General features: G+C 72.3%; 57 protein-coding genes. 40 read left to right on the forward strand and 17 right to left on the reverse strand.

Translation table 11 applies throughout. The features are described from left to right. Positions 1–703: 703 nt before the first annotated feature. Positions 704–2,863, forward strand: coding sequence for a hypothetical protein (locus tag ACIPYQ_RS39590; RefSeq protein WP_401259367.1), 2,160 nt, complete (start codon positions 704–706; stop codon positions 2,861–2,863). Between the two features lie 61 nt (positions 2,864–2,924). Beyond that, complete coding sequence (locus ACIPYQ_RS39595) at positions 2,925–3,308, forward strand: hypothetical protein (RefSeq protein WP_401259369.1); 384 nt, start codon at positions 2,925–2,927, stop codon at positions 3,306–3,308. A gap of 87 nt (positions 3,309–3,395) precedes the next feature. Here the strand turns inward: ACIPYQ_RS39595 and ACIPYQ_RS39600 are convergent, their stop codons facing one another. Further along, entirely contained in the window at positions 3,396–3,629 is a 234-nt protein-coding gene (locus ACIPYQ_RS39600) for a hypothetical protein (RefSeq protein ID WP_401259371.1), read from the reverse strand. 278 nt (positions 3,630–3,907) lie between these two features. On the opposite strand from ACIPYQ_RS39600, the gene ACIPYQ_RS39605 reads away from it, so the two are divergent. Further along, the gene (locus ACIPYQ_RS39605; protein WP_401259373.1) at positions 3,908–4,084 is read left to right on the forward strand and encodes a hypothetical protein; all 177 of its coding nucleotides are present in this window, start codon (positions 3,908–3,910) and stop codon (positions 4,082–4,084) included. A 254-nt stretch (positions 4,085–4,338) separates the two neighbouring features. Here the strand turns inward: ACIPYQ_RS39605 and ACIPYQ_RS39610 are convergent, their stop codons facing one another. From ACIPYQ_RS39610 to ACIPYQ_RS39635, 6 genes are all read right to left on the reverse strand, one after another. Next, positions 4,339–5,022, reverse strand: a complete 684-nt coding sequence (locus ACIPYQ_RS39610; protein WP_401259375.1) for a hypothetical protein — start codon at positions 5,020–5,022, stop codon at positions 4,339–4,341. Between the two features lie 202 nt (positions 5,023–5,224). Then, positions 5,225–6,556: a flavin monoamine oxidase family protein gene (locus tag ACIPYQ_RS39615; protein WP_401259376.1), complete on the reverse strand. Its 1,332-nt coding sequence runs from the start codon at positions 6,554–6,556 to the stop codon at positions 5,225–5,227. 175 nt (positions 6,557–6,731) lie between these two features. Continuing rightward, a complete protein-coding gene (locus ACIPYQ_RS39620; RefSeq protein WP_401259378.1) occupies positions 6,732–6,995 on the reverse strand; it encodes a cupin domain-containing protein in 264 nt (87 codons plus the stop codon). Positions 6,996–7,561: 566 nt separating this feature from the next. Then, positions 7,562–9,334, reverse strand: coding sequence for a hypothetical protein (locus tag ACIPYQ_RS39625; RefSeq protein ID WP_401259379.1), 1,773 nt, complete (start codon positions 9,332–9,334; stop codon positions 7,562–7,564). A gap of 416 nt (positions 9,335–9,750) precedes the next feature. Then, positions 9,751–10,068 (reverse strand): XRE family transcriptional regulator, encoded by a 318-nt coding sequence (locus ACIPYQ_RS39630; protein WP_401259381.1) that lies wholly within the window; start codon positions 10,066–10,068, stop codon positions 9,751–9,753. A 133-nt stretch (positions 10,069–10,201) separates the two neighbouring features. After that, positions 10,202–10,981 (reverse strand): GntR family transcriptional regulator, encoded by a 780-nt coding sequence (locus ACIPYQ_RS39635; RefSeq protein ID WP_401259383.1) that lies wholly within the window; start codon positions 10,979–10,981, stop codon positions 10,202–10,204. Between the two features lie 704 nt (positions 10,982–11,685). Between ACIPYQ_RS39635 and ACIPYQ_RS39640 the strand changes: the two genes are divergently transcribed. The 16 genes from ACIPYQ_RS39640 to ACIPYQ_RS39715 all read left to right on the forward strand — a co-directional run bounded on the left by ACIPYQ_RS39640 (position 11,686) and on the right by ACIPYQ_RS39715 (position 26,795). Continuing rightward, on the forward strand, positions 11,686–13,092 hold the full coding sequence (locus ACIPYQ_RS39640; protein ID WP_401259385.1) for a hypothetical protein: 1,407 nt from the start codon (positions 11,686–11,688) through the stop codon (positions 13,090–13,092). Positions 13,093–13,367: 275 nt separating this feature from the next. After that, a complete protein-coding gene (locus tag ACIPYQ_RS39645) occupies positions 13,368–13,910 on the forward strand; it encodes a hypothetical protein (RefSeq protein ID WP_401259387.1) in 543 nt (180 codons plus the stop codon). Then, on the forward strand, positions 13,910–14,200 hold the full coding sequence (locus tag ACIPYQ_RS39650) for a hypothetical protein (RefSeq protein WP_401259389.1): 291 nt from the start codon (positions 13,910–13,912) through the stop codon (positions 14,198–14,200). Before ACIPYQ_RS39645 ends, ACIPYQ_RS39650 begins: the two co-directional genes overlap by 1 nt. A 15-nt stretch (positions 14,201–14,215) precedes the next feature. After that, positions 14,216–14,734: a hypothetical protein gene (locus ACIPYQ_RS39655; protein ID WP_401259390.1), complete on the forward strand. Its 519-nt coding sequence runs from the start codon at positions 14,216–14,218 to the stop codon at positions 14,732–14,734. 166 nt (positions 14,735–14,900) lie between these two features. Next, positions 14,901–16,478 (forward strand): DUF2637 domain-containing protein, encoded by a 1,578-nt coding sequence (locus ACIPYQ_RS39660; RefSeq protein ID WP_401259392.1) that lies wholly within the window; start codon positions 14,901–14,903, stop codon positions 16,476–16,478. Positions 16,479–16,697: 219 nt separating this feature from the next. After that, positions 16,698–17,228 (forward strand): hypothetical protein, encoded by a 531-nt coding sequence (locus ACIPYQ_RS39665; protein ID WP_401259393.1) that lies wholly within the window; start codon positions 16,698–16,700, stop codon positions 17,226–17,228. A 68-nt stretch (positions 17,229–17,296) separates the two neighbouring features. After that, positions 17,297–17,545 carry a hypothetical protein gene (locus ACIPYQ_RS39670; protein ID WP_401259395.1) on the forward strand — a complete coding sequence of 83 codons (249 nt, stop codon included), beginning with the start codon at positions 17,297–17,299 and terminating at the stop codon, positions 17,543–17,545. 496 nt (positions 17,546–18,041) lie between these two features. Continuing rightward, positions 18,042–20,255 carry a hypothetical protein gene (locus tag ACIPYQ_RS39675; RefSeq protein ID WP_401259396.1) on the forward strand — a complete coding sequence of 738 codons (2,214 nt, stop codon included), beginning with the start codon at positions 18,042–18,044 and terminating at the stop codon, positions 20,253–20,255. A gap of 5 nt (positions 20,256–20,260) precedes the next feature. Continuing rightward, positions 20,261–20,677 carry a conjugal transfer protein TraB gene (locus tag ACIPYQ_RS39680; RefSeq protein WP_401259397.1) on the forward strand — a complete coding sequence of 139 codons (417 nt, stop codon included), beginning with the start codon at positions 20,261–20,263 and terminating at the stop codon, positions 20,675–20,677. 99 nt (positions 20,678–20,776) lie between these two features. Further along, positions 20,777–23,074 carry a hypothetical protein gene (locus tag ACIPYQ_RS39685; protein ID WP_401259399.1) on the forward strand — a complete coding sequence of 766 codons (2,298 nt, stop codon included), beginning with the start codon at positions 20,777–20,779 and terminating at the stop codon, positions 23,072–23,074. A gap of 89 nt (positions 23,075–23,163) precedes the next feature. Then, a complete protein-coding gene (locus ACIPYQ_RS39690; protein WP_401259401.1) occupies positions 23,164–23,436 on the forward strand; it encodes a hypothetical protein in 273 nt (90 codons plus the stop codon). Beyond that, positions 23,436–24,149, forward strand: a complete 714-nt coding sequence (locus ACIPYQ_RS39695) for a hypothetical protein (RefSeq protein WP_401259403.1) — start codon at positions 23,436–23,438, stop codon at positions 24,147–24,149. The genes ACIPYQ_RS39690 and ACIPYQ_RS39695 overlap by 1 nt, the downstream gene beginning before the upstream one ends. Positions 24,150–24,236: 87 nt before the next feature. Beyond that, positions 24,237–24,827 (forward strand): hypothetical protein, encoded by a 591-nt coding sequence (locus ACIPYQ_RS39700; protein WP_401259404.1) that lies wholly within the window; start codon positions 24,237–24,239, stop codon positions 24,825–24,827. Positions 24,828–24,856: 29 nt separating this feature from the next. Next, positions 24,857–25,279 carry an ATPase gene (locus ACIPYQ_RS39705; protein WP_401259406.1) on the forward strand — a complete coding sequence of 141 codons (423 nt, stop codon included), beginning with the start codon at positions 24,857–24,859 and terminating at the stop codon, positions 25,277–25,279. Between the two features lie 284 nt (positions 25,280–25,563). Continuing rightward, positions 25,564–25,731, forward strand: a complete 168-nt coding sequence (locus ACIPYQ_RS39710; protein WP_401259408.1) for a hypothetical protein — start codon at positions 25,564–25,566, stop codon at positions 25,729–25,731. Between the two features lie 2 nt (positions 25,732–25,733). Beyond that, the gene (locus ACIPYQ_RS39715; protein WP_401259410.1) at positions 25,734–26,795 is read left to right on the forward strand and encodes a hypothetical protein; all 1,062 of its coding nucleotides are present in this window, start codon (positions 25,734–25,736) and stop codon (positions 26,793–26,795) included. A gap of 176 nt (positions 26,796–26,971) precedes the next feature. On the opposite strand, the gene ACIPYQ_RS39720 is transcribed toward ACIPYQ_RS39715, so the two are convergent. The 4 genes from ACIPYQ_RS39720 to ACIPYQ_RS39735 form a co-directional block, all read right to left on the reverse strand. After that, positions 26,972–27,898 (reverse strand): hypothetical protein, encoded by a 927-nt coding sequence (locus tag ACIPYQ_RS39720; RefSeq protein WP_401259412.1) that lies wholly within the window; start codon positions 27,896–27,898, stop codon positions 26,972–26,974. After that, positions 27,895–28,533 (reverse strand): plasmid partition protein, encoded by a 639-nt coding sequence (locus ACIPYQ_RS39725; protein WP_401259414.1) that lies wholly within the window; start codon positions 28,531–28,533, stop codon positions 27,895–27,897. The genes ACIPYQ_RS39720 and ACIPYQ_RS39725 overlap by 4 nt, the downstream gene beginning before the upstream one ends. A gap of 123 nt (positions 28,534–28,656) precedes the next feature. After that, entirely contained in the window at positions 28,657–29,094 is a 438-nt protein-coding gene (locus ACIPYQ_RS39730; protein ID WP_401259415.1) for a hypothetical protein, read from the reverse strand. A gap of 156 nt (positions 29,095–29,250) precedes the next feature. Further along, positions 29,251–29,727 (reverse strand): hypothetical protein, encoded by a 477-nt coding sequence (locus tag ACIPYQ_RS39735; RefSeq protein WP_401259417.1) that lies wholly within the window; start codon positions 29,725–29,727, stop codon positions 29,251–29,253. 79 nt (positions 29,728–29,806) lie between these two features. Here ACIPYQ_RS39735 and ACIPYQ_RS39740 point away from each other — a divergent pair, with 79 nt between their 5' ends. The 13 genes from ACIPYQ_RS39740 to ACIPYQ_RS39800 all read left to right on the forward strand — a co-directional run bounded on the left by ACIPYQ_RS39740 (position 29,807) and on the right by ACIPYQ_RS39800 (position 44,897). Continuing rightward, complete coding sequence (locus tag ACIPYQ_RS39740) at positions 29,807–31,045, forward strand: helix-turn-helix domain-containing protein (protein ID WP_401259418.1); 1,239 nt, start codon at positions 29,807–29,809, stop codon at positions 31,043–31,045. Then, the gene (locus tag ACIPYQ_RS39745; RefSeq protein WP_401259420.1) at positions 31,042–31,632 is read left to right on the forward strand and encodes a flavoprotein; all 591 of its coding nucleotides are present in this window, start codon (positions 31,042–31,044) and stop codon (positions 31,630–31,632) included. Before ACIPYQ_RS39740 ends, ACIPYQ_RS39745 begins: the two co-directional genes overlap by 4 nt. A 147-nt stretch (positions 31,633–31,779) precedes the next feature. Next, positions 31,780–33,879, forward strand: a complete 2,100-nt coding sequence (locus ACIPYQ_RS39750) for a hypothetical protein (protein WP_401259422.1) — start codon at positions 31,780–31,782, stop codon at positions 33,877–33,879. Between the two features lie 263 nt (positions 33,880–34,142). Further along, the gene (locus tag ACIPYQ_RS39755; RefSeq protein WP_401259424.1) at positions 34,143–34,952 is read left to right on the forward strand and encodes a hypothetical protein; all 810 of its coding nucleotides are present in this window, start codon (positions 34,143–34,145) and stop codon (positions 34,950–34,952) included. Between the two features lie 20 nt (positions 34,953–34,972). Further along, a complete protein-coding gene (locus ACIPYQ_RS39760; RefSeq protein ID WP_257858458.1) occupies positions 34,973–35,215 on the forward strand; it encodes a hypothetical protein in 243 nt (80 codons plus the stop codon). 11 nt (positions 35,216–35,226) lie between these two features. Next, entirely contained in the window at positions 35,227–35,784 is a 558-nt protein-coding gene (locus tag ACIPYQ_RS39765) for a hypothetical protein (protein WP_257858457.1), read from the forward strand. Then, positions 35,781–38,309 (forward strand): ATP-binding protein, encoded by a 2,529-nt coding sequence (locus tag ACIPYQ_RS39770; protein ID WP_401259427.1) that lies wholly within the window; start codon positions 35,781–35,783, stop codon positions 38,307–38,309. Before ACIPYQ_RS39765 ends, ACIPYQ_RS39770 begins: the two co-directional genes overlap by 4 nt. Beyond that, positions 38,306–38,827 carry a hypothetical protein gene (locus tag ACIPYQ_RS39775; protein WP_401259429.1) on the forward strand — a complete coding sequence of 174 codons (522 nt, stop codon included), beginning with the start codon at positions 38,306–38,308 and terminating at the stop codon, positions 38,825–38,827. Before ACIPYQ_RS39770 ends, ACIPYQ_RS39775 begins: the two co-directional genes overlap by 4 nt. Continuing rightward, the gene (locus ACIPYQ_RS39780) at positions 38,824–40,818 is read left to right on the forward strand and encodes a hypothetical protein (protein ID WP_401259431.1); all 1,995 of its coding nucleotides are present in this window, start codon (positions 38,824–38,826) and stop codon (positions 40,816–40,818) included. The genes ACIPYQ_RS39775 and ACIPYQ_RS39780 overlap by 4 nt, the downstream gene beginning before the upstream one ends. 18 nt (positions 40,819–40,836) lie before the next feature. After that, positions 40,837–41,568 carry a hypothetical protein gene (locus ACIPYQ_RS39785; RefSeq protein WP_401259432.1) on the forward strand — a complete coding sequence of 244 codons (732 nt, stop codon included), beginning with the start codon at positions 40,837–40,839 and terminating at the stop codon, positions 41,566–41,568. Continuing rightward, on the forward strand, positions 41,569–42,741 hold the full coding sequence (locus ACIPYQ_RS39790; RefSeq protein WP_401259433.1) for a peptidase M23: 1,173 nt from the start codon (positions 41,569–41,571) through the stop codon (positions 42,739–42,741). It abuts the gene before it with no gap. 1 nt (position 42,742) lies between these two features. After that, entirely contained in the window at positions 42,743–43,552 is an 810-nt protein-coding gene (locus ACIPYQ_RS39795; RefSeq protein WP_401259434.1) for a hypothetical protein, read from the forward strand. Positions 43,553–44,372: 820 nt separating this feature from the next. Beyond that, on the forward strand, positions 44,373–44,897 hold the full coding sequence (locus ACIPYQ_RS39800; protein WP_401259436.1) for a hypothetical protein: 525 nt from the start codon (positions 44,373–44,375) through the stop codon (positions 44,895–44,897). A gap of 7 nt (positions 44,898–44,904) precedes the next feature. Here the strand turns inward: ACIPYQ_RS39800 and ACIPYQ_RS39805 are convergent, their stop codons facing one another. Genes ACIPYQ_RS39805 through ACIPYQ_RS39820 form a run of 4 tightly spaced genes read right to left on the reverse strand, consistent with a single transcriptional unit; the run spans position 44,905 to position 46,425 of the window. After that, positions 44,905–45,399: a DUF6233 domain-containing protein gene (locus tag ACIPYQ_RS39805; RefSeq protein WP_401259438.1), complete on the reverse strand. Its 495-nt coding sequence runs from the start codon at positions 45,397–45,399 to the stop codon at positions 44,905–44,907. A gap of 2 nt (positions 45,400–45,401) precedes the next feature. Then, positions 45,402–45,572, reverse strand: coding sequence for a hypothetical protein (locus ACIPYQ_RS39810; protein ID WP_401259440.1), 171 nt, complete (start codon positions 45,570–45,572; stop codon positions 45,402–45,404). After that, on the reverse strand, positions 45,569–45,820 hold the full coding sequence (locus ACIPYQ_RS39815; protein WP_381628660.1) for a hypothetical protein: 252 nt from the start codon (positions 45,818–45,820) through the stop codon (positions 45,569–45,571). Before ACIPYQ_RS39815 ends, ACIPYQ_RS39810 begins: the two co-directional genes overlap by 4 nt. A gap of 50 nt (positions 45,821–45,870) precedes the next feature. Next, entirely contained in the window at positions 45,871–46,425 is a 555-nt protein-coding gene (locus tag ACIPYQ_RS39820; protein WP_401259442.1) for a hypothetical protein, read from the reverse strand. Positions 46,426–46,576: 151 nt separating this feature from the next. Between ACIPYQ_RS39820 and ACIPYQ_RS39825 the strand changes: the two genes are divergently transcribed. The 8 genes from ACIPYQ_RS39825 (at position 46,577) to ACIPYQ_RS39860 (ending at position 52,950) form a co-directional block, all read left to right on the forward strand. After that, on the forward strand, positions 46,577–47,605 hold the full coding sequence (locus ACIPYQ_RS39825; RefSeq protein WP_401259444.1) for an ATP-dependent DNA ligase: 1,029 nt from the start codon (positions 46,577–46,579) through the stop codon (positions 47,603–47,605). 132 nt (positions 47,606–47,737) lie between these two features. Beyond that, the gene (locus ACIPYQ_RS39830; RefSeq protein ID WP_401259445.1) at positions 47,738–47,941 is read left to right on the forward strand and encodes a hypothetical protein; all 204 of its coding nucleotides are present in this window, start codon (positions 47,738–47,740) and stop codon (positions 47,939–47,941) included. Between the two features lie 234 nt (positions 47,942–48,175). After that, positions 48,176–49,582, forward strand: coding sequence for a hypothetical protein (locus ACIPYQ_RS39835; protein ID WP_401259447.1), 1,407 nt, complete (start codon positions 48,176–48,178; stop codon positions 49,580–49,582). Between the two features lie 99 nt (positions 49,583–49,681). Continuing rightward, positions 49,682–49,990 carry a DUF6247 family protein gene (locus ACIPYQ_RS39840; RefSeq protein ID WP_401259449.1) on the forward strand — a complete coding sequence of 103 codons (309 nt, stop codon included), beginning with the start codon at positions 49,682–49,684 and terminating at the stop codon, positions 49,988–49,990. After that, positions 49,987–50,247 (forward strand): hypothetical protein, encoded by a 261-nt coding sequence (locus ACIPYQ_RS39845; RefSeq protein ID WP_401259451.1) that lies wholly within the window; start codon positions 49,987–49,989, stop codon positions 50,245–50,247. Before ACIPYQ_RS39840 ends, ACIPYQ_RS39845 begins: the two co-directional genes overlap by 4 nt. Before the next feature lie 80 nt (positions 50,248–50,327). Next, positions 50,328–50,615, forward strand: a complete 288-nt coding sequence (locus ACIPYQ_RS39850; protein ID WP_401259452.1) for a hypothetical protein — start codon at positions 50,328–50,330, stop codon at positions 50,613–50,615. 170 nt (positions 50,616–50,785) lie between these two features. Beyond that, entirely contained in the window at positions 50,786–52,354 is a 1,569-nt protein-coding gene (locus ACIPYQ_RS39855; protein ID WP_401259453.1) for an acyltransferase, read from the forward strand. Further along, positions 52,354–52,950, forward strand: a complete 597-nt coding sequence (locus ACIPYQ_RS39860) for a hypothetical protein (RefSeq protein WP_401259454.1) — start codon at positions 52,354–52,356, stop codon at positions 52,948–52,950. The genes ACIPYQ_RS39855 and ACIPYQ_RS39860 overlap by 1 nt, the downstream gene beginning before the upstream one ends. A 306-nt stretch (positions 52,951–53,256) precedes the next feature. Here the strand turns inward: ACIPYQ_RS39860 and ACIPYQ_RS39865 are convergent, their stop codons facing one another. Then, positions 53,257–53,904 carry a hypothetical protein gene (locus ACIPYQ_RS39865; RefSeq protein ID WP_401259456.1) on the reverse strand — a complete coding sequence of 216 codons (648 nt, stop codon included), beginning with the start codon at positions 53,902–53,904 and terminating at the stop codon, positions 53,257–53,259. A gap of 498 nt (positions 53,905–54,402) precedes the next feature. Continuing rightward, positions 54,403–55,713 carry a hypothetical protein gene (locus ACIPYQ_RS39870; RefSeq protein ID WP_401259458.1) on the reverse strand — a complete coding sequence of 437 codons (1,311 nt, stop codon included), beginning with the start codon at positions 55,711–55,713 and terminating at the stop codon, positions 54,403–54,405. Positions 55,714–55,790 lie beyond the last annotated feature (77 nt).

Raw genomic sequence — 55,790 nt, forward strand, 5'->3', positions numbered from 1 at the left:
GCGCGCGGTCTCCTGCGGAGACACGACGCGGAGTGACTGCGTCACTCCCAAGGGGGCTGCGTCGCTGCGCGACGCCGGGCGGAGTGTGGCCCGATGGGCCGTCACCTGCGGTGACGGCGGAGTGGTCCCGGTTGTTCGGGGACTGCGGGTCCGCGGTGGCTGGCTGGCAACGGAGGGAGGGTCTACCGCGGGTTCTTCGGCTTAATTGTAGCAGGTCAGAAGGGGTTTTGATGGGGCGTCAGGTTGTCTGTAACGGTGTCTCAGGGCCGGATATCGGGGTGTGGCCCCTGCGGGGCCGAGGTCGTGTCGGTCGCGCTGCGCGCTCCCTCTCAGTAGCAGTATGCACACGGGCCAGCGGAGTGTCCACCCCGCCGGCCCCTCTCCCGACACGCTACAGAACGTAACAACGACCCCGGACCGACATCAGCGAGTGGTCTACACCAGAAAGATCGCAAACAAAAGGGAAACCACCAATTCCCGACCCACACAAACCGACCCAACGTCAAATACCAAAACCGAAACACCCCCTGACCGAATACCAAAAACACAACCCCACAACCCCCCGCCAAAACCGCCCACATACCAAAAGCTCAAACGGGTGAATTGGGGGCTGCGAACCCCTCGAAGTTATATAACTTCAGCTAGGGTTGTTCTCAACGGGCCGGCCGAACAGGCCGCCCGGTCCGATCCCTTGGAGGTTCGAATGTCTGCTCTGACGTCCGGTACGGCGGCGGTCATCCCCAGCAGTGCCGAGCGGCTGATCCGCACGGCCGAGGAGAACGACTGGCAGGCCTCCGCCGTGTTCGGCGCGGCCGGCTCGAAGGGCCGGACCGCGGACGCGTGGGTCGTGGGGCTGGAGGCGTACACCACCGCAGGGGAGGTGTCCCTGCTCCTGTACTGGGAGCGCGGTCCCAAGGGATTCCGGTACGTGGCCAAGGAGTCCCGGGGCGTGCGGGACGGCGTGCAGCTGGAAGACATGCAGCTCAAGGCCGTGACGACGCTGGTGGCGGAGTCGGAGGTGACGGACCCGTTCGAGTACGGCGAGTGCGGGTGCGAGGACCCTGAGGAGGTCGACAACCCGCGGGTGTGCATCGAACACGCCTACTGCCCGGCCACGTTCGATGTGCGGTGTGGGTGGGGCTCGGAGGTGACCCGGAACTACGAGCTTGCGGGGTGGGGCGAGGACGGCGGTACGGGTGGCCAGTACAGCCTCCGGGTGGAGCCCGTCGAGGGTCAGGTGGAGCTCACGCTGGCGGACGTGATCCCCGCCGCGGTCCGTACGGCGGTCATCCCGGGGATGCCGGAACCTGTCGACGTCGGCGACTGCTGCGTCCCGGTGGCGGACGGCTTCAACGGCTTCTGTGACGCGTACGGGGTCCGCCTGTACCTGGTGGGCACCCGTCGGGACGGCCGGCTCATGTGCGCCGAACACGCCGCGCAGCGCGCCGGAGTCCCCGTCAGCGCACTGCCCGTGCTCGCCATGGATGCCGAGGAGCGGCAGTACGCCGCAGACTGCATCGAGGACAACCGTCAGCACCGGGTGCTGCGCGGTGCCGAGGAGTGGGCGGAGGCGCGCGAGGAGGAGGGCCGTACGATCTCGCACGCGTTCGAGGGGTGGGCGGAGAAGAACTGGACGGGTGACGACTTCTCCGCGGCGTACGTCGCGTGGCTGCACACCACCGGCCACGCCGCGGACCCCGTCCACGCGTGGGCCATCACGGGGCCGGTTGACCGGGTGCAGCAGGCCGAGGTGCGGCTGGAGGCCGCGCGCGGCCAGCTGGCGACCGCGCAGGCCCTGCACGTCTCCGCGCAGCGCTACGGCGGAGAGACCGCGATGCGCGAGGCGTTGGAGCGGCTGCACACCGCGCACGCCATGGTTGCGGCCGCGGCCGCGGACCACGCCGCGGAGGAGGCGGTGCGCGCGGAGGAGGAGGAGGAGTCCGTGCTGGACGCTCCGGCCGCCGTGGCCACGACGTCCGGGGCGAGTGACCGGTACAGCTTCGGTCTGCCCACCGGTGAACTCGGCGGGCGCGTGGTGCACGTCGACGGACACGTGGCCGGACGCGTCCGCGAGTCGGGGCGCCACTGGTACGCGATCACGCCCGGACGGGATGCTCGGCCCACCGAGCATGCGGACCGGGATTCCGCGGCCGCCCACCTCGTACGGTGCGCGGACCAGCGCGCGGCCGAGACTCGTCACCGCGTCCGGGCCGAGCGCGCCGCGGCCGCCGCCCACCGTCCCGACCCGGTACCCGCGGCCCGGTACTCGGTCGGCATCGCGCCCGTGTCGGTTGCGGACCGTCACCACGGTCGGACCGTCGCCGAGTGGAAGGACGTAGCGGACGGACACGCGTTGCGTGCCGTGCGCGCCGGACGGGCCGTTCAGGCCGCGCGAGCCTCGCTTGAGGGGCCGGCCGTCCGGTGGACCGGCACCCCCGAGACCACCACCCCCGGGTGGGCCGCGCCGGTCCTCCCCCGGATGCGGGACCTCGCCCGGACCGCCCTGCGCCGCGGCGCAGTGGCTCAGGAGCTGTGGATGCGCATCGGGTGGGAGGCGAGCGACGCCGCCGAGGCCGGCGCGGCCCTCCCCGCCCGCCGCGCGGCGGAACTCGCCCACCGCGCCGCCCTCCTGGCGGACGCGTGCGAGCACGCCGCCGCCGAGGCCGAGGCCTTGGCCACGCCCCCGCTTCTGTGGCCAGTCCCTAAAAAACCGAGAAGTTATAGAAGTGCGTTCGCCCCGTGTTCGGTTGCGTCGGGTGCCTCGGCAGGGGTGGGGGCGTCGCCGCCCTGGCGCCGTCCCTGGCCACCCGACCTCGCTCCGCATTTCCGAAGGACGTCAAAACCGAGAAGTTATATAAGTTAAGGGGTAGGGTGGGGGCGCGGGCCTGATACGGTCCGCGCCCGAGACGAGAGGCAGCGCCCGCATGGCCACCGCACCCCGCCAGGTCCCCAAGGTCTACCCCGCCGGGACCGGCCGGCCCACCGAACGGAAACTCACCGACGAGAAGGTCGTCCGCACGGTGAACGTGGCCGGCACCGTGTGGGACGCGGGCAAGAAACGCGCCGGTCAGGACGAGGTCTCGATCTCCCACGCCGTCGGCCTGTTCCTCGAGGCCTACACCGCCGGCCTCCTCAACCTCGACACCATCACCGCCCAGCTCGACGCCCTCGCCGCCGGCGAGGACCCCGCAGCCGTACCCGGCGCCGGCGCGTGGACGGAGGAAGCCCCTCCCGCCTTCCCGCACCCCAGTTGGAGCAGCGGGGACGGCGTCCCGCGCGCACTCGACATCCTCGACGCCGAGGAGTAGGCCCTGACCTGCACACTCGTACGCCCCGCCCGGTGATCCGGGCGGGGCGTTTGTCGTTCACGAGGGGGCCCGTTGTAGGGCCGCGGGTCAGCGCCGGCGGACGACGACCGCGACGCCGACCACCGTGGCCAGTGCCCCGGCCACCGTCGCCACCGTCGCGATCGGCCCGGTGAGCGACGGGTGGGCGACACACATGTAGCCGGCCGTTGCGAGGACCAGGGCTCCAACGATGACCAGGCACAGCGTCAGGAGCGGGTCCGTGGCCGGCTGCTGCGGCTGCTGCGGCGGGGTCTGGGGCTGCGGGTCGGTAGCGGTGGACATGAGGTTCCCTCCCGATAGGCGTCCGCAGATGGTCCACGGACATGGCGCTGCCCACCTCTCCGGGAGTTGCAGTCCGCGCACTCCGGTGAGGGGCAGACAGCACAGTGCGGAACGCGGGGGTTAGCCGCGCAACCCCACCTGTGCACGGCCGAGGAGTTCGTTCGATGAGTCGGCGGGCCGGCCGACAGGCAGACCTCCGCGCAGATGTCCCCGCGCTCGGCCGCGCGCGAGGCGGCCCCGGCCACCTGCCCTTGAGCCCTGCGCAGGACACTGTCCTGGTGAACACTCGACGCGCCCTGGGCACAGGCCCCCGCGCCTCCGCTACCTCCGCCGGATCCCGCAGGGCCCGCCTCGCCGCCGAGGGCACCGAGCCGGCTCCCCCGGCAGAGTCCGCCCCCGAGCCCAAGGCCGGACCCGGCCGCCGCACCCTCGGTGAAGGCCCCACGCATCGCTGAGGGGGTGTTTCAGGGGTCCAGCCGTTTGCAACAACTCATGAAACATGATCGCCGCAGATGAGCCGCCGTGCGGCGCGGTGTTTCACACCTATGAAACGGGATGGTGACTAGGCCGAAGCTGATCGGCCCGCGGACATCCCGGCCGGCTGTGGCGGCACGGAGGTGGGGTTCGCCCCCGCCCCGTAGGCCAGGCTCAGCAGGCGCGAGGGCCGCCCGCGAAGGGGGTGGCCGGCCCTCTTGCTCATGATCCGGCGTCAACGGGCCGGGGTCAGGGCCGTGGGGGCCAGTACCCACAGCAGGGCCCTGCCGGTCAGGGGTGTGGTGGCGATCAGGGTCAGGTAGACCTCGATCAGGGATCCGTCACCGGTGAGGACGTTGAGGTCGTCCGCCCATCGGGAGAGCAGGTAGATGACGGCGTCGACGATGAGCCAGGAGGCGAGGTTCGCTCCGATCCACCACTTCCAGCGCGTGGTGACCTTGCGCAGGACCAGTGACTGCGACAGCCCGAGCAGGGGGCCCAGGGCCAGGCTCTGGCTGGCGGCCAGCAGGTAGGCCGTCGAGACCGTCTCGTGGGAATCCTGCGCGCTGATCACGGCTGGCATGATCACCAGCAGCCATGCGAGCAGTGCCGGACCGACGTTGGAAGTGATCCACACCTTGCGCGGGATCGGGACCCGCTCCTTGACGATCAGCCACTGCAGCGCTCCCAGGACGCCGCCGAACAGCGCGGCCCCCAGAGTCGCGATCAGGAGCGCGAGGATCACGTTGTGGCTGGCCAGGTTCATGTGGAGCACGTCGTTGCCCAGCAGGATCAGCAGGAACCCGACGGTCAGAACCGTGATGAACGCGACCGTGTTGTAGCCGATCCACCGCCAGTACAGGCGGACGTCCCACCCGCTGCTCGAGGCGGTTTCGTGGCCGGAGCCGGAAGCGGTCATCACCCACTCCTCGGGACGATGCGGCCGTACATGCCGCTCTCATGATCGAACGCTGATCACCCCGGACCCGGTTGGCGGCGCCGTGCGCCCCGGCGGGTTCCCGGCGGGAGCGGCAGCACGCCGCCCGTCCCCTGAATCGCACTCTCGGACCTGGGCGGTGCGGCCCAGGTCCGACAGGGTCAGGGTCCAGCGGCGGTCTTGCCTACCGACTGCCGGTGTTCAGGTAGTCGTCGATGTGACGGGCGGTGTGGTAGCCGCTCTGGATCGCCCCGTCGATGAAGGAGCGCCATCCGATCGCGGAGTCGGCGCCCGCGAAGAACAGCCGACCCTCGGCGGTGCGCAGGTCGGGCAGGATGCTTGCGAGCTGTCCGGGCCGGTAGATGCACCAGGTGCCCAGCGAGAGCGGGTCGTTGGACCAGTCCCATCCGACGATGGATTCGACCTCGACGCCGGGCAGCAGGGGCTGCAGGGCTTCCTGCATGCCGGCGGTGTCGTCGAAGGCGGACATGGGCAGGCGGTCCGGGTTGCTGGAGAACGCGACCACCCAGGTGCCTTCCGGGCCCCCCTTCGCGTAGGTGACCACCCAGTTGACCGCGTAGGCCTCGGGAGCGAGCACGCTCACGTTCCCGATGTCCCCCTTGACCTTGACGATGCTCTTGCGGCCCGCGCCGGCGTGCCGCTCCTCGGCGGCCCTCCGCTTGATGTCGGACAGGCGGGGCTCGAACTCCACGCTGTTCAGGACGTTCATGGGCAGCGCGATCACGGCCGTGGGCGCGGTGATCGTGTCACCGCCCGCGAGCTCGACGCGGACTTCGCTGTCGCTCTGGACGACGCGCGTGACGTGCGAGTTGAGGCGGAAGTCGGTGAGCGTGGCGTGCCCGGCGATGCCGTCGATCAGCTCGCGCGTCCCCTTCACCAGCTTCGTCGCCGTCAAGGCGGCAGATGCCTGCTCGGCGCTCCACCCCGACAGGGCGTAGGTGCGCAGGTATTCGGTGACGGCGGACTTGTCGAGGGGGCCGAGCGCGACCGCGCAGCACATCGACTCCAGCCAGTCGTACAGCACCGGGTCGGCCTTCACCGTCTCCAGCTGCTCGCGGAACGACCGGTCGCCGATACCTTCCGGGTCCGGGCCCCACGCCTCTGTGTAGGGCTCCGGGAACAGTTCCGCGCCCGGCGAGCAGAACTGGTTGAGCAACTCCATGGCACGTGCGACGTCGTCGTCGGAGAGGTCCACGACACGTCCGCCGGACACGACCGCCTGCCGCAGCCCTTCCACGACCGGCAGCGGCTCGGTTTCGACGCCGTAGCGCTGGATCTCCGCCCACACGTTCGGCTGCAGGGGATGCACCCACGTGCCGCCGAACTCCATGGCGTGCCCGTCGTGGTCCTTCGTGTAGGTCCGCCCGCCCAGCCGGTCACGCGATTCGACCAGCACCGCGCGGCGTCCGCGCATCGTCAGCTCACGCGCCGCCGTCACACCGGCGAACCCGCCACCGATGATCACCACATCCGGACGAGACTCTGCCTTGCTCACTACGGGATCCCTTCGGTCTTCCGGCGCGAGGCGCAAGCGGTCGCCCGTTGTTCGTTGGCGACGGCGGCCGCGCGCTCTCTTCCGGAATGGTGCTCTCGGCCGGAGTGTTCGGCCGTCTGGTTGTGGTGGCGGTTCGGTCGGCGCCGATAGCGCCGGCCGTTGCCACGGCCCGTGGTTAGGCGATGACGAAGAACTTCACGAAGGGCGAGCGGGTGCGCCAGGTCGCGCTGAATCCGTCCGGGAAGGAGTAGATGCCTCCGGCGATGAGGTTGATCTTCTTGCCGTCGGGGGTCTCCAGCTCCGCTTCACCCTGGAGGACGTGGAAGGTGTCGGAACCCGTGACGTTGTAGGGGATTTCTGCGCCGATCTCGGGGTCGGTCCTCCACAGCCCCGCCATCAGGCCGCCTTCCTTCTGCACCAGGAAATGGACCTGCCCCATCTCCCGGCCCTCCTCGATGAACGGCTCCCAGGAATCCGTTGTGATGGACGAGGTCGAAACACCAGGAAAATCTGCCATAACACCCTCCAAAGGGAGACACACTGCCGACCGCAGCAGACCAGACATCACCACCGCTGGCGATGAGGCTGGCGGGGCCATCCCTCCGATGCCGGTACCGCACTGGCCCAGTCACTACCGCTCGTGAACCAGAGGCTCCACGGTGGTGCAGAAACTTGCCGTGCTCCTGGTTCGGTGAGATCCGCGCGGCGGTCGACGTACCGCCGCGCTCGGGCCGCCTTGTCGCTGGCCGTCTGGACGGAGGAACCCTCGAGGCCGCAGGTGCCCGCGTGCGGGGCTGACGAACGATCACGCGGTCGGGAAGGCCTGGCCGGTGGGGTTCGCCGCCGTGCGGGCCATCTGCGGCCGTGCACGGGGTCAAGCGGGGCCAGTGCTGCCCCGGCACCCCGAGGGAAGCCGGGGCAGCGGGCGGGCACGTACGTACGGGTGGTCACAGGCCCTATGCCCGCCCGGCGCCTGAACGGGCACCGGGCGGGTCTTGAACGGGCCTAGGAAGCCAGGGCGGCCTTCGCCGCCTCGTATAGGGCGTTCGGGTGCGACAGCGACCACGGTGCCGGAGCGGCCGCCTGCTGCTCCTGGACGTCGGCGGCGACGTCCGGCACGGGGGCCTCAAGAACGGGTTCGTTCTCGAAGTGGCCGGGAGTAAACGGGTCCTCCTCGGCCGGGAAGGCGTCGGCCTCGGGGTCGGCGGGGTCCTGGTCGTGGGCGGCGTGGAGGGGGGCAGGGACTACCGGCCGGGCCGCGGCGGCGTCCAGTGCGGCGAACTGCTCGGTGAGTTCGGCGCGGAGGCGGGCGGTTTCCTCGGCCTCGGCGGCTGCGGCGGCTTTCCGGGCTGCATGGCGGGCGGCGGCCTCCTCGCGGCGCGCGTTCTCCTCCAGGGCCTCCCCGTGCGCTTGCTCCCGTTCGTCCGCCAACTGCCGGGCCCGCCGCTCCGCCGCGGCCGCAGCGCGAACCTGCTGTTCGGCGAGGAGCTGCGCGGCCTTCGCCTGGGCGATCCGCTTCGCGGCTCGGTACTGGCAGGTGTTGCACTCCTCGCCGGTGTTGAGGAACACGCCGGCCTCACAGTTCGGGTGGTCGCACTCGTGGGTGGTGAGCAGCGCGGCGAGGTAGCCGGCCGGCCGGGCGATCCGATCCCCGTCCTTGTAGCCGGCGCTTGAACGGAGAGGGCCCCCGGCCTGGTGCCACCCGATGCTCAGCCGGAGTGCGGCGTGCTCGGGGCGGCGCGGGTACATCGCGTACGGCCCTGAGCGGGCGTCCGCGTAGTGCCCGAGGAACTCCCGTACCGCGCGGCGCAAGGTGGAGATGCGGGCGGCCGGGGAGGTCAGCACCCCGAGGTCATCGAGCATCGCGTACACCTCATCCTCACCGGCCACCGGCTTCAGCTCCGAGACCTGAAGAGGGCCCTTCGCTGCCCGCTTCTTCGGCTTCGCCGCCGCGGCGCCGGCCTCCTTCCCCTCCGCCGTTGCTGCTGACTCCGAGGAGTCGGCGGCGGAGCCGCCCGCAGCGGTCGGACTTTCAGGCGCCGCGCCGTCACGTGCACCCGCACGCGTAAAACCCCCCGCACTGTGGCCTCCGGCCGACCCCCCCGGTTGTGCAGCAGTAGAAGAAGGAGAAGCACAAGAACAGGACTGCGGCGCCCGTTCCCCCAGGTCATCACCAGAGTCGTGGTCGGAATTCCGACCAGCGTGGTCGGAATTCCGACCAGCGTGGTCGGAATTCCGACCAGCGTTCCCTTGGTCGGAATTCCGACCAGCAGCCTTGGCGGCCGCCCGGGAGGCGTCCCGCTCGGCCGCCTCGATGGCGGCCTGCTCGGCCTTCGGCCGGATGGAAGCGAGCTTCTCCTCGGTGTTGGGCCACCGGGGCTTGAAGCTGTTCGCGGGCTGGTCGTGGATCTTGATTCGCAGTGGGCGGCCCTGGGCCTTGCCGCCGGAGGAGGTGGTGACCGGGCCGCCTTCGGGGGTGGTGATCAGGCCGGCTGCCGACAGGTGCCGGATCAACTCACGGACCCGCGTGAGGCTCGACGGCTTCCCGTTCGGGCCCGGGATGAGCTGACACAGCTCGGAGAGGGTCAGCACACGGACGCGGTTCTTGACGCCCTTTCCCTCGAACACCAGGGAACGCAGGATCAGGTACCCGCGCACATCGGTGTCCCGCAGGTCGTCGCACAGGGCGATCCAGTCGCGGACGTACGTCCCATAGAACGGGTTGTGATCAGGGCCGTGCAGCTCGGCGAGCTGTTCGGCAGCGTGCGCCTCGCTCACCGGGAACCCCCGGTGAGCAGAAGGCCGGCGTGCGCGGCGGCAGGGCGGGGGGGAGGCCAAGCGGTGTGCCGCCGGCGGCCCTTTGCTGGTCCGGTTTGTACAGCGGCGGGGACTGTGGTCCCCGCCACCTGAGCGGGTGTGGCGATGTAGTGACCTCGCAGGTCACGGTGCATACGGGGCGCCTTTCCTGACCCGCTTGCGCCGCCGCTGCACCCAATCGCGGCCGGGTCGCCTAGATCTAGCTCGGCGATACCCGTACGATCAGAAACAGACGGCCCCGCGCAAGCGGGTCTTCCTGGAGTCCGGTCCCCTTCGTCCCGCGAAGAAGTGGGGGGCCGGACTTTCTCTTTGTCTGGGGTGGAGTCTCCCCCACCGGCACTGACTGCTGTCCAGCTAGCCGCGCGGTGGGGGAAGGATCAGTGAGCGCCGCTGAACAGGCGGAGGCCGCGGGCTGCCCGCAACTCATCCACCCGGGCAGGGGACAGCGCCGCCAGGGCCTCGCTGGGGCCGGCTACCAAATGCCAGGGGGCCATCCCCCAGTGATCCGCCAGCCTGCCAAGGTCAGCCATCGACCAGGGCGCCAGACCGCGCTGGCGCCGCCCGATCATCACGTCCGTGACCTTCAGTAGCTCGCCGAGGCTGGTGTACGTCTCGCCGGTCATGTTCAGCAAGGCGGCGATGCAGGCCCTGACCTGCGCCTCCACCGGGTGCGGCGCGTACTTCGGGTGCGGCATGGTCGAACTCCCCGTTAGACGCAATCTCTGGGTGTGGCGCATTCGTACCACAGGTACGGCTGATCTAGTGAGGGGAAGGCCAGGCGCGTTCGGTGATTCACCCGTTCCGCCGCCTCACCCCGCGCTGGTCGCCTCACGAGGCCCGCCCGGCCAGCGGTAGACGCTCATAGACCAGTTCCATACGGTCGGCCGCCCCAGTGATGCGCGCGATCTCCAGGACGCGGCCCTGCTCGTCACGGGTGACCCGCTCGACCACGAGGACGGACACCCGACTGCCGAGCGCCAACTCCGCTGCTTGTTCCGCGGTCGGTACCCACGCGGTCACCCGGTGATCCGCTTCATTCGGCAGGAGGCCAGCCGCGGTCATCGCGGCCAAGATGCCGCCGACGATCTTCCCGGAGGCGTCGAGGCCAGCGGCCCGCGCGATGTCGAGCGGGTACCACGACTCCTGAATCTGGATCACCTCATCCCCGATCATGGCGCGGCGGCGCCGGAGGATGACGGGGGTGCCGGGCTCGACCCCGAGGGCCTGCGCGATGTCGGGCGGCGCGGTGGTCTCCTCCGGCGGCTGGACCGCCATACGCCCGTCGAGGCCTTGTGCGGCGGTCGCCCGCTCCCACGGCCCCTTGTCGCCGGGGGACATGGCTGCCTCATAGACGCTGAATGGGATCCGGACGCGGCCCCGGCTTCGGACGACCGTACCCACGCCCGGCTTGGACGTCGTCAGTCCCTCCTCCTGCAGCAGCCGATAGGCCCGGTTCACCGTCGTGATCGTCGCCCCGAACTGCTCGCACACGGAACGCATCGACGGCAGGGGGTCCCCGGGCCCCAGTTCCTCGCCGCTGATCAGAGCGCGGAAGTGGGCGGCGATCTGCTCGTACCCGCCCTCCCGGCCCTTCCTCCTGCCTGCCATCACGTCCTCCTGATCTCAGGGCTGATGCGTGAAGTGTAGTGCTTGACCTTGCTTAAGTGTAGTGCTCTACTTAAAGGGTAGTTGGGGAGCCACGCACTGCGGCGAACCGGCTACCGAGCGATTTCCGCTGCTCGCAGCGGGGAGTCGAAGGGTCCCGGGACAGATCGGGGCGAGCGGCCCGGCCTTGTCGACCCGGGAGGTACACCCCACCTACAGCCGTCGGCGTTCCGGCGGAACGGGGTGGAGCCCCGCAGGGAGCGGGTCCTGACGCGTTCAATCCGCGCAGGTCTCGGCCGGTTCGATTCCGGCACGGGGCACGCAGCACACCAGCAACACCGGCCCCGGACGGCGCTACCGACGCCGCCGGGGTCTACGCACGTCAGCGCATGCACCAGGAGGTCACTGTGAAGGACTGCGCCCGCCAGAACCCGCCTGCCGCGAAGGCTGCCGACGAACCGCCTCGGATGACGATGCGCGTGAGTCGGGACGGAGGCCGCACGTACGGCCCGCACGTGGAGGTCCGCACCGAGGAGGTGCCGGTGCCCATGTACACGCTGCAGTACCCGCCGTGCCGGTGCCCGCAGCACCGCGGCGCCTGACCCTCTGAACAGCGGACGGCCCCACCGGAGGCGCTACCGACGCCTGTACCCGGAGGGGCCGTCCCAGCACATCCCCTACCGACATCACCGGAAGGAGCGCACGACATGAACGATACCGACGAGGAGTTCGACGCCGCCGCGTGGCGTGAGCAGTACCTGGCGGAGACGACCGCGCCGAGCCTGCACTGGACGGCCCGCCACCTGGACGTCGTGGAGCACGCCGCCGGCCCGGGGATCGTGGCCGAGGCGGGCGCCTACCGGCGCGCGGCCGGCGGCCGCCGGATCGCCGCCGACCGGATCGCGGGCCTGACCGAGGCCGGGTTCCTGACGGCCGCGACGGACGGCAGGGTGCGGGCCACCGCCGACGGTGTGGAGGCGGTCCGCCGGATCCGGTTGGTGCCCGGCGCGCTGATGACGGATGCCGACTTCGCCGCACGGGCCCGCCGCGTGCTCCGTGCGAACCAGTCCCTCTCCCCCACGGCTGCGCGCGGCAGGGTCCTGCCGTGTCTGCCCGGCGGGCTCGAGGACGCCCGCCGGAAGCAGGCGGCGCGGGAGTGGCGCGCGGAGTGGGACCGGCAGGCCGCCGTACGGCGCGCCGAGGTTGAGGCGATCCGGGCGCGCAGCGAGGCCAAGGACCGGGCCGAGGCGGCCCGCCGGGAGGCTGAGTGCGCGGCCGCCCTCGAACTGGAGCTGCGCGGGTGCGGGCGGTGCGCCGACATCTCGCCGGTGGAGGCCCGTTGCAGGCTCTGCCAGGACGCTCCGCTCGCCCCGCCTGTTCCGGCGGCCGCCGAGGAGCTGCACGAGACCGAGCACGCCGCCGCGCCGGTGGAGCCGCGGACCGCCGCCGGGTACGTCACCGTGCGCCCGTTCACGGTCGGCGGCCGGACCGAGGCCCGCTTGATGTTCCCCGCCCGGCGGGCCTGGCGGGCCGCCGAGCACAAGGGCGCGGCCGCCGAGGTGGCGTCTCTGTTCGGCCTGGCCGTTTCGACGCCGCGCCGGATGCTGGCCGACGGCCGCCCCGAGGGACGCGAGGAGACCCGCGTACTGCTGGTGGCCGGTGCGGAGCGGCAGATGACCCGCTTCCTGCGGGCGCTCCCCCAGGTGCTGGCGGGCCTGGAGCGTCTGGCGACCCGCGCCGCCCGGCAGTTCGGGGCGTGGCGCCGGTCCCTGATGACCGTCCTGGGTGGCCACCTGGACGCCGAAACCCCGACCACCCTGCGGGCCAGGGCGCGGGCGTTCCGGTCAGCGGTCCTGGCCCGGCTCGCCGGGTTCATGAGGACCGGTGCCCCGCACCCGTCCGGGACGGACCTGCGGGCGCCCCTGTGGGACCAGGTCGATGCCGTGGCCGCCGAGGTCTGGGCCGCCGCCCCCATCGACCCGTGGGCCCTCGCCGCCGACGTCGCCACCGAGCACCAGGCCGCCGCCGAGGCGCCCGAGCACCCGCACCTGGACGCGGTGGTGACCTACCGGGCCCTGGCGGTGCCAGTGCCGGCCGTCGCGCTCGCCGCCTGACCCTCTGCACAACAGCCGGCCCCACCGGAGGCGCTACCGACGCCGCCGGACGGGGTTGTTCCCGCACGTCTCTACCGACATCACCGGAGGACAACGCCATGCACCAGACCACGCTCGCCCTGGCCCCCACCGACTCCGACGCCGACATGGACGAGGCGCTGCGCCGCGTCCGGTCCGGGAAGTGACCCGACTCCCGCTCCTCCCCTGACCCGACACCCCCGGCCCGGGACCGTCACCGCGACGGTCCCGGGCCGGCTGCACCCGGGAGACACCCAATGAACCTGGACCGCATCCGGACCGGCATTCACACCGCGACCGCCCGCACCGAGGACGCCGTCACCGGCACGCTCACCTCCCCCGTCACCGCCGCGTTCGTCGGCGTGATCGCCGGGTGGGCGTTCCTCGCCGGGGACCCCCTCGACGGGACGGCCGCGCTGCTCACCGCCGTGGGCCTGACCGCCACGTGCGCCGCCGCCCGTCTCGGCGACAAGCCCCCGCAGGACGACACGAAGCCCCGGTGGACGCCGGGCGGCCGGCCGACGGTTCGGCCCGCCCTGACCGGCCCGACCGACACCCCGGAGGAACCGTCCGTGCGCTGGACCATGACGGCCTGCCACATCGACGTCGACGTGTGGGGGTGGGAGCTGGAAGGCGACCACTACGCCACGCACGACGAGTTCCACCCGGACGACTTCGACAGGGACGTGGAGGCGGCGAAGACGTGGGCCGAGGGCATCATCGGCGGCCCTCAGCTGTGGATCCACACCCGCGTGGAGGGATTCGACAGGTGGCACGCCACCGCCCCGGACCCCCGGTGATGACCCCTCACCCGGCCTCGACCGCCCCGGCCGCGGCGCACGCCGTGTTCCGGGCGGTCACCCGGCGGGACGGCCGACTGTGCCGCGCCGCCGGGTGCTGGGACCTCGCGACCGTGCTGACCCCGGCCGACCCGGCCGTGCGGCTGGTCGAGGCGGTGCGCCTGCCCGCCGAGGACCTGGCGGCCGTCTGCGCCGTGCACGCCGCCGACGCGGACCGGGCCGGCCGCCGGATCCGCGAGGCGGCCGCCGCGGCTGCCCTCGCCGCCGACCAACTCGACCTGTTCACCTGACCGAGGAGACCCGCCGTGTTCCGCATCGTCCGTACGACCGCCTTACTCGCCGACCGCACCGAACTCGCGCAGGCCCGCTTCGAGGCCGAGACCGCCAACGATTCCGCGATCCGCGCCGAGAGCACCGCCGAGTGCCTGGCGGAACAGCTCCGCCAGGCGAAGCGCGACGCCGACGCGGAGTTCGAGGGGATGCGCGCTGTCCTGCGGCAGGCGACCGCCGAGCGGGACGACGCCCGCGCCGAGGCAGAGGAGGCCCGAGCCCAGGTGCTCCTCGACGCCGAGGACCGGGTGGCGCTGCGGGCGCTGCTGCGCACCGCGCGCAGGCATGCCGCGGCCGCGGACCGCGTGTATGTCCTGTTCCACCGGGGCCGGTTCCACAGCGTCCACACCACCGCCGACGGGGCCGAGGCCGCCGCCGAGGCCGAGGGCGCACCCCGCGACGGGTGGACCGCTACGGTTCCCGGCGCGGCACTTCCGCCGGCCTGCGAGGTCGTGTGGCGTGTGCAACCGCTCCCCCTGTGCGACGCCCGGTAGACCCGTCAGCGATCCTCACTCACGGGCGACGGCGGCCCGTACCCGCTGCACGAGGACGCGTTCCCGCTCTGCGAGGACGCGTTCCCGGCACGTGGCCCGCCGTCCCTGTCCACCACCGCACACCCCCCGCTCAACACCCGGAGGTCTCCCCGTGGCTATTGCCGCGATGCCACGCACTGACGGCGGCGCACGCCCCGTTCCCGACGCGCGGCCGTCCATTCCCGCCGCGCACGCCCCCGTTCCCGTCGCACACGATCCCGTTCCCGCCGCGCCGGAAGGGATCCTTCCGCCCGCCCGGCTCGGCGAGATCGTCGGGACGCTCAGCCGCCCCCAGCGGATCTCCATTGGGGCGATCGTCTTCGCCTCCGTGCTCCTCGCCGGAACCGGCCTGTACCTCTCCTTCGAACACGTTGCCGCGTTCGCGCACGAGCGGCTGCGCTTCCAGACGCTCGGCAAAGCGCAGTTGTTCACGCTCGGCGTGGACCTCGGGATCCTGGTGCTCATCGCCATCGACCTCGTGATGGCGTGGCTGCGCCGGCCGATTGGCTGGGTCCGCTTCCCCGTGTGGCTGCTGACCGGCGCGACGATCGTCCTCAACGGCGCCTCGGCCGCACCGGCGCCGGGCGAGGCCTGGACCGGCACGGATTACGTGGCCGTGTTCGCGCACACCGTGGTCGCCTTCCTGTTCATCGTCATCGTGGAAGTCGCGAAGACGGCCATCAACCGGGCCGTGCGCCCCGCCGCGGACGACCAGGAGCAGACCGGTGTCCCCGCCTCCCGCTGGGTCCTCTCCCCCGCCCGCACGTTCATGCTGTGGCGCTCCATGAAGCTGTGGGACACGGACTACTTCGAGGCCGTGGAGCGGGCGCAGGCGATCCACGTGTACCGCGTCCACCTGGAACGCCGGTACGGCCGCGGCTGGCGGCGCAAGGCGCCAGCTGACCTGCGGCTGCCTCTGACCATGGCGCCGTACGGGCTGACGATCGAGGAGGCCCTGGACCTGCCCCGGCAGGCCGCGGAGCGCGAGGCGGTCTTGAAGGAGGCGCAGGAGGCCGAGCGGGTCGCCGCGGAGACGCGGGCCGCTGACCGGGAAGCCGACGCCAAGATTGCCCGGCTGCGGACCCATGGCCGGGTCAAGGCCGCGGAGCACGAGGTGGAGGTGGTGACCACACAGGCCGCGATCGCCGCCCGGGCGGAGTTGACGGCCGCGGAGCGGGCCGCCGAGGCCGAGGTGACCGCTCTGGAATCCGTCGCGGCCGCCGAGGCTGACGCCCGCCGCGCGGAGGCCGAGAAGAGCGCGGCGGAAGCCCGTGAGGCCGCAGCGGAAATCGAGGACCGCGCGGCGGGAACGGCCGAGCGCGCGGCGGAAGCGCGGCGCCGCGCGGCGGAAATCGACGCCCAGGCAGCCGCCGCGGAGGCCTCTGCGGAGGCGGCCCGCCGACGGCGCGAGGAGGACGCGGAGCGTGCGGCGGAAGCCGCGGCACGTGCGGCGGAAACGCGGCTGCGCATCGCGGAAATCGAGGGACGCGCAGCGGAAGTCGAGGACGAAGCCCGGCTGAACCAGAAGGACCGCAACGTCCTGCGCCTGGCCCGCATGGCGCTCCTGGAGCATGGCGGCGAGGTCGACGCCATCCCGCTGGAGACCGTTGCCGCCGTCTTCGACGTATCGACCACCACCGCGTCGAACTACCGCAAGTGGGCCGCCGAGAAGATCGCCGAGGGCTACCGGCCCGACGGCATCTGATCCGACCCGGCACACGGAACGGCCGCCCCCGAAGGAAGCGGGGGCGGCCTTCTGCTGACCGTACAGCGCACACGACCCCAGCGGGGGCGGACCGGACATCCCGGACCGCCCCCGCTGCGCGTCTCTGGCGCTCGCCCTGCCGGCCCCGGCACCCCGCCGGGTCCCGCTGCGTGACCACCAGCCCGCCCGACCACTCCCCCCGAGCACGAGGAGCACGCCGTGGACCGTACGCCCGCCCCCGCCAACACCAGCACCAACTCCTCCGTGGAGGCGTACACCCGCCTCCTGACCGTCCCCGCAATGACCGCCTACACCGCCGACCGCGAGGCCACGCACGCCGGAGACGCCCACGAGTACGCGCTGTTCCTCGCCGCGATGGAGGGCGCCCTGGGCGCCGAGGTCGTGCCCGGTGACGGCCGTTGGTCGGCCGCGCTGCGCACCCGCCGGGCCACCAAGCCCCTCAAGCGGGTGATCCGCGGCGCGCAGATGCAGGCGGAAGGGTTCCGCGACCTGCGGAAAGTCTTCGCGGCGCATGTCCACCACGTCACCGCCCTGCCCGGTCAGCGCGAGGCCAAGGCGGCCCGCCGGGCCGATCGGCGCGCCTCGGTCGGCGCGGCCGCCGCCAAGGCCCTGCACAAGTCGGCGACCACCCCGGCCCCGGCCCCGACGCCAGCCTTCGCGGAGCAGCCGCCCCAGCACGGTGCGCAGGTCCGCGGGATCACCGAGCTGTGGGACCGCCGCGGCGCCTGACCCCGCCTCACCCCACCGCCGCGCACCGGGCCGTCCCGGTGCGCGGCCCACCCCCAGGAAGGACGGACATGGAGACCACCACCGAGACGATGACCGCCGCCCAGCGCCGGGCCCACAACCAGGCCGTGCACCGGGAGCAGCGCATGGCGAAGGCCGCCGCGCGGGGGCCGGCCGGGATCGCTTTCGCGTGGGCAGACGAGGCCCGCGCCGTGGCCCGCGAGTGGGAGAGGAACCGGGCCGGGACGGACGACGCGGACGCCGCTTGGAACGACCTCGCGACCACCCTCGCCAACTTCGTCAAGCGCTACGGACGGTGACAGGGCGGCCGGTCCGGGGCGGGGCCAACCACCACAACAACAACGCCCCGGACCGGCCCCCGGCCTCGCGCGTAATGCGGACGCGCGATGCACGGACGCGTGGACGCGCGGACGCCCGCGCGCGTAAGGCACTCCGTGACCCTGTGTCAACTCTCGACAGGAGCCGATCATGAGCAATTCGTCCGGCCCGACCCCGCCGCCCGGCGGTGGAACCGTGGTCCAGTTCCCCGGGCGGCCGGCCTCGCCCGGTCTGCCGCCGCCCAGGAACCGACCCTCGGCAACACCTCCCCCGCCGCCCGCCGAACCGCCGCCGGGGCCGCCTGCCGCGCCCGCTGCGGCACCCCCGGTGGAACTGCCCAGCGGACCCCCGGCGGCGCCCCCGGTGGCGCCTGCGGCCGCCCCTCCGGCAGCACCGCCCGCCCCGGCTCCGGCGCCTGCGGCGGCCGCCCCGACACCCCCGCCCCCGCCCACCCCGGCGGGGGCGCCGTCGTCTCCGGTGGTCGGGCCGTCCCGGCCCCGGCGGTCGGCGGCCGCCTCGCTCGCCGCCGTCAGTCCGGGCCCACCGCCCGCGCCGCCGGTCCCGGCCACCTCCCGCTCGGAAGGCGTCGACAGCAGCGGCGACGGCCTCGGGGTGCTGTCGTTCTCGGCGGTCCTCGCCATCGCGCTCGCCGCGCTCCGCGGCACGGTCACGGTGGTCCACGACTGGCACCAACGGCGCCTGGAACGGACCGCGGAGGAGACCGTCTGGCGGGAAGCACAGATCAAGCGCAAGGCCGCCGAGGAGGACGCCCGGGCCCGCCTCACGAAGGTCCCGACAACGGCCGAGTTCGGGAAGGCAGCAGCCGGTGGAGGATCCGCCAGCGGTGGCGGCCGCTCCCCCTCGGGCGGCGGCTCCGGTGGCGGAGGCGGCTCCCGCAGGAACGGCGGTACGGGCGGCGGGACGTCGTCCGGCGGCGGCCGCAGCGGTACCGGAACGGGCTCGGGGAGCAGCGGCGGGAAGGCCGGCCCCCAGGGTGGCCGTAACGGCAACGGCGGCACCGGAGGCGCCGGGAAGCCGAACGGCGGGAACGGAAAGCCGAACGGCGGGAACGGGAGCACGTCCGGCGGGAACGGGAAGCCGTCCGGCGGAAAGGGCGGCACCGCACCCTCGGGGACGACGGGTGCAGGTACCGGCTCGGGTGGCGGGAAGCCCTCGGCGGGCGTCCAGTCACCGAGCCGGGGCAAGTCACCCGGCGGGGGCGGCGGTACCGGACCGCTCCAGAAGATCCGCGACCGCAAGAACCGGGGCGGCGCGTCGGGCGGAGGCACCGGCGGCGGGACGTCGCCCGGGGCCGGCACGCTACCCGGGAAGGGCAAGGGGAAGGGCGGCGCGCAGCCCTCCGGCGGGGCCGGCCCGAGCGGCACCGGGGCGGGGCCGTCCGGCACGGGCAACGGCAAGACGCCCCGCCGACCCCGCAAGCAGCGCCCCGGGCAGCAGCCGCAACAGCCCGGGCAGGGAGGGCAGCAGCAGCCCGGTACCGGGCCCCAGCAGCCGGCTGGTCCGACGCCGGCGACGCCGAAGAACCGGCGGCGCCGGATGATCCGCCGCAAGCGCCAACAGCAGCCGGGGCAGGGACCGCAGCAGCCGACAGGCAACGGCCCCGGCAACCCGTCCTCGACGGGGCAGACCCCCCAGCCCAAGAAGCGCCGGCGGTGGCGGTGGCGGAAGGGCCGCAGCCACACGGTCCCGCAGCCGCAGCAGCCGACGGTGCCGCCGAAGCCGACCCACCCGCCCCGGCCGCCGTACCCGCCGAGGCCGACCCACCCGCCGACGAACGGGCAGCCGCAGCAACCCCCGACACCCCCGACGGGGACGCCGCAGGGCGGACCGCAACAGCCCCCGCCGGCCGGTGGCCCACAGACGCCTCCCGGGGCCCCGCAGGGCCACCCACAGCCGCCCGGGCAGGGCCCGGGCCAGACCAGGCCTGGCAGCCGCAAGCGGTCGTGGAGGCGCCGCCCCCAGGGCGGACAGACCCAACCGCCCCCGCACACGGGCGGCCCGTGGAACACGTACGGCCACGGACACACCGCCCCGCCCCGGGGCGGCCGCACCCGCCGCTCGGCGGCCGACTCCGCGCAGCAGGTCATGGACGAGCAGGACCGGGTCACCGTCTCGTACGAGTGGCTCGCCCGGCCGGCCCGCCCGCCCCGCATGCCCGCCGGTTCGCTCCCCGCGGCCGGCACCGCCAGCACCGCCACGAAGGAGCCGCCCATGAGCACACCCGCCCCCGCCCGGTCCACCGCCGGGGCGGTGCCCGCCTACACCCGGCCGCCGCAGGCCTCCGCCCAGCACCTGACCGAGGTCACCCTGGACGACGTCCTGACCGGCCTCGGGAAGTCGGTGCGCCGCTGCCTCGCCACCTACGACGAGTGCAGCGTCCTCGCGGGGAACGCACGCAAACTCCGCGATGCGCTCGCGCAGCTGTCCGACGACCTCGCCGAGCACCACAACGTGATCGGCCGCCGGACGGGCGCCGCGATGGGCCGCCTGTCGGAGTTCATGGACACGCTCGCCCGGAGGGCGGACGCCATGCAGACCAAATCCCTGCACGCGGCGGAGTCGATGGAGACCGCCCACGACGAGATGCGCGACGGGTACCGCCCGCTCCAGCAGGCGACCGCCGACGCCGGCCTGTCCATGCCCTCCGCCCGCGCCCACAACGAGGACTGATCACCATGAGCGAACTCGTTCCGTACACCCCGCACCTGCCAGCCGGCCGGGGTGGTCAGACCCCCGGGTTCCTCGCCCTGGCGGGCCGCGTGGCCAAGCTGGCCGCGTCCGCCGCGCACCTCGCCGAGGGGCTGTGGAACCTCAAGAGGCAGATGGAGCGCGACGCCAACCACGCCGACCTCCTCGCCGACCTGTGCACGAAGGCCGAGGTTGACCCCCACTTCACCGGGCTGGTCCGGGAAGGCGCCACCGCGCTGCGGGACGTCGCGAAGGCCGCGACCGACGTCGCGCGCACGGCGTCCGACATGAGCGCGGCCGCCAGCGACCTGAACGGCGAGCACCGGGCCGAGTACGGAGGCGTGTACGAGACCTCCCGCCTCGGCCCCCGCCAGGCGAAGCCCGGGTTCTACCGGATCCGCTGACCCCACATCACCCCCCCCGTACGGCCCGTGAGGGGCCCGGCGCCACGGCCGGGCCCCTCACCCCTTCCCCGACCCGCACAGCACGCCAGGAGGCCCCCCGTGACCACCACCGCGCTCCCGCCCGCCGCCCCGACGATGACCCACACCGGCCTGGCCCCGGCGGCCGTCCGGCGCCTCGCGATCGCCGAGCGCGTCCTGTACGGGGCGGGCGGCATCCTCACCGCGGTGGGACCGCAGACCGACGTCACCGGCCTGCACGTCGCCGCGCTCGCCGCCGGGGCCGGCACCCTCGCCGTGCTGTGGCGGCGCACCCGCGTCGGAGGCGCCGGCCTCCTCCTCGCCTGCGCCCGCGCCCTGCCGGTCCTCGGTCTCTCCGGCACCTACGCGGCCGCGCTCATCGCACCGGGCTGCTCCTGGTGGGAGATCGCCGCCCCCGTCGCCGTCGCGACCGCCGCAGGCCTCGCCGCTCCGCTGACCCGGGCCGCCGGGATCAGCCGGGCCGTGGCGAACCTGCCCGCCGTCGCCGAGGAGACCGACGCCGGTGACTACCTGTCCGGGGTGCGGGCCCTGTGGGCGGTGGCGCCCGCCGCGAAGGGCACCGAGTTGACCGGCCTGCACCAGGGCGACCCGTACAAGCCGGCGTTCACCGCGGTGATCCTTGCCGCACCCGGCGAGGCGGTGTCCTCCCGCCTCGACGAACGGGCGGTCGCCGCGATCTTCGACGTTCCGGAGGCGGCCGTGCTCCTCAACCCGATCCCGGGATCCGGGCCCGGACGGCTGGCGCTCCTCGTGGACCCCGCCCGGGCCGAAGAGCACGCCGCCCGCGAGGCCGACCCGGTACGCGCCCTGTGGACCGAGAAGGTGTCCGGGCCCGGCGGCATCGCCCCGGGGATGAACCTGGCCGACTACCGACTGGAGGACGGCAAGGCCGTGTTCCGCGTCGAGTCCGACGATGACAGGCTCATCTCCATCCCGCGCCTGCCCCTCGCCCGGGCGCTCGGCGTCGAGGACCCCGACCTGCTCATGGTCGAGGCCGGCCGCCTGTCCACCGCCGTCGTCACGATCTACCGCGAGCACCCGCTCATCCACATCCGGGAGGCGACGCGCGAGGACCTGACCATGCGGGCCGACGGCACGTTCGCCCTCGGGCTGCGCCACGACGGCCGGCCCGCCCGCATGAAGCTGTACGACCCCGAGTTGGGCGGCCTCGCCGACATCCTCGTGGGCGCCCCCGGCTCCGGGAAGTCCGTCACCATGCTGACGATCCTCGCCGCCGAGCGGCTGTCCGGGGTTGTCTCGATCGTCGCGGACGCTCAGGACGGCATGAGCCTGCCCGAGGCCAAGGGCCGTACGTACCACTTCGGGGCCGGCAAGGCGGCGCTGGCCGCGACGCTCGCCGGGGCCGACGCCGTCGCCCGGTACCGCGAGAACATCAGCGCCGCGAACGGCTGGGGCTCCTTTACCCGGGGCGAGCCCTGGTCCCTGGTGAACATCTCCTTGGACGAGATCAACCAGGTGCTCGCCGAGGACGCTGAGGTGACCGACGACTTTCGCAAGTGGGTCGTCGCCATGGTCGCCCGAGCCCTGACCACGTACCGGAAGCTCGGCATGGGCCTGCGGATCGCCGGTCAGTCCATTCACCTCGCCGACCTCGGCGACAGCGACAAGATCCGCGCCGGCGCCCGCCGAGGCAGTGTCTGGCTCGGCCGCGTCGACAGCGAGCAGACGCAGCGCATGGCCTCCTCCATGAAGGTGAGCACGGTCGAGGTGACGCCGATCCCGCCGTACTTCGGCGGCGGCGACGGCGCCGAGGTCGAGGCCGCGTGGGCCGGCGAGGAGACCCCCACCGGCCCGGTCACGGCGGGCATGGCCTGGCACATCAGCGGCGGTGCCATCGGCCTGATGCGGGTCTGGCGGGCCGTCAAGGAACAGCGGACGTACCCGGGCCTGATCCGGCTCATGGAGTCCGCACCCCTGCCCGGGCTCACCCCCGAGGAGGACCGGGTGTTCCGCGCCGCGTACGAGCACGCCCTGAGGTACGCCGAGGACATGCTGGAGGGCACCGGCGGCCTCGACCGCGAGGCCCTGAACGCCGAGCTGGAGACCGTGGTCGACGCCCTCGACGCCCACCATGCCGCCGGCACGGACGCGGGTCTGCCTGTCGGCATGCCGCGCCCACCGGCCAAGGCGCAGACCCTCGGCGACCTGATCGTGGACGCCCTCGGCGCCGGGCCGATGCGCACCCGGGACATCCGGGCCGCGGTCGGCGTCGGCACCACCGGAGGTCCCTCCGCCGCATCCGTCGAGACCACGATCAGCCGCCTGTCCGCAGACGGACGGATCGTCAAGGGCTCCACCCACGGCACGTGGGCACTCCCCGGCGGCCCGCAGGACTGACCGCACCGCACACAGCAGCACCCCACCCCGAGGGCGGGCCCGGCACCACGGGCCCGCCCTCGCCCGTGCCCGACCACCAGGAGCAACCCGTGAACCACGACCGCCACAACCTCCACCGCCTCCCTGACGGGGCCGCCCTGCCCTTGCCCGGCGACGCCACCGCCCTCGACGTCGCCGTGGTCATCCCGGTACTCGCCGCCCTCGGCCCCGAGCTGGCCACGCCGGACGCCCCCGCGCAACTGCGTCTCGCCCAGTACGCCCGCACCGCCGAACTCGGCCGCTGGATCGCCGCGGCCGCCGACGACCTCGCGGCCGGCCTGGCCGCTGAGATCGACCGCCAGCAGCTCGGCGGGCAGTCCTGATGACCACCACCGCCCGCACCGAACCGGCAGACGAGGAGCACCCCGTGACCGACGCCGCCCGCTGCACCGCCGCCCACCCCGAGGACCCCACAGCATGCGACGGCGGCCCCGCCGACGCGGTGCTGATCCTCGACCGCCAGGAGCACGGCGCCGACGGGTGCGAGCACCACGGCGCCCGCCTCCTCGCCTCCGTAGACGGCGGCCGCGCTGTGTCGGGCCCGACGTCGCCGGGCGCAGCGATCCGCGTCACGAAGGCCGCCGCCGACCTCGCGCCGTTCTGCTGGCACGAGGCCGCCCCCGGCCTCGAGGCCGCACAGCCCAGCCTCGCCGCCCTCGCACGGTGCGCGACCGTCCCGGACCCGGCCGTGCTGTACCGGCACGCGCCCGACCTCCTCATCGAGGCACACGAACTGCTGACCCTGTCCTCCCGGTTCCTGGGGCAGACCCTCGCCGGTGAGCAGAACGACCCCGAGGAGCTGCGCGCCTACCTCCTGCGCCGCGCCGTCCAGTCGGACCGGGTGGAGGTCGGCGGCATGTTCGGCGAGGCGGCGTCACGGGCGCAGGCCGAGGAGTCGTTCCGGCTCCTCGCCGACCTCGACAGGGCCCACCCCCACCTCACCCCGGCCGGGTTGACAGCCCCCGATGTCGAGGCGCCGTACGAGGAGCTGCGCGCGTACGTCCGCGAGTGCTACGCCGCCGCCCCCTGGACCTGATCCCGCCCCTGAACCCCGGACAGCACGGCGGGGCCGGCACCACCGCCGCCCCGCCGCTGACCCGCCCCGTGGAGGAGCACCCCCGTCATGAACCAGCACCCCGCCCGGCACGCCGAACCCGCCCCGGCCTACGCCACCCCGGCCCAGGCCGCGCCCCTCGTCCACCAGCCGCGCCCGTACGACGTCGCCGAGCACACGGTGCTGCTCCCCGCGCCGGCCGCCGAGCGCCGCGCCCTGGTCCAGCTCGACGACGGCTCATGGGTCGCCGCGTACGTACCGGCCGCGCCGCCCGTCATCGTCCCCGCGGCCCCCGAGGCCGCGCCCACCCGCCGCGGCCTGACCCCCTTCGAGCGGGCGGCCGTCACCGTCGTCGGGAGCATCTGCGCCCTGACCCTCTGCACCGGGGGAGCCCTCGCCATGGCCGGACCCGCCGCTCTCGCCGCCGCCGCCGAACTCGCGATCGGCGCGGCCGCGTTCCTCGGGACCGCCGCCGTCGGCTGGGTCGTCCTCCGGTTCACCGGCGCCCTGTCCCCCGCCTCCGGGGAGAAGGCCCCGGCCTCGCCCGCCCCGGCGCCCGTCACGGTCAACGTCACCGGGACCGGCGGGCAGGGCGGCCGGTGGGGCTCCCGTGGCGGCGCGGGCGTCCACATCGACCGCATCAACATCGGCCAGCGCTGACCGTCCCCGACCACGACCAGGAGCAGCAGATGACCAGCACCGACCAGACCACCGCCCCCGCCGTCACGATCACCTCGTTCGGGTACGGCCACCAGCCCGGCGGGCTCGCCCCAGCCGCGCACCTGACCCTCGACCTGCGGCAGCACTTTCGCGACCCGCACGTGGACCCCGCCATGCGGGAGATGACCGGCCGGGATCAGGAGGTGATCACGGCGGTGCTCAGCACCCCGGGGATCCCGGCCCTGATCGCCGCCACCGTCGCGGCCGCCCGGGCGTTCTGCAGCGGCCCCACGGCCGGCCCGCTGCACATCGCGGCTGGGTGCGTCGGAGGCCGGCACCGCTCGTACGTCGTGGCCTCCGCCCTCGGGACCCTGCTCGCCGACCTTGACCCCGCCGTCGTCCACTTCCACGCCGACCGACCCGTGATCAGCCGCCCCACACCCCAGAGCTGATCACCCACCAGCACGACCAGGCCCCCGGGGCCGCCCTCATCGAAGGGCGGCCCCGGGGGCCTTTTTGTGTTTCTGGAGCCGTCCGGCCTGACCGGCTTCACCCCTGGTCAAGGGCCTACATGAGGGAGCGGCAACGCCATTACGGCCGGCAACCCCGCGAAGTTTCCTGCACTTCGTGAGAGGCGTCGTGAGCCCCTTAGGTGCGGCACAGACCCGGCTCCACGCGGTCGGGCTGCGCTGCCGGGCACACCCGGCAGCAGGACCTCACGAAAGGGACCACGTACGTGAACACCGACCCCGGCGGAGGCGCCGGCCCGCGCCTGTCCGTGCTGCTCCTGGTGGCGGCCGCCGCCCTGGCAGCCGCGCAGAGCGAGGCGTGGGCGAGTGCGGTTGGAACTGCGGTCACCCTGTACTCCGTCCTGACCATCGGCAGCCAGGACCGGAGGAATTGACCATGGCACGCACTCAGCCGTCCGCCGCCCACCTCGCCCTCGTCGGAGCCATCGAGGGGCACGGGGAGACGGCCACTCCGACACAGATCGAACGGTGGCAACAACAGGGCTGGCTGCCCAAAGCTGCGGAGTGGTTCGAACCGGACTCCTCCACCATCCGGCCCGAGTGCCTGACCCGGGCCCTGTGGCTGGCGCACACCGCGCGCGCCGGCCGCAGTATCGGCTGGCTGGGCTGGGTCTTCTGGGCCATTGATGACACTCCGGATAGCGCCCGGAGGCTACGGGCCGTTCTGGTCGCCACTCTCAAACGGCCGTTGGCGCGGGCGGGTGTCGAGCAGCTGCCCATCGGTGATTCCAACCACGCTTTCCAGGCCCGCCAGGATGCGGCGGCCCGGATGATGGCGAACCGTCGCTCCCCGCGGCGCGACTTGGACGGGATCCTGCGCGACGGCGCGGCCGCCGCAGGCATCGAACTCCCCCGCTCGTCCGAGACCGCCGTCCCGAACATGTTCCACCGGGCCCTCATGGAACCCGGTGCCCGGCTGCTGCTCGGTGGAGCCGCCGACGTCGGCATCGAGGATCTGCTGGAGGCCTGGGAACAGGCCTGGCCGGACCACGCCGAGAAGATCGAGTACATCCGTGAGGCCCACCGGCAGGCTGAACTCGCCGGGACAGACCTGATGGCACAGTCACCCATGGCCGAGGGTATGGCCGGGATGGTGCACACCATTGAGTCGGCCGACGACAGGGAGCTGTGCGCGGCGGTACGCCGCTGCACGAAGGCCTCCGGCGTCCTCGGCGTGCTTATGCAGCGCGCGGTGCACGAGCCGGAGATCCTTGCCCGGCTGATGAGCGATGCGATGTGGGACCAGTGGGCACGCGTCGGCGGCATCGCACCGGACGGGGCAGTCGGCGCGGCCGCCGTAGCGATCAGCACGTTCCAGTACCTCGCGATGCCCGACTGGGCCGCAGACCTGGAACGCTACTTGACCCTCATGAACACCATGCTCGCCCCTCACCCAGAGCGGGCGGGCTCCCCCGGAGACGGGGATACGGAGGCCTGAGGCGGGCAACCACGACCAGGCCCCCGGTGCCGCCCCCATCAAGGGCGGCACCGGGGGCCTTTGCGTCTCCGGCGCGTGAGTCCCGCATGCGGGACAGATCGTTCGAATGAAATAGAACGGCGAGTCCCGCATGCGGGACTCGCCGTTCGAGAAGAACCGAGCAGGGCGGGTGCGCCCTATACGTCGGGCAGGTTGTCGACTACGACCGTCAGGTGGTCCCGCAGCCGGACCGCGAGGCGTTTCGCCTCCGTAAGGTCCGCCTCGGCTGCGGCGGCGTAGGCGGCCGCCAACCCGGCTGTCTTGCCCGCGAACGACTCGGCGGTGGCCACGTAGGCCGCAAACGCGGCCACCGGGCCGGTCGGCTTCACCTTGGCGGCCGCCTCGGCGGCGGCCTGCTGTACGGCGAGTTCGTGGATGCGCTTGCGGCGCTGCTCGGCGTCCAGCTCTTCCGCATCCTTGCGGGGGAATTGCTTGACGACGGCGGTGATGGTTTTGCCGCTGAGGGTGTCCCGCCCGGTCGCCTCGGCAACCGTCCGGTACGCGTCGGCGGCGGCGTCCGCCCCGTAGTCCTCGCGGATGGGGGTCAGGCTCTCGGCCGCGCGCTGGCTGATCACGTAGGACCGCACGTTGTCTGAGTCCCGCATGCGGGACAGATCGTTCGATTCCAGTTCGAGGCGCGGCGGCTCGGCCAGGAGTGCCGCGATGGTCGCCCCTGCGATCTGCCGGTACGCGTTGGACGTCGACATGTCCGCCACGTCCCGGATGAAGGCCTCGGCGGTGTCGTAGTCCCGCCTCCACAGCCGGCCCCGCAGCGAGATGTCCAGCGCGCTGGCCGCGACGAACCACGCGTCGCGGTACTGGGCGAAGGAGCGTCGGCACAGCTCCCAGGTCTCTTCTTCCTTGGCGGTGAGCGGTCCCTGGGCGTCGGGCGCGTCCACAGCGGCCGGCAGCTCTTCGAACCGGATCATCGGCTGAGCCCGGCCCTGGGCCACGTCCTCCTCGCGCAGCGCGACTTCGCCGCCGGTTGCCTCCAGCTCCTGCTGCTTGCGCCGCCGCTCCTGTCGCAGCGCCCGCAGCTCCTGGGGGGTGGGTCCCTTGCTCACTTGCTGATCAGCCCCCGCGTCTCCATCTCCGTCACCAGCTCATCGAAGTGCGAGCCGGGCGCCGAGATCGGCAGGCCCTCTCCGGTGCTCGCGTACTTCTGAACCGAGGGGATCATTGTCGTGAACACGTTCCACCCCTCCTCTTCCAGGCCCTTACGGATGTCCTTGGGGGCCGTGACGGTTCCGGGCTGCACACGGACCAGGAGGACCCACCGCTTCGGCTTGGGCGCGTCCGGGTTCCTCAGCTTGGCCCACGCCAAGTCCAGGAACCCGTCCATCGGGAGCTCTTCCATACGCTCGACGTCGCCGTTGGTCGCCGCGCACACGACGATGACCAGGTCCGAGACGCGCAGCACGGAGTACCCGATGCCGGCGTGGTTCTCCAGGTGGCCGCAGTCGACCGCGCCGATGTGTCCGTCCGGCAGCTTGCCCGGCGCCTGCTCGTGGAACCGGGTGTCCGCCAACTGCTGGACCTCGAACGGCTGGTCGGACGCCTCCCACCACCGGTGGAGCTGCTTCGACTCGTCCGCGTCGAACCCCGTGACGTCGTAGCCCCTGGCATGCAGGGCATGAAGCAACCACCAGATGACTGTGGTCTTGCCGGTGGACCGGGGTGAGACAGCACTAATGAACATGCCCGCACCCTACTGCGCGGCCCCTCGGCCCCGGCCGAGTCCCGCCGTGAGGGGTTGCCCACAGCACCGGACCGGCCCCCCACGCGGCGTACGAGGGTCGGCCCGGTGGGACCGGTCCGGCGGCTATCGCCGTGAGGCGGAGTGATGGGTGGAGCCGCCGTGCTCCCCGGTTTCCGGGTCGGCTGCCGTGACGGTCAGGGTGAGCTGGAATTCGCTGGTTCCTTCCCGCGGGCCGGGGACGCGCGCCCACGCCGCGGAGTGGATTTCCAATTCCGGAGCCTGCCGAGCGGCGGCGGCTGCCGCCTCCAGAGCGGCGGCGGGGGTATCACCGGTGCAGACCAGGGCGGCGAACGCGCTGATTGCGACGTCGGCTTGAACGGCATCACCGAGCGCGAAGGAGTGCACGGCCTTCCCGGCGTGGTGAAGCGTGTTGACCAGGTTCATGCCGAAGGAAGGGCCAGCCGGGGCGCGCAGGTCGAGCAGCGCGTCCGTGGTCGGCGTGGTGGCGGGGAGACCCGCGGGTCCCGAATCGCTGGCGGTGCGGGGCGTGGTGTTCGTCATGGCTCGGACGGTAGGGCCGAGGCTGCTCGGGGGTGGCACGCACAGTGCGTGCCTTGTGCGGGGCGGGTGCCGGGCATGGGGAGGCCCTCGGAGCCGGGCGGGGCTCCGAGGGCCGGGGAGTGCGCGGCCCCCAGGAGGGGGGAGGGCCGGCACGGGTCAATGGGCGCGGGCGTGCTCGATCCGGTCGGCCCTGTCGTGGCGTTCCGCGTCGGTGGCGAGGAGAGCGTCCCGCAGGGCCTCGGCGTCAACGTAGCGGGCCGAGCGTGCGGCGGGCCGGCTGAGCCAGGCAGCGGAAAGGGTTCCCGTCTCTCCGGCAGGGGTCAGCAGCCACGAGTGGCGGGGGAGGACGCGGACACCCCGTACGTGGGCGAGGGCCTCGGCGGTGCCGAGCGCCACGTACGTGATCAGCTCCTCGCGGTTGTAGTCCGCGATCACGGCGTAGCCCTCATCTGCGGGGAGCTCCATGGCATCGAGGGCTTCGAGGCCGCGCCGAAGGGGGGCCACGACCACGGCGTCCCACCCCACACCGCAGGGCTCCAGTACGGCGTGCCCGTGCCGCAGCCGTTCGAGATGCTCCAGCGGCGGGTCGAGACGGTCGGTCCATGTCGGGGTGCGGTCCGGGGAGTTGGCCATATCCGGACCGTAAGGGGAGTACAACAGCCGGTAGGCACGCACTGTGCGTGCCTTGTCCCAGGGTGTTGGAGCAGCGGAGATGGACAGCCGGCGGATCGGGCGGAACGTGGCCTACTGGCGCGAGCGACGCCGCCTCACACAGACCGCCTTCGGCGCCCTGATGGGCAAGTCGAAGCGCTGGGTCCAGGACCTGGAGTCCGGTGCGCGGCAGTCCGACCCGCGCCTGTCCGTCCTCGAGGATGCCGCCTGCGTCCTGTCCGTGGGCCTGGCGGAGTTGCTCGCCGAGGCCCCCGCCGCCGAGCTGGACGAGACCGAGATGGATCTCATCCGGGCCACCCTCCAACGGCATGACGTGATCACGGGCATGCCCGCCGACTCGGCGGAGCCCCTCGACGCCGAGACGCTGCGCCGGCGGGTCTTCTACGGCTGGCAGCGGTTCCAGTCCAGCGCGTTCGCGTCCCTCGGCCGCCTCGTCCCCGAGCTGCTGACCGACGCAACCCGAGCAGCCGCCCGTTACGACGGTGACGACCAGCTGACGGCGTACCGGTCGCTGTCGATGGCGCTCCAGCTCACCGAGGCACTCGCGATCAAGGCCGGGGCGCCCGATCTCGCATCCCTGGCCGGGCACCGGGCGGTGATCGCCGCCGAGCGTTCCGGCGATCCGGTCGTCATGGCGAGCGCGGCCCGGCACCTGGCCGACGCGATGACGGCCGACGGTCAGCCGCACGCGGCCGCGGAGTTCGCGGTCACCGCCGCGGACCGCCTTGGCGGCGACCTTGCACGACGGGGGCCGGCCGGCCTGAGCGTGCTCGGGATGCTCTACCTGAAGGCGGCCATGGCGCAGGCGACCGCCGCGGGCCTGGACGACCGCCGGGCCGTCTCCGCGGCCCGCGCCGTTCCCGGGCTCCTGGACGAAGCCGGCGAGCACGCCGTCCGGCTCGACGGGAACGAGACGAACCACGTGTTCACCGCGTTCGGGCCCACGAACGTCGAGCTGTACCGCGTGGCCGCCCACGTGAAGCTGTACGAGGGAGCGGCCGGCGTCGCCGTCGCCCAGGCGGTCACCGCCGAGGCCCGCGCCGCCCTGCCGCGCGAGCGCCGCGCCCACCTGCTGACCGACCTCGCCCACGCCCACATGCAGGCCGGCAGCCGCGAGCAGGCGGTGGACGCCCTCCTGGACGCAGAACGGGAGGCGGAGGAGGAAGTGCGAAGACGGCCCCGCACGCATCAACTGGTCGAGGACCTGCGCCTGCTGGGGGCCGGAACTGCCGAGGGGAGGTTGCGGGCGCTGGCCGAGCGCTGTGGACTGCCCGGGTGACCAAGACCCTGTACGTGATCTCCTGCGCCGCCCCGCCCGCCCGCTTCGTCACCATCGGCATTCGCGCCGCCCAGGACCGGGGCTGGGACGTCGCCCTCGTCCTGACTCCCGCTGCACACCGCTGGTCCGTCGAAGAAGCCGGCGGCGAACGCGAGCTTGAGGAGCTGCACGAGCTGACCGGACACCCGGTCCGCCACACCTACAAGCTGCCCTCGCAGAGCGACGTCCTGCCCCCGCCGGACGCCCTTCTCGTCGCCCCCGTCACCCTCAACACCACGACAAAGTGGGCGGCCGGCCACGCGGACACCCTCGCCCTCGGGCTGATCACCGAAGCTCTCGGGCTCCCGCTTCCCGTGGTCGCCCTGCCGTACATCAACTCCGCCCAAGCCCAGCACCCCGCCCTCGCCCCTGCCGTGGCCACCCTCCGCAAGGCCGGGGTCCGTTACCTCCTCGATGACGGCCAGGACGACGGAGGGTTTACCCCGCACGCCCCGAAGCACGGCCGGGTCGGGGCCTACCCGTGGGGCCTCGCCCTCGATGTCCTGGACGGCTTCACGGACGCTCCAGCACCGGAGCCCCGGGGATAGCCCGCACGCCGCCCGCATACCTCCACGGAGCCCTCCCGCGTCCCACGCAGGAGGGTTTCCGTCTGCCGGGTGCCTCGTTGGTCTGGGTGAGGGCTGGTGTGTCCTGATTCAGGAGTGTGTGGGTTGTACGGGGATCTGTGGGCGTGGGTGGCCGAGGAACCGGGGAAAGCGGCGGCGGCCGCCGTGATGATCGGCATTCCGGCGGCGGGCGCGCTGGCGCAGCAGCGGCAGAAGGACCGGGCCCGCTCTGGACGGCCTGACACATCGGCGCCGCGGCGGGCCGGGGACGCGGTGCTGGTGCGCTTTCTGGCCGGCCGAGACCTCAAGGCCGGTGACCCCTCCTCGTCGGCCAGCTGGTGGTGCGCGGGGGAGGAGGTGGTGCGCGACCGTACGGCCGCCGACCTCGCCGCTGGGGCCCCGGACGCGCCCGGGAAGGAGCAGCACACGGTGCTGCGCACGATCGCGGCCGGCGCCGGGCGGTGGTCCTGCTGGCCGGGCGTTGCCCGTGCATCGGTTCGGCTGGTCGTCCCCGCGGCCGTGGTGGCGGCCTGGAGCGGCTGGTGGTCGGTGGCGGCTGCCGGCACGGGTGTCGTGTCGGCCGCCGGGGTCGCGGCGGCGGTGACGGGCCCGGCGGTTCTGGGGTGGTGGCGCCCGCGGCCGGCCGGCGCGGATCTGGTCCACGGTCCGGGGATGTGGGCGGCCCTGCGTCCCGCGCTGGGGGTGGAGGAGTCGCAGCGCCGGGAGCGGTGGCTGGTGCTGTCCGATGATGTCTCGGTGCCCGGGGCCAGGGTGGTGCTGCGGCTGCCGGCGGGGTGGTCCGGGGGAGAGGCCGGGAAGCGGGCGATCACCGCCGCGGTGACCGATCGGCTGCCCGGTGAATGGTCGGAAAAGTGGCACCGGGCGGACTCCGCGCCTTTCGCTGAGTGGATCCGAAAGGAGCCCCCGCGGAAGACGCCGACGCTCCCGGAATCGGTCGCATGGAGGTCCAGTCGGGACCCGTACCAGGTGTATGTGGGTCAAGCCGTCCGGGGCTATGACCTGGAGGATGTGGTGATCCGTACCAAGTCCGCGACACCGCATTTCGGTGTGGGCGGCTTGACCGGATCGGGTAAATCCACGGTGCTCTACCTCGGAGTGGTACACGCTCGACAAAGTGGCGTTCTGGTCGACATCTTGGACACCAAGCAGAATTCCATGACGGAGGCCGAGGGAAAGAGCGGTGTCCGCGTCCACAAGACTCCCGCCGAATGCGTGGCGGCACTCGGTGAATACATCATGTCTATGATGGCCGCCGAAACCGCCCTCGGAAAGACCGGTGACCCTGCCCTCAGGGAAATGCTCGTGCCGCGGCTCCTTGTGGCGGACGAGTTGCCCACCTTTATGAAAATGGCCCTGATCTGGTGGAAATACCAACTCAGGGGACGAGGAATCCCGCCGTTCGCAGAATGGTTCTCCATCGGACTCCTGCAAGGGCGCTCGGCCGATCACCGGTTCGGAGTCGGAGCGCAGCAGTGGGCGAATGCCTACTTCGGTGGAACGATGGAGCGGGCGCAGATCGGATGGAAAGCGCAGCTCGGATTTTGTGACTCCCCGTCGTGGTCGGTGGCTTTCGGTGCCTCCACGCCCGTGGTGTCCCCGGATACCAAAGTTCCGGGGCGAGGCGTGTTTTCGGACGGTCTCATCAACCCGGAGACGAATGGCCTGTGGGTGCGGGAATTCCAGCCCTCTTACATTGTCCCGGAAGTCTCCGCCCGGCTTGATGCGATCCCGCCCGCGCCGGCGTGGTTCGACGCCGGCGAGCGGGCTCCGTGGATCACTGCCGAGACGCTGAAGACGGCCGAGTCGCTGGCCATCCCGGACTTCCTCGTCGGCGGCCGCTTCGGTCCTGCCCACCCCGTGATGGGAGGGGCTGTTACCCTCCGCCCGAACCTGACGGTGGGAGTGGTTCCTCCCAGGTCAGGGGCGGTAACAGGGGTTCCGGTAACGGCTGGGGTAACAGGCGGGGTAACCGGCGCAGGCGGGGCTGCCCCGCAGCCGGCGGTGGAGCTGTTCAGCCTCGCCGAGGCATGCGGGGCGGGGCTGCTGCCGTGGGACTACGCCACGGCCAAGGTCTACAAGGGGCGCAGCGCGAAAAAGGGTATCCAGTTCCCTTCCGGGATTCCTGACGGGCGCGTCACCTACTACACCCGGGACGAGATTGAGGGCTGGCTGCAACGCTGGCAGGCGGGCGCCCAGAGTCGCCCCTAACTCATTTTCGAAAAACCGTCCCGAGGTCTTATCGAAAGAGTGGAAAACCGTCAATGGTCGCATCTGGAGGGGGTTTAAGTCGTTGCGCGAGCATGTGGAACAGGAAAAAGAAGGAGACTCCGCAGCCACCTCCGACAAACCCGTGGGTATCCGTCGCTGAGTCTCAGAAGGAAACAGCAGCGCATTCGCAGGCAAAGAGCGCTGCGCCGCCGTGGGCCATCGTTCAGGAGCGGCCCGCCGGCCTCGCTCGCCTCGGCCCCCTCGTGTTCTGGGGCGCGGTCGCCCTGGTGGCCGTTGCCGCGGCCCGCAGCATTTTCGCCCCCCACGAGCCGGCCCCGCAGGCCGTACCCGTGCCCGGACTGACCGCGGCCGCCTACCCGGAGGATGCCGCCCGAGCGCTCGCCGTCCGGGCCGCCCGCGCCTATCTGACCTGGGACGAAGCCAAGCCGGCTGACCGGGCGCGGGAACTGTCGGCCGTCCTGGCGTCCGGGGTGGACCCACAGCTGGGGTGGGACAGGCGAGGAGCGCAGACGGCCGGCCTGATCGTCCCGGGCCCGGTTGTCGTGGGCAAGGATGGCCGCGCCCGGGTCCGTATCGACGCCCAGGTATCCCCGGGGGCGGGGCCGGCCCGGTGGGTGGCTCTGGACGTCCCCGTCGTGGCGGGCGGTGCGGGGCGGCTGGCGGTGAGCGGCCCGCCCGCACTCCTCGGCGTCCCCGACGGGCCCGCCTCCGGCCCACAACCCTCGACGCGAGGCGTTGACCTGGCGTTCTCCACGGCCACAAGGGGCGCAGTGGATGGCTTCTTCCGGGCCTGGGCGGCGGGTGGGGCCTCGCAGGCCGCAGCCCCCGGCACTGCCGTGCCGGCCTTGCCGGACGGGGTGGAGCTGCGGGCAGTGCAGGGGTGGGAGGCCGCGCCCGGCTCGGGAGCGGACCGGCACGGGGTGGCCCGGGTGGTGTGGGCGATCGGCGGGGGCGAGATCACGCAGGCGTATCGGGTGCAGCTCACGCGCGTGGAAAGTGCGCGCGCCGGCCGCTGGCAGGTCGCCGGTATCTCCGGCGATGACCTGACCTGACAAGAGAAGAGGAGAGGCGAGTGTCTGAGGAATTCGTGCTGGCAGTGGTGACCGGGGCTGGTCTGAAAAGCACTGTGCTGCCTATCTGTGCAGCAGTCCTGATGTGCAGTCTGGCAGTCAAAGCGGTGCGGCTTTCGTGGGATGACGACTTCAATAAGAAGCTCAGTTTCTTCGGCGGTGCAGCATTCTCCGCATTCTTCGTGATCATCCCGGAGACGTCGATGAAAGTTGTTGCTGATCTCGCCACGGCGGCTATGAGCTGATGCGTCAAGGAATGACGTACACCAGCTACTTCAATCGGCTGGAACCCAAACAGCATGAAATTTTCGGCGTCGACCTCGGGCAGGGAGTTTCCCGCCGGACCCTGCTACTCGGCGTGCTCGTATTCACCTCCTGGGACGGGCTGCTGTTCCTATCCATCGGGTTCCCGTCCGTTCAGTGGCTCACCCTCTACCTGCTCCCGCCCGTGATCGTCACGGTGCTGGGAGCGCAGCCGTCGAAGAGCTGCGACCGCCGCGCCGTGCTGGCGACGTGGGTCATCGGCGCGCACTACCAGGTCCACGGACACCGCCCGGTGATCTGCGGCGGCCGGGTGGTCGCGCACCGGTCGGAGTGGATTGCGCGCTCCGCCCGGTGGGAGCGCCACGCCCCGACCCTGACGCGGGCTTTCGGATCGCGGCTGGCTGGCCGGCTGGCAGGCGGGGCGGACACGGAGGCCGTCCCGCCGGCCGGCCCGGCGGTGGAGCTTGCGCACACGGTCCGCCTGTACGGGCCGGACCACATGGTGAAGATCGCCGCCGGGCGCGGCCGGAGGAAGGGGCGGAGCACGTGAGCGTGCTGGGGAAGATCACGACGTTGCTCGGGGTCGGCGGGGAGCGGTCCGCACCGCCGCCGCGGTACGAGGGGATCACGGACGGCCTGGTCCTCACCGACACCGACGTGTGGGCCTGGTGGACGTGCGAGACGTCCAACTCCGATCTGCTGGGCGAGGACGAGCGCGACGCCGAGCAGTCCCGCGCCGAGACCGCGCTCACGTCCGTGCTGGCCGGGATGGACGTGCACCTGCGGGTGCTGTGGTCGCCGTACTCGGCGGACGACTACCGCGCCGAGGCCGCCGAGATGTACCGGGCCGGGAACTGGGAGGAGTGGGCGGAGGACCGGGCCGCCCGCCTCGACCAGATCGCCCTGCCGATCCGTCACGTCCTGCTCGGTGTCCGCCTCGGCGGCCGCCAGCGCCCGGCCGGCCGCCGCATCACCGAGGCCGCCGGGGTCTCGCCTTCGGGGGTGCCCGCGCGGGAACTGGCGACCTGGCACGCCGCCGCGCGGCGCCTCGGCCGCCGGCTGGAGTCCTCGCCCTGGCGCTGCTCCGCCGCCACGGTGGAACTGCTCGCCTGGATGGTCACCCGGGAGCAGCACCGGGGCGTGCCGGCCCCGGTGGACGGCCGATCTCTGGTCACTGGCGCCGCGCTGGCCGCGCTGACCCGCGGCCGCGCTCTGCCCTACCCCGATCATCTGCGGATGGTCGACGCTGCCGGCGACGTGGCGGCGTGGGTGGCGGTGCTCCCGATGGTGGCTTTCCCGGAGCGGATGCTGAGTCCGGGGCCGGGGGAGTGGCTGCGCATCCTGGCGGAGGTCTCCTACCTGCCCCCCGACGACGAGGACCAGGACGACATGGTCGGCCGGCTGGCCCCGGTGAGCCCGGAGGCGTCCGTACGGCTGCGGGTCCTGCCCAAACGGCAGGCCATCGCGCGGACCGACGAGACCGCGAAGCTGGTGCGTGAACAGACACGTTCCGCCAGCACGCACGCCATCGGTGACCCCGGGCAGGTCATCACCGACGCGGGCGAGGCCATGGCGGAGCTGCGCGCCGATCTGGAGCGCGAGCACCTGTCCCTGGTCGAGGACCACCCCCGGCTGGTCGTCACCTCCACGGTCAGCCTGGAGGACCTGCGGGCCCGGGTGGACGCGGTGTCCGCCCACTATGCGGACCTGGGCATCACGGTGCAGGTCGGGGTGGACGAGCAGCGCGCCCTGTGGCTGGAGACCTGGCCGGGAGACCGGGTGCGGGTGCCCGACCTCGGACACGTTCGCGACACGGCCGCGATGGCGGGGGCCTGGTGGTGGGGCGGGGCCCGGGTCGGCGCCGACCACGGTCCCGTCATCGGCTACTTGACCGGCTCGACCCCGGGCGTGGTGCGCCTGCCACCGCTGGCAGACGGCCGCGACGCGACCACCGTCGCCTACATCGGCCGCTCCGGGAAGGGCAAAACCACCGCCGGCATGATGATGGCGCTGGAGGCCGCCCACGCCGGCGCGTGGGTGCTGGCCCTCGACTTCAAGGGCGACCTCGGCGGCCTTGCGGCCGCGGCTGACCGGTACGGCCTGCCGTCCCGGCTGGTGCAGATGAGCCGCGCGCATGCCGGGGCCGCCGACCTGATCCCGCTCCTGGCCGAGGCCGGCCGCGACGCCGCTCGCGCCGAAGTGCCCGCGCAGCTGTCGCTGGTGACCCCGGCACACCTGCGGGCAGCCGGCGCGGAGGTAGCTCTACAGGCCGCCACCAACGCCGTGATCAGCAGCTCCCCGAACCCCGCGACGTGGCAGGTCGTCCAGCACCTGCGCGACTCGACTGACCCCGTGGCCGTCGCGACAGGCGAAGCACTCTTCGAGCTGTCCCAGACCCCGCACGGGGCCCTGTTCATGGGGCGCCCGGAGCCCGGCGCCGTCCCACCGCTGAACACGCAGCCGGGCGTATGGGTGGTGCAACTCCCCGGCCTGTCCCTGCCCGGCCCCGGTGAGGAGCGGGAACGGTGGACATCCGTACAGGCCCTGTCCGTCGCGGTCATGCACTCGATCCTGGCCTACGGGGTCACCACCGCCGGCCGGCCCGACCTGCGCACCCTCGCAAAAGTGATCATGGTGCCCGAGGTGCACGTGCTCACCGGCACGGTCCAAGGCAGGCACTTCCTCGACTACATCGCCAGGGTCGGCCGCGCCCTCGGCGTCAGGTTCGGCCTCGACACACAGGACGCCACCGGGCTGCTGCTGCTCCCCGGCGTCATCGAGCAGCTAGCCATGGTCATTGGGTTCCAGCTCACCAGCGCGCCGCAACAGGACGCCCTCGCGGAGCTGCTGGGGCTACCGGTCTGCAAGGAGACCCGCGAACGGATCCGGTCCCTCGCCGACGGCGACGGAGACGAGACCCGGCACGGCCACTCGATCACCCGAGATCAGAGATTCGGCGCCGCAACAGTTCAGTGGGATGTGCCCACCGCCGAACTGCTCGACCTGCTCGACACATCCCCCCGCGCCGCCGAGGACACGGACGCCGAGGCTGCCCACGACGGAGTGCGCGTATGACCGCCCGACCCCGAACCGCCGCTCTCGGCCTGGTCCTGCTCGCCGCCCTGGCCGCCGGCTGCTCTGGCACCACCAGCGAGAAGAACACCGACCCGACGCCGGCCGCGGACCCGTCCGCCGTCGCAGCCGACCGCGCCCGCACCTACATGGGGGCGGTGGTCGCCGACGACTGGACCACGGCCTGCGACCTGATGGCGGCCGCCCGCCGCGCGGCATGCCACGACAGGCACCCCACCCCCGAGCCCCCGGACCCGTCCGGCCCGGCGATCGGCCCCGTCCTCCTGGACCGGCCGCCCACCCGCGTCCCGGCGACGTCCGACCACCCGGCGGGGTGGGGCGTGATCACCACCCACACCGTCACCTGGCCCGGCAAGCCGGCCCGGGCCAGCTACACGGCCCTGCGCATGACCGAGGCCGGCGGTACCTGGTGGGTGGAGCAGCGCGAGGACGTGGCCGACTCCGACCTGACGTACTCCGGGGACCCGGCCGCCTCCGCCCTGGGCCGGGTGGCCGGATGAGCCGGCGTATGCCGCGCGGCCGGACCCTCGCCCTCCCCGTCATGGCGGTGCTCACCACCCTCGCCGTCACGGCCGGGGCCGCGCACGCCGAGACCGTCGACCCGGACGGGGTGGGCGGGCTGCTCCCCGCCCCGGCCGCCCCCACGGGCGGCGGGACGATGTACGAGACCTATCCGCACCTGCTGACCTGGCGACTCGACAAGGATTACGGGCAGTTCGACTTCCTGGACCCCGCCCTGCACATGATCGCGGACGTCCTGCTCGTGGTGCTGGTCACCATCGGCTCCGCCGTCTCCACGCTGGCCGGCTGGACCTTCGGGATGACCGACCTGCCCGAGGTGCAGGGCCCGCTGACGCAGGCGATTAGCGGTAGCGCGGGCGCGGTGATGGTCGGACTGTTCCCTTCCGCCCTCGCGGTCGGCGGCTTGGTGGCGTTCCTGCGGGCGCAGCGCGGCGACGGGGGCGGGTTCACGGACTTGTCCTGGGTGCTGGTCTCCGCGGTGGCCGCGGCCACCCTGCTCACGACGCCCCAGGTATGGGTGGACGGGGTGAACTCCGGCCGCATGCTCGGCACCGAGGTGGCCATGTCCGCCACGGACGCCGGGATCGGCTCGGCCGGCGGCGGGATCGAGAAGACCCCGTTCGCCCTCGGGCACACGACGACGTACCCCGGGGACGCCTCGGACCGGGTGTCCCGCCGAGCCACTGACACCGTGTGGCGGGTCTATGTCGGCGTCCCCTGGTGCCTAGCCGAGTTTGGGTCCATGAAGCTCTGCCAGGAGCACGGGCGCAAGGTGCTCGACCTCGGCACGGACCTGGAGAAACGAAAGGAGTACCTGAGGGAGCACCTGGACGACGAGGACGTCGGGGCCGAGTCGCAGTCCTATCGGCAGGGGCACCGTCCCCTGGAGCGGGCCGGAGTCCTGGTCATCGCCGCCCCCGTCGCCCTCCTTTTCGGGCTGCTCTTGATCGTCCTGCTCTTCGGCAGCATCGCGGCGATGATGGCCGCGCTGTTCCTACTGGTCGTGGGGCCGCTGTTCGCGGCGCTGTGGGTGATCCCGGGCCGGCCCCGCCAGTGGGGCGTGCGGTGGGCGGACGCCCTTGTCGGCGTCGTCATGCAGTCCGCGATCACCACCCTGACCGCCGGCTCCGTGATGATCATTCAGATGGTCACCGCCCTCGCGATGCCGACGTACGGGTGGCTGGGATGCTCGGCCCTCTCCATCGCGGGCGCCATCAGCGCGTTCAAGTACCGGAGCATCCTGACCGGCATCGTCGGAGGTGCCGGCCCCGCGGGCGGAAGCGGTGCGGGCGCGCTGCTCGGCGCGCTGGCCACCCGCAGCCTCAGCCGTCAGGCCGGCCGCGTCCTGCGGACCCCGGGCCGCATCTCGCGCCGGCTCGGGGACGCGGTGGAACGCCGCCACCGGCCGCCCGTGCAGCCACGGCCCGGCCTGCCACGCCCGCCAGCTCCTCCGCCCCCGCCCCCGCCGGCAGGCGGCCGCCCGCCTCGCCCCGGCTCGGGTACGGGCCCCGGGCGCGGCACCGGACCGGGCGGCACCGGACCGGGCACCACCCTGGCCGCGGCCGGCCGCCGAACCGCCCGCACCACCGCGGCCGGGGCGCAGCGGGGCCAGGGACAGCAGACCCCGGTGCACTCGTCCACTACGCGGACCGTCCCCCCTCCGTCCGGACAGGGGCAGGGGCAGCAGACCCCCGTGCACTCCCCGACGGCCCGGACCATCCCCGCGCCGACCACCCCCGTCAGCCAGCAGCTGCCCGGCGGGCCCATGCGGATGTCGACCACGGCGAGGAGCACCCCCAATCGCACCCAGGCCGCCCGCAAGGCGACGCAGCCACCGGCACCCAGCAGCCGACGTGCTCAGCCCCCGCCGCCGCGCACCCCACGGCTGCGCACCGGCCGCCGCGTCCCCCCGCCCCCGTCACGCGGATGGACACAGCCGCCCCTGCCTCAACCGCCCCCGCACACCTGAAGGGAGGAGTGACAGCCCATGGCCAAGCGCCAACCCGCCGACGATGAGCCGGCTCCCGACTGGCGGGCGCTCCTCGCCGCCCTGCCCGACCAAGACGACGAACCGCCGCCGGGCACGTCCCGCCGGCGGTGGCGCCGTACCCGCCGCCGAGCCGCCCGCCGACAGCGCGCGGCCACCGTCACGGCCGTACGCGCACGCCCCGTGCACCCGGCCGCGCTGCTCCTGGTCGTGCTCCTGGTCCTGGTCCTCGGCGTCCTCGCCCGGTGCGGGGGCGAGCCCGGTCAAGGCGACGACCGCCCACCCGCCGCCGCGCCTTCGGTCACGCGGACGGCCGCGCCCGCCCCGCCGCCGGCCCCGTCCGTCCCGGCCGACACCGAGCCGGACGACGTCGCCGCGGCATGGACGCGCGCCTACCTCAGCCGTGACCCGTTGACGGATCAGACGCACCGGGCCAGCGTCCGCCGAGCGGCCGCGTGGGCGACGGAGGACCTCACCCGCAACCTCACCGAGCACACCCCGGCCGGGTGGGGGCGACAGGTCAGCCGCGGGGAGGCCACCCGCGTAACCGACGTCGCCGTCCGCCCGGCCGGCACCGACCTGCCCCCCGACAACGCGGCCCAGGTCTGGCGGCTCGCCGCCGCCGAGGTGGACGTGGCTGGGGACGAGACCAGCCGGCGCACGGACACGCTGCGGGTGGAACTCACGCGCACCACCGCCGGGTGGCGGGTATCTCGCGTGCTGGGGGTCTGAGTGGATGTCCGCGACGTCGCCGAGGCCGCCGCCACCCGGGCCTCCGCACCCTTCCTCGCCAAGGCAGGCTGCATCGGCGTGGCCCTTGCGCTGATCGGCATGCTCGGCCTCGGCGCCACCACTCTGATCGCCGGAGCAGCGAAGAAGGCCGCCGACGGAAAGAACAGCGGCAGCGGCGGGTGCGAATCTCCCGGCCTCCCCAACATGAACCCCGGGAAGGTTCCAGCCGCCATCCTCGCCCAGCAGATCTATCACGCGAAAATCATTGACGAAGTGGCGCAGAAAAGGGGCCTTCCCGGCCGGGCCTCGCTGATTGCGCTCATGACTGCTCTACAGGAAAGCGGCCTCCAAAACCTGAATCACGGCGACCGAGATTCGCTCGGCCTGTTCCAGCAACGTCCCTCGCAGGGCTGGGGAACCCCGGCAGAAATCACCAACCCGCCTGTATCCGCGGGTCTGTTCTTCGGCGGGAACAAAGGCCGCCCGCCCGGGTTGGTCGATATCCCGGCGTGGCCGATGCTGGATCCCGGACGCGCGGCACAGCGGGTACAGCTCTCCGCCCATCCCGAGCTGTACGCCACCCGCCGAGGCCAGGCCGAAGGTGTCGCCCGGAACGCCGGCATCAACCTGGAGCGGCTCGGATCCGTGACAGGTCAGCTCCCGGAGTGGGCGCAGCCGACCGCCCCGGGCGAGACGTCACCGGGAGAGTGCACGCCCACCGGCGAGACGCCTGCCGGAGCACCCTTCCATGACGCCGCCTCCGACTGGCCCGAGGAGGTGCGGAACCGCCGCAGCACAGCAGCCGCGATCGCATGGGCGAAAGAGCAACCTGCCCTGAATCAGAAAATCTGGTACCGGCGTTGTCTCGAATTCGCTGCACGAGTCCACGGATGGCGAGCCGCAGGCGTCACCTCGGCGATCACCCACTATCACGTCATGCCTGCCCACATGAAGCACCCGGGATCACGCGATGTTCCACCCGGCGCACTCATGTACTGGGTGACAGGAAATCCCCATGGGCATGTATCGGTATACCTCGGCGACGGAATGATCATCAGTAACGATGTGGCTCGACCCGGATACGTCGACGTAATCCCTGCATCGGATATCGAATCCAAATGGGGCGGCCGCTATGTTGGTTGGGCGCCCCCCTATTTCCCGAAAGGGGCATGAGATGCACAACCCGGGCAACGTCCCTGCGACGCCGGTGTACGCGCTGATGATCCGTTCCGACGAGGAACACGGGCTCGCCCTCACCCTGGATGGGGAGCAGATCGCCACCGGCTCCGACATCACGGCCTTGCGCGCAGGAGGGCTGTCTGAGCTGCGCGTTCGGGCGGCCCTGGCGGGGCGGCCCGTACGCGCCCGCGCCGTCGAGTCGGCTTCCCCCATCCCCTGGAACATGATCGTCTGCCCGGACGGAACCGTGCTCGACGTCGCCGAGCACCCCGCAGCCCCCGCCCCCGTGGAAGGACGCCCCGCACCACCCGCGCCCCCGACCCCCGCCATCGCCACGGCTCCCCCCGCCCTGGCCGTCCTGCCCGCGCTCCTCGAATCCGACGCGTACCGGGAGATGTGGGCGGCAGTGTGGGCCGCGCACGCGGAAGGGGACCTGCCCACCGCGGTCGCCCTCGCCTACAAGCTGGAGACCGCCCTGGCCGGCTGGTTCGGCGAGGACGCCGCCACCGTCACCGTGCTGACCGCCCGGGCCTGGCTCACCCTCTGCCAGCGCACCGACTGGTACGGGACCACGGAGCTGCTCATCACGACCGCCTTGCGCTGCCAGGCGGCCCGCTACCGCCCGGAGGCCGACACGATCCGTACGGCCCGCAACGCTCATGCCTGTTGGCACCGGCTCAGGAGCGAGGATCGGGAGGCCGCCGCTGACCTCGCGGGTCCGTTGGCGGACATGCTCGCCATCCTCGGCGAGGACGACAGGCGCCGGGACGTCTTGCAGGATGCCAGCGCGGTGTCCTCGACCTGACGGTGAGCCCAGGAATCCGGGCCTGGGGCGCGCCCTCGGTAGAGCGACGACGACTTTCAGCCAATCTGACCGTACTCAATCCTTGCCAATCCTTGCCAATCCTTGCGGATCTTAGTCAAAGTTAGTCAATCCTTCGCGTGTATCCCCCGAGTGACCTGGCCTTTTCTATTTTCAGCCGCTGGAGCCAGGCGTAATCTCCGGCCTGTTCGTTCGGCCTGCCATAGTTGGCGAGGAAAGGAATTCAGGCCGCATTGAGACAAGTGATCACCAAACCGGGGGAAGAGTGATGCAAATCACGGCGGTGCATTCTGGCTACGCCAGGATGCGTTATCGCTACGCTCTCGCGCTGTTTGGCTACGTCCAGGTGAACTTCGACGCGCTTCCGGTCGGCTCGTGTCGTTTCAAGTCAGCTGGCACCCGCGGTCGTTGTAGCGCTGCACCGATACACTCCTGACAACGCAAAAGGAGCCCTCGACCCCGACAACGGTTACCAGGCCACTGGTCGGGAGGGCTCCTTGCGCGGCACCCCAACAGTGAGAAAGGGAACCTATGGAAGAGAGTAGCAGCGCCACCCTGGACACGCGGAGGGGGAGGGCAAAGGCCCACCTGCGCAAATGGCGCGATGTGCATGGACGTATTGTCCAACGCCAGCTCATCCGAGGGGCTTCGTACAGTCTCGGGAGCGGTGCGGTAAGTGTGCTCCTAATGTGGTTCACCGCACGGCGGTAATGCGCAGCATCCCCGGTACGAACGTTTGTGTCGGGGATGCCAGCCCTACCCAGCCTGGTGACCTTTCGATCGAAGGCCCGGTTGAGCGGTCATGCGAAGGACGATCTATGCGGTGGGGGCGGTGCTGGCTGCGGCAGCGGTAGCGGTCCCCGCCGTTGCTACGGCTGCCCCGGCCTACAAGTGCGCCAGCAGCACGAAGGACATTGACGACACGAGCTATGACGGTCCGTGGCCGGACAACTGGAAGGTGACGGTGCGGACGTGCGCGGCCCGGTCCGGGGGCACCGTGTACGCGTACGCCGAAGTGCGCTGGGATGGGGCGAGCTTCTACCCCGTGGACGACCCGACGATTTTCGACGGGGCCAAGCTGCGGGTGCAGATCAAACAATCCCGCGAGGGCACCGACCCCGTGGTGGCCGAGCGAGACTTTCCCCAGCTCGAGGATCGGCTGGAGGACAGCACCTCCAGCGGGGTGCGCACCGGCACCTACCGGACCGCGACCATCAGCCACCGGGCCGGCGCGGCCGCGCTCGGCGATTCGGTGCTGTTCCTGGACTGGCACGGCGACGGACACGGCTACCAACGCCACGACTACACCGCGTCCCCGACCGTCTGACCTGTGATCAGTCGCCGGTGGCGGGCATGTCGTTCTGGCCGTGGGCGAGGATCGGCAGCAGTGCCTCGGCGGCGTCGCACACGGTGCATGCCGTCGTGCCGGGGCGTGCGAGTGCGTCGAGCGCCTGCATCGTGCCCAGTGGGTGCGCGCGGTCGGTGGCGTTCCGGCAGCCTTCGGCGTGGACGGTGGCAGGCCGCCCGTGGGCGCGGCCGTCGAGCAGCCACGCCCACCGGGTCGGCGTCGAGGTGTGGGCACGGGGGTGGGCGGGGATACGGCCGAGGTCGACCCCGGGCAGCGGCCGCAGCTGTGCGGCGGTGACCCACGTGCCGTACTCGGCCGGCTCGACGCCGCCCCCGGCGGCCGTCTGCCACAGGGGAACACCTATGCGATACATCCATAGGCCGGAGTCGAGCTGCTGTCGCTCGTAGAGCCGTACCCGCTCGATGGCCTGCCCGTCAGGGAGGACCAAAGTGATCGGGGCCGACGGAGAAGCGTCGGACACGGTCAGGAGCGGGCCAGCAGCTCTTGCCGGGCCTGCTTGCAGGGCACACAGAGCGGTGACGCCGGAGCGCCGTACCGGGCGCAGGGAGATCCGCACCGGGCGCAGGGGCCGGTCTGGCTGGGCGCCCAGGTGGCGACCTGCGGGCGGGGCTTGGCGGTGGTCTGCTCGCTCATGCTGCTGCCTCCCCTTCCGCCGGGGCGGAGGTGTGGGTGCGGGCGGCGCGCCGCAGCTCGACGCCGCCGGCCCGCCAGGCGGCGGGGGCCGCCCAGTAGGGGTGGGTGCACAAGGTTCCGGAGAGGGCGATCAGCCGGCGCCGCAGCACGGTCGTACCGGCCCCGGCCTGCGCAAGCTCGGCGTACGTCTGCTGCCACGCCCTTTCGAGCGTGATCAGGTCCTCGGGGAAACGGAACGGTGGTCTCACACCCCTAGTGAAACACGTGTTCGATTTTCTCCGCGAGCGCCACGCACCGGTCATCGGCCGTAGGTCTGGTGGCAGAGCGCGGCCACGGCGGGGCTGGTGACGCCGTGCGCGGCGCGGCACAGCTCCGTCATGTCCGCGGGCCCCGCCCCTGGGGCGCGTACCGGGCGGTGTGGTGCGGGCGTGCGGCTCGGCCCCTTCGCCTTCCTGGGCTTGGGCTTGGCGGCGGGGCGCACGGCGGGCCGCTGGAGCGGGGGCGTTCGGCGCGGCCGTACCGGGCCTTCGGCCCTGCGCTCGGGAGCCCGCCGGGCGGGCTGAGTCTCGGCGGCCGCCTCGCGGGCCGCGGGCGCAGGACGGGCCGGCGCGGGAACACGGCCGGCCTCCGGAACGGCGCCGGCCGAAGGGGCCGCAGACTCGGGCATGGGCGAGAGGGGCAGGGCCGCTTCCGTGTCCGGCCGTGCGCGCCGGGGGTCGACGGGGTGCTTGTGGTCTTCCGGGACCGTGACGGCCGAGGCCCCGGCGGGCCGGGCGGGTGCGGGGTGGACGGTGACGCATCCCGGGGCCGCGAGCAGCGCGACAAGGAGTAGAGGCAGGGACCAGCGACGCATGCCGCCACCGTGCCGCACACGCCCCGCAGGGCGCCTTAGACGGGCCCGCTGCGCCCCTCGGATGGATGATGCGACGGCCGTCCTGCAGGGCCGCCTCCGGCTGGTCTGGCGGACCCTGGAAGAGGGGCCGACAAGCCGCGAGGGAGGCCACGTGACGCTCAGACCGCCGGTGGAGCCGATGCTGGCGCAGGCCGCGGAAGCCGTGCCGGGCCCGGCGGCACTGCGGGCGGGGGTGGCGTACGAGCAGAAGCTGGACGGTCACCGGGCGCTGCTGTTCACCGCGGCCGGCCCGGGCGGCACGGTGCTGTTGCAGACTCGCCGCGGAGCGCTGGTACAGGACCGATGGCCGGACCTGGTGGCGGCCGCCGAGGCACAGTTGCCGCACGGCCTGGTCCTCGACGGCGAACTGGTCGTCTGGGACACCGAGGCCGGCCGGTTGTCCTTCGAGGCGTTGCAGCGCCGGGCCGCCACCCGCGCCCGCGGCGCCGCCGGCCTCGCCGCCCGGTGGCCGGCCTACTTCGTCGCCTTCGACCTCTTGCAGCACGACGGCGAGGAGCTTTTGAGGCGCCCGTACGTCGAGCGGCGCGCACTGCTGGAGAACCTGTTCTCCGAGCACGCCCTGACGGCCCCGTGGACGCTCTGCCCGATGACGACGGACCTGGCCAGGGCGCGGGAATGGCTGGAGTCCTGGACGGACGTGTCCGGCGTGGAGGGGATCCTGATCAAGCCCCTGAACGGCCGCTATCTGCCCGGATACCGGGGATGGACCAAGATCAGAAGGCGGGACACCACGGAGACGATCGTCGGCGCGATCACCGGCACCCTGACCCGCCCGCAACTCCTCGTCCTCGGCCGCCACGACCAGAACGGCCGACTGCGCGCCGTCGGCCGGACCGTACCGCTGCGCCCGGACGCCGCGCGGCAGGTTGCCGAGCATCTCACCGCGGCCGCGCCCGGGCACCCGTGGACGGGCGCGAAGTTCTCGGCGACGTGGGGGAGCCGCGACGTCCTCGACACCACCCTCGTCCACCCCGCCCTGGTCGCCGAAGTCAGCGCCGACCGCGCCATCGACCACGGCGGCATCTACCGCCACCCACTCCGGTTCCAACGGCTGCGCCTGGACGTGACCACGGAGGACGTTCCGCGCTTTGGGGCGGACCCGACCGCAGCAGCCGGCTGACCACGCGAACATCCTTCGTGTAACGGGAAATTTCGGATGACTTTGAAGAGGGGTGCTGTGTTCCTGGCGGTGAGCGCTCCAAAGGGGTGAGGCAGGGCCGATGGGGTTCTGGCCGCGGAAGGACGCAGGTTCATGAAGAAGATCACCCGCTGGTACACCCCCGCAGACGTCGACGGATACACGAAGCCGTTCCTCAGTTCCGAGCCCCCGGGCGCGGTGGTCTCCGTGCCGCTGCCCGGGCGAGGCGTGGTGCGGCTCCGGCTGACGGAGACCCGCCTGCACGGGCCGTACGAGGGCACCTACGGCGCGGAGCGGGAGCGGACCGACTACCTGTAGGCCGTCCGAGGGAGGAGCGGGGGCCGCGATGGTGGCCCCCGCTCCCGTCTGCCCGGGGCCGGTTCGCCTCCCCCGCAGGGGTGAATTTCGCCCTCGCGTACGCGTAGGCGGCTTGTGCGGTGCGCCTCCAACTCGCCCTGAAATCAGGACTATTGACAGCAAGCGGGATCTTTCGGCATGTTTCGGGCGCGGCTTGGTCGTCGGGCTGCTCGTGTGCGGATTGGAGTGGGGTTCATGGTGCGTTCGGTGCGTGAGGTGTTCGACGAGGGGCAGGCGGCGGGCCGGCTGCGGGTGCCGGTTGCGGCGTGGCGGTGGGCGACGGGTTCGGGTCTGGTCCCGGCCGCGGACGTCGGACCGGGCCGGTGGTCGCAGGCGGTGGTGGAGGCCGCCGACCCGGAAGCGGTCCGCGCTGCGCTGCGGGGGATCGAGGCCGGGGTGGCGGCGGACCGGCTGACGGAGGCCCTGGGGGTGCCGCTCCCGATCCTTCGGCCGCGGGTGACCGCATCGGCGGTCGGCCACCTCGTCAAGGCTGGCCTCCTGGTCTACCTCGGCGGGGAGCCCCAGTTCCCCGTCGTCCATCCGGAGCAGGTGGCCGCGCTCTGCCGCCGCCGGGACCTGCCCGCCCTTCTTGACAGGCACGTGCCCCTCGGCCCGGACCAGGCCGCGGTGCGCCTGGGCGTGCGCCGTACCGACTTCGACCAGGTGGTGCGGCTCGGGTGGCTGGCCCCGATCGGCTCCGTGGACATCGACTACAAGCGGCAGGGCGGGGTGACCACGGTCCCTCTGTACGACGCCCAGGAGATCGCGCTGCTGGAGGTGGTTCGCCCCTGCGTGGACTGGCGGGCGGTGCGCACCGTCGCGGCGGGCCGTCGCTCCCCGCTCGCTGCGCTGGACCCGTCCCCGGGGTGGGAGCGGGTGTTGTTGGCGGAGGTGGCGCGGATTGCCAGGGTGGGCCGGGCCGCGGTGGTGAACTGGCGCCGCCGGCACCCCGACTTCCCCGAGCCGGTGGCCGGTACGGACGTGCACCCGCAGTTCGACCGCCGCGCGGTCGTGGCCTGGCTCCTCGCCCACGACAAGATCGGCGTACCCACGGGGCCGACGATCGCCGCCCTGGTGCTGGCCGGGCCCGGAGGCGCCTCGCACCGGTTCCGCCTCGATGACCCGTGGCTGTCCCTGGCCGACGACGCGGCCGGCGAAGACACGTTGTCCGGCTGGTCCACCGACGAGGACGCCGACGCACTGGCAGCCCTGGCGGCCGGGACGCTCGGAGCGTCGCTGCGCCGGCTGACCGCGCCCGGTACCGGCCCGCTGGCGGTGCCGGGGGAGGTGCGGGTGATCGACAGGTTCCGGTCGGGATCGGGGGGCCTGCGCCTGACACTGGCGTGGCCGGCCGGCCTGCGCGGCACCGCCGGGTCAGGGCCGGCGGGCGGGGTGGTCCGCCACGGGATCGCGTACGTGGGTCCGGGCGGGACCTGCGTCTGCGCGCGGCACGACTGCGGCGGCGTGGTGCCCGTCTCCTGGTGCGCCGAGCACGGCGACGCGGTGGCGCGGGTGTTGGAGTGGCACCCCGGCGGCGGGATCCGCTGCACCGACCTGTCCCGGTCACGCGGCCTTGCGGCCGTCGCTGGGCGGGCAGACTGACCGTCAGCCGGGTCCGGGCTGCGGCATCCATCAGAACCTCCACGGCCTAGGCCACGGCGTTCTACCGTGGCCGGTAGCACCCGCCGCCAGGAGGAGCCGATGAGCGCCCAGCCCGACCACACACCCGCCGCCCCGTACGCGCCCGCGCCTGGGGCGCCGGCCGAACTCCTCGACCAGCTCCGGGCCGACCGCCGCGCCGGGACGTGGGTGCCAGCCTTCGAGCGGGAGTGGACGGCGGCGTTGGAGGAGTCGCGCCGGACGTTCTCCTTGAACACCCTCTACGAGGTCGTGCACGTCTGGCAGGCCCGACTCGTCTCCGCCCCCGCGGTCGACGCGTTCACCGCTTCCGGCCACGACGAGAGCGGGTTCGTGGACATGGCCGAGCTCCGCGGCCGGCGGCGCCGGTGAGCCTGCCCCCGTACGCGGTCCGCCTCTCCACCCCGGCCGCGAAGGTCCTCGCCGAACTCCCCGAGCACGCCGAAGAGACGGTGTGGGACCTGCTCGACGCCGCCGCGGCCGGCCCGTGGGGTTTTCGCCAGTGGGACCCCGACGACCCCGAAGGCGAAGACGTACGGATCGCGTCCGCCGGCCAGCTGTCCGTCATCTACTTCGCCAACCGGCCACTGCGGCATCTGTCCGTACTGGACATCGTCTGGCTCGGCTAGATCCTGCCCGCCGTGCCGACACAGCCGGGCCGGTGCGACGGCGTGCGCCGTGACCCCGCCGCGTTGGGCATGGCATGGAGATGGTGGAGCAACTGCCGTTCGGGATGCGCCCCCCGGTCGCGGTGACGTACGTCCGGTGCGCGCAGTGCGGAGCGATGGGTGAACTCGTCCTCGAGGGCGGGCGGCTGGACTTGGCACTGGCCCGGGCCGGGACGCATGTCCGCGAGATGCACCCGGGCGTGAACGTCCCCGAGGCGCTCCGGCTCGTGCCCGATGTGGCCTACCCGCCCGCGGACTGTGCCGACGTCGCCGAGTGGGTCACGCAGTACAACGCCCGGAACGGGATGGAGGCCTGGGGCCCGCGGTAGCGCCGGAGCCGGCCCGCGTCCTGGCGTGGGGAGGGCGGTGTGCTCCTGGTGCTCGCCGTCGTACGTCGCCGCCGGCGGTCAGCGACGCTCGAATCATGATCACCCTGCAAACGCTACCTCTTTACGCATGCTGTATGCGAAATCAGTATCACGCATGCTAGAGTTGCATCATGATGGGTGTTGAGGATCTCCTCAGGCTCACGGTTGCAGCGCTGATGACGCGCACCGGTGAGCGCCAGAACGACCTCGCCGACGGCCTCGGCCTGTCCCAAGCGCAGGTTTCACGCAAACAGGGCAACCGACAGCACTGGTCGTTGGAGGACGTTGACCGGCTCGCCGAGCACTTCGGTCTGCATTTCCTGGACCTGCTGGCCGGCCCCACGCACGCGGTCGGCGTGCTCCACGGCTCGATTCCTGCCCTGCGCCCTGCGGACGCCGTGGCTCCTGCGGCCGTCGCGCAGCCGGCCCCCGCCGCCCTGTTCCCCGCCGAGCCGGCCGCCGCCGTGCCCGCCCCCGCCCCCGCGGCACCGACGGGGCTGTGCGTGCTGTGCGGGCAGCCGTGCAGCGGCGAGATCGACGGGTTCCCGCAACACTTCAGCGCCGAGGAGTGCGCGGCCGCCGTAGCCGCCGCGAACCCCGCCCCCGCTGCTGCCCCTGCTGCTGCCTCGGCGCCCCCGGCGGAAGCGCCGATCGTGCTGCCGCCCCAGCCCGAGCCGCCGCCTGCTGCGCCTGCGGAGCCGGCGCCGGAGCCCCAGGCCCCGGCGAGGCCGCGGAGCCCGCGTACGTACGCCTCAGACGACCTGATCGGCCAGATCACCGGCCGTGTCCACGACGTTCTCGCCGAGCACGCCGGCGACGTCGACGCCGCGCAGGCCGCACTGATCAAGGCCGCGATCCCGGACGTGATGGCGCTGCTGAAGGCCTCCCGGGTCGGCGGCCGGTACGAGCACTCCGAGTTCCCGCCCACCGCTGAGATCCTGCGGAAGCGGTCCCAGAAGGGCGCAGACGAGATCTGGGAAGGCCGCCCGAAGTGGCGCAACGCCTCGGCCCTGGCGGCGGCGAAAGCCGGCGCGCAGCTCGATGTCACGGCCCTGGACATGAACGCCGCGTACCTGTCCGCCCTCAAGTGCTGGCTGCCGATCGGTCAGCTCCGCGAGGACACCAGCGGTGTCCACGACCCGAAGAAATCCGGTGTCCACCTCATCACCCCGGCGGACTGGGAACACGCAGACCGGCCCAACCCCTTGGGTAACCGGATGGAGCCGGGGCAGTTGTGGGTCAGCGAATCAACCCTCCGCCTCCTCCTCGACTGCGCCCGCGAAGGTCTCGCCGACGCCCCGACCATTCACCGCTCACTCGTCTCCGGAGCAACCGAGGGCCTGCTGGAGAAACTGCGCCGCGCGCTGGCTGAAACGCGGAAAACCGCAATTGCCGAAGGCGACGAACTGACCGTGAACTACGTGAAAGCCATGTACTCTAAATTGGTGTCCACGGTGGGCGAATCGACCGCGAACCGTGAACTGCGCCGGCCGGACTGGATGCACATCATCCGCGCAAAAGCGTTCGCGAATCTGTGGATGAAGGCAAATAAGGCCCACAAGGCGGGGCTTCAGGTCGTGGAGATTTCCGGTACGGATGAACTGCACGTCGTGGGTGACTGGCGTTCGGTGTTTTCCGAGGGCCGGGACCTGAACCAGGTGAAGGAAAAGAACACCTACCTTCTGGGGGGTAAGCGCTGATGGCCGGATCCGAGGACCTGTGGGCCCGCTGGGGCGACTGGCGCAAGCACGACGCCCGGGGCATGAAGGGCGGCGAGGCCCTGATCCTGGAGCTCAACCGGATCGTCCACTCCTCCGGCATCACCTCGCCGGTCACGTCCCGCCGCGGCCTCGCCGCCCGCCTGCGCTACCTCGACAGCGCGGCCGGCCGCGAGGCACTGGCCGAACAGGGCGTCACGGCCCGCTCCCTGCGCTCCTGGACGCGCGGCAAGGCCACACCCTCCCCCGCGAGCCGGGAGCGGATCGACGCCGCGTACTGGGAGCGCCGGCGCGAGAACCTGATCCGCTCCGGCTGGCTCGTCCGCCACCTCGACAACGACGGCCGCGGCAGCCGCATGGAGATCTACCCCGTCGACCAGAGCAACGTCGACGCCAAGTACAGCCGCCCCCTCAGCGACCGCTCCATCACCGTCCGGTACATCTGGCCCGACCTGGTCAGCGCGTGGGCCGCCCGGGACGAGGCGATGGTGGACGAGATCTGGGACGACGTCATCACCGACCTCGACTCCGACTACGCCGCGTACGCCTACGTCTCCTCCGTCGGCATCGGAGCCTGACCATCCGGCTTCCCCGCAACTGCGCCCCCGTCCAGCAGGCCGGAGCGTAGCTGCGCGTGGGCGTCGTGTTGTGCCGGCCGTCCCCTCTTCCGGTGGTCCGACCGGGTGGAACGGCACGCTCTCCCGAGCAAAGCGGACTCCGTCCCCCCGCCTGTCGACTAGAGATCACAGACGGCCTACGCTGCGTCGGTGCTGCACCAGCCCTGGATGCGTCTGGGCTCCCGCCCAGCACCCGCACCTCATGTGACAGAGCCGCGATGGTGATGTGGTGCGCGGCAGCCCATGCAGGCCTGTCAGTCGAACCGATTAGTGGTGCTGATCGTTCTCGTCGGGCCTCTGTGGCGTTGTTCGCGCGGCCCAGGCGGCGAGGTCGACGCGTGGATCGGGGGACATAGGCCGTGAGCTCTCGCTCAGATCAAGGGCCTTACTGCGCAAGTAGAGGATCACCAGGAGGAGCGGAAGAGACGCAGATAGTGCGGACACGCCAGTGATCGCCCAATCGCCTTGCCCTCCGGTGGTCGACGCTGACCTCGCAACTCCATAAATCAGCGCAGCGTTGAACACTAGGATCGCGAGCCAGTACAGGCTTCGGACCGTGCGCGCGCGTTGCGGCAGGGCCCGCAGGAGAAGAAGCCGGCGCAGTACCGTGGAGGTTTCGCGGCGGCGGTCCGGTAGTTCGGCCTCGAAGGTGCGGACCGACTCGTAGCAGAGGTCCAGCCACTCGGAGGGATTCTGGCGGCTGTCATCTGTAAGGCCGATCTCCTTCTTGGCCTGGATCCAACTGTGGATGAACCGGACCTCCAACCTCGCTTTCTCCAATTGGTGCTGGTAGCGGTGGTCAGCACTCTTGGCCGCACGGCGATCCTTGATAACGAGACCTGCGCCGGCAACCAGACCAGTGATCACAGGAACAGCCATGGGCACAAGAACGTCCTGAATCTCGGGACCGGCCAACCCGATGTCCTTCCGTCAGCATTCAGCGCTCACTGAGGCTTCCTTCGCCCAGCCTCCCAGCCCTGGCCAGCGGCATCACGGAGGACAGGCGTCAGTGGGCGCCCGCATACGCCGTCCGGCCCCCTGACTATCGATGGTGCGTGCGAGGGCTTGGGCGGGCTAACCCACGGACCTGGCGTGGGCGCTGGTGTCGGCATTGAAGGAGGGAGCGAAGCCGGGCCGTTCGCACATGGCCAGGCACATGAGGCTGGCACCGCTCGGTGCCAGCCCTCGCTCATGTCTCCCCCGGACGCGTGTTGCGGCGGACGGATTATGCGGTGGTCGTCTCGCCGTCGTGTGGAGGCTGGGGACTGTCTGCCGCGGGTGCGTCGGGTCCGGGTGGGGTCTGTGATGGCTGGCGGCGGCGTCGCCAGGAGCGGGCAGTCCAGGAGCCGAGTGCGAGGAGGAGGCCTGCGCTGAGGCTACCGAGGAACTCGGGCAGGGCGCTGTCGAAGAGGCTCATGAGCGGCCGCCCGGAAGCCCGGCCGGCCGGCCGGGTGCTGCGGTGTCGCTCCCGTGCCGGAGACTGTGGCGGCGCAGTTCCTCGTCCCGTATACGGCGGGCCTTGCGGCGCACGCGTTCGCCCCATCGGTATGCCGCGTCCTCAGGAGCGCCGGCCAGGAGCGCGGCCTCTTCCCAGTTGTCGACGCCGGCCACGGCGCGGGCGAAGTACACCGCGCGTTCCTCCGGCTTCAGCCGGCGCGCGATGGCTTCGAGGACGGGGTGCGACAGCCCGAAGTTGCCTCCCGGTTCGCTGGCGTGCGAGGACGGGAGAAGGTCGTACAGGGACAAGCCGTCACCGATCGGCAGGTCGAGGGACAGCGTGCGCTGCCCGAGGATCTTGCGGGCGAACAGGGGGGTTTCCAGCCGGCGGTAGGTGCGGGCGAGCTGCACGATCTGCAGCACGATGGCGGGGCCGATGGTGCCACCCTGGTCCAGGGGCTCCGTCCATGTCGCATCCAGGAGCGCGTCGGATATCGCCCGGCTCCAGGCCTGCTGCTTCCGGGGGGACGGAACGAGACCATGCAGGTAGGTGTCGGCGAAAGAGTTGACCGCGTATGTGTTCCCGCGGGCGGCTTCCTGCCGGACTGAAAGCGCGGCCATGGCCGGGGGGATACGGCGGATGATGCTGCGGAGGCAGGATGCGTCGTGGTGCGCGATCGGCAGGCTCAGTGTCTGGGGGAGCGAGGGGAACCCGTCTCGCCGTGTCCGGGGCGTCAGGTCCATCTCGTCCACCATCCACGGTTCCGGAAGTATGTGACTGAACTCCTGCCAGAGACGGCGCCTCTCAAGAAAGGCCTTCTGCCCAGTGGGCGGCTTGCCGCTCGGCGGCAGCGCCCGCCGCAGGCTTCCGTCGTCATGGACTTCCAGGAACATCTCTGCCGTCCTCGCAGTCGCTGCGAGGCGCAGGGTGGGCAACTCGACGTCCAGCCTTTCCTCCCGGTACCAGGGGTGGCGGGATGTGCTGAAGCGTCCTGCCAGGGCGTGCTCGGACCACGGGATGACACGCTGCCGGAGCGGGCGGCCCTCGGCACGCTGGAGCAGCGACGGGAGACGGGCTGCTGAGACAACTTCGTCTCCGCCCGGTCCCGCAGCGCGATGACGACGCGAAGCCGGTGCCTGGGAGGCCGACATCAGGTGCGCCGTCCAAAGCGCATCGGCGATCTCCTCGGCGGAGGGCGACGACAGCGGGCCTAGAGCGGCCTGCATCGCCGCAAGCGAGGTGTTCTGCTTGAAGGGGACGATCTGCTGCTCGGGATCCGTGGTCACGGTCCGGCACCTCCTTTGCCCTGGAAGGTTGCTTCACATCTCCGCCCTGGCAGGGCACTCCACCGACAATAAATCCG

It is taken from the genome of Streptomyces sp. NPDC090045 (assembly GCF_044747975.1).
Classification (GTDB): Bacteria; Actinomycetota; Actinomycetes; order Streptomycetales; family Streptomycetaceae; genus Streptomyces.

Bases quoted from the DNA above. Each gene is read 5' to 3' on its own strand.
- ACIPYQ_RS39590 (WP_401259367.1), top strand. From the start codon at position 704: ATGTCTGCTCTGACGTCCGGTACGGCGGCGGTCATCCCCAGCAGTGCC.
- ACIPYQ_RS39595 (WP_401259369.1), top strand. From the start codon at position 2,925: ATGGCCACCGCACCCCGCCAGGTCCCCAAGGTCTACCCCGCCGGGACC.
- ACIPYQ_RS39600 (WP_401259371.1), bottom strand. From the start codon at position 3,629: ATGTCCACCGCTACCGACCCGCAGCCCCAGACCCCGCCGCAGCAGCCG.
- ACIPYQ_RS39610 (WP_401259375.1), bottom strand. From the start codon at position 5,022: ATGACCGCTTCCGGCTCCGGCCACGAAACCGCCTCGAGCAGCGGGTGG.
- ACIPYQ_RS39620 (WP_401259378.1), bottom strand. From the start codon at position 6,995: ATGGGGCAGGTCCATTTCCTGGTGCAGAAGGAAGGCGGCCTGATGGCG.
- ACIPYQ_RS39630 (WP_401259381.1), bottom strand. From the start codon at position 10,068: ATGCCGCACCCGAAGTACGCGCCGCACCCGGTGGAGGCGCAGGTCAGG.
- ACIPYQ_RS39635 (WP_401259383.1), bottom strand. From the start codon at position 10,981: ATGGCAGGCAGGAGGAAGGGCCGGGAGGGCGGGTACGAGCAGATCGCC.
- ACIPYQ_RS39640 (WP_401259385.1), top strand. From the start codon at position 11,686: ATGAACGATACCGACGAGGAGTTCGACGCCGCCGCGTGGCGTGAGCAG.
- ACIPYQ_RS39645 (WP_401259387.1), top strand. From the start codon at position 13,368: ATGAACCTGGACCGCATCCGGACCGGCATTCACACCGCGACCGCCCGC.
- ACIPYQ_RS39650 (WP_401259389.1), top strand. From the start codon at position 13,910: ATGACCCCTCACCCGGCCTCGACCGCCCCGGCCGCGGCGCACGCCGTG.
- ACIPYQ_RS39660 (WP_401259392.1), top strand. From the start codon at position 14,901: ATGCCACGCACTGACGGCGGCGCACGCCCCGTTCCCGACGCGCGGCCG.
- ACIPYQ_RS39670 (WP_401259395.1), top strand. From the start codon at position 17,297: ATGGAGACCACCACCGAGACGATGACCGCCGCCCAGCGCCGGGCCCAC.
- ACIPYQ_RS39680 (WP_401259397.1), top strand. From the start codon at position 20,261: ATGAGCGAACTCGTTCCGTACACCCCGCACCTGCCAGCCGGCCGGGGT.
- ACIPYQ_RS39695 (WP_401259403.1), top strand. From the start codon at position 23,436: ATGACCACCACCGCCCGCACCGAACCGGCAGACGAGGAGCACCCCGTG.
- ACIPYQ_RS39700 (WP_401259404.1), top strand. From the start codon at position 24,237: ATGAACCAGCACCCCGCCCGGCACGCCGAACCCGCCCCGGCCTACGCC.
- ACIPYQ_RS39705 (WP_401259406.1), top strand. From the start codon at position 24,857: ATGACCAGCACCGACCAGACCACCGCCCCCGCCGTCACGATCACCTCG.
- ACIPYQ_RS39715 (WP_401259410.1), top strand. From the start codon at position 25,734: ATGGCACGCACTCAGCCGTCCGCCGCCCACCTCGCCCTCGTCGGAGCC.
- ACIPYQ_RS39725 (WP_401259414.1), bottom strand. From the start codon at position 28,533: ATGTTCATTAGTGCTGTCTCACCCCGGTCCACCGGCAAGACCACAGTC.
- ACIPYQ_RS39730 (WP_401259415.1), bottom strand. From the start codon at position 29,094: ATGACGAACACCACGCCCCGCACCGCCAGCGATTCGGGACCCGCGGGT.
- ACIPYQ_RS39735 (WP_401259417.1), bottom strand. From the start codon at position 29,727: ATGGCCAACTCCCCGGACCGCACCCCGACATGGACCGACCGTCTCGAC.
- ACIPYQ_RS39740 (WP_401259418.1), top strand. From the start codon at position 29,807: ATGGACAGCCGGCGGATCGGGCGGAACGTGGCCTACTGGCGCGAGCGA.
- ACIPYQ_RS39765 (WP_257858457.1), top strand. From the start codon at position 35,227: ATGACGTACACCAGCTACTTCAATCGGCTGGAACCCAAACAGCATGAA.
- ACIPYQ_RS39775 (WP_401259429.1), top strand. From the start codon at position 38,306: ATGACCGCCCGACCCCGAACCGCCGCTCTCGGCCTGGTCCTGCTCGCC.
- ACIPYQ_RS39780 (WP_401259431.1), top strand. From the start codon at position 38,824: ATGAGCCGGCGTATGCCGCGCGGCCGGACCCTCGCCCTCCCCGTCATG.
- ACIPYQ_RS39785 (WP_401259432.1), top strand. From the start codon at position 40,837: ATGGCCAAGCGCCAACCCGCCGACGATGAGCCGGCTCCCGACTGGCGG.
- ACIPYQ_RS39795 (WP_401259434.1), top strand. From the start codon at position 42,743: ATGCACAACCCGGGCAACGTCCCTGCGACGCCGGTGTACGCGCTGATG.
- ACIPYQ_RS39800 (WP_401259436.1), top strand. From the start codon at position 44,373: ATGCGAAGGACGATCTATGCGGTGGGGGCGGTGCTGGCTGCGGCAGCG.
- ACIPYQ_RS39810 (WP_401259440.1), bottom strand. From the start codon at position 45,572: ATGAGCGAGCAGACCACCGCCAAGCCCCGCCCGCAGGTCGCCACCTGG.
- ACIPYQ_RS39820 (WP_401259442.1), bottom strand. From the start codon at position 46,425: ATGCGTCGCTGGTCCCTGCCTCTACTCCTTGTCGCGCTGCTCGCGGCC.
- ACIPYQ_RS39830 (WP_401259445.1), top strand. From the start codon at position 47,738: ATGAAGAAGATCACCCGCTGGTACACCCCCGCAGACGTCGACGGATAC.
- ACIPYQ_RS39835 (WP_401259447.1), top strand. From the start codon at position 48,176: ATGGTGCGTTCGGTGCGTGAGGTGTTCGACGAGGGGCAGGCGGCGGGC.
- ACIPYQ_RS39840 (WP_401259449.1), top strand. From the start codon at position 49,682: ATGAGCGCCCAGCCCGACCACACACCCGCCGCCCCGTACGCGCCCGCG.
- ACIPYQ_RS39850 (WP_401259452.1), top strand. From the start codon at position 50,328: ATGGTGGAGCAACTGCCGTTCGGGATGCGCCCCCCGGTCGCGGTGACG.
- ACIPYQ_RS39855 (WP_401259453.1), top strand. From the start codon at position 50,786: ATGATGGGTGTTGAGGATCTCCTCAGGCTCACGGTTGCAGCGCTGATG.
- ACIPYQ_RS39860 (WP_401259454.1), top strand. From the start codon at position 52,354: ATGGCCGGATCCGAGGACCTGTGGGCCCGCTGGGGCGACTGGCGCAAG.